This window comes from Gandjariella thermophila (genome assembly GCF_005405885.1).
In the GTDB taxonomy this organism is placed as follows: domain Bacteria; phylum Actinomycetota; class Actinomycetes; order Mycobacteriales; family Pseudonocardiaceae; genus Gandjariella; species Gandjariella thermophila.
The window spans coordinates 1-57,671 of the sequence record NZ_BJFL01000019.1 but is presented as its reverse complement, the minus strand read 5'-3'; the positions used below and the strand labels follow the sequence as shown (position 1 = coordinate 57,671).

The window sequence follows — 57,671 nt, the reverse complement described above, 5'->3', positions numbered from 1 at the left end:
CGGCGCGCCCACCAGGCCAGATGCTCCAGGTCGCAGTCTCGGCTACAGGCCCTGCTGTACTTCGAGTGCACGTGAAGATCCGCGTAGTAGCGCACGAACGCGAATCCTCCCATGTCTGGCCGCCGATCCCGGCGCGTACACGCCCGGCGGCCGGCCGACCGGAACCGGGCAAGCCGGTACCGCAGAAGGCGCTGGAGCACCTAGGCTGATCTTGTGGTGGACGAGGCCGTGGTGACCGAGCACGTCGCGCGGATCGCGGCCTCGCTCGCGGCCAGGGCGAGCGAACTGACCAGCGTCATGGTCGGCGTCTACGAGAAGGATGTCCCCCGGCTGCTGCGGGACGACGAGCCGACGGTCGCCCTGCTCGCGTCCAGCGTGCAGCAGAACGTCGAGACCGCGCTGCAGATCTTCCAGCATGGCATCGACGTTTCGCAGGTGGAGGCGCCGGTGGCCGCGCTGCAGTACGCCCGCCGGCTCGCCCAGCGGGGCACGCCGCTGGTCGACCTGATCCGCGCCTACCACGTCGGCCAGACCGCCGTGCTGGACATGGCGCTGCAGGAGGCGGCCCGCCAGATCGACGATTCGGAGGTGCTCGGCGCGATGGCCCGCCGGGTGCTCACCGTGACCTACGCGTTCATCGACCGAGTGATCAACCAGGTGGTGACAGCGTACGAGCAGGAGCGGGACCGGTGGCTGTCGACCCGCAGCGCGATGCGGGCGGCGCGGGTGCGGGCGGTGCTGGAGGGCGACGCGGTGGACGTGGACGCCAGCGAGGCCGCTCTCGGGTACCGGCTGCGCGGCACGCATCTGGGCCTGGTCGCCTGGCGCGCCGAACCTCGGCGCGCCGAGGGATCGCTCACCGAGCTGGAGCGGTTGGCCGCCGCGGTCGCCGAGGCGGCGGGGGGTGCCGGGCGGCCGCTGTTCGTGCCGTGTGACGAGGCCAGCGCGTGGGTGTGGCTGCCGCTGGCCGAGCCGGTGCTGCCGGCGCGGGAGGTGTTCGAGCGGGCGGTGGCCGACACCGGCGGCGGCATCCGGGTCGCCGTGGGCGAACCCGGCCGGGAGCTGGCCGGGTTCCGCCGCACCCACCGGCAGGCGCTGCGGGTGCAGGCGCTCGGCCTGGCCGCCGGGCCGGAGTGCGACCCGGTGATGTGCTTCGCCGAGGTCGGGTCGGTGGCCCTGATGGTCTCCGACATCGACTCGGCGCGGGCGTGGGTGGCCGACACGCTCGGCGCGCTGGCCACCGACGACGCCCACCACGCCCGGTTGCGGGAGACGCTGCGGGTGTTCCTGGCCGAGGGCAGCAGCTACACCGCGGCGGCGGCACGGCTGGTGATGCACAAGAACTCGGTGCAGTACCGGGTGCGCAAGGCCGAGGAACTACTCGGCCGCGACATCGCCGCCAACCGGCTGGACGTGGAGTTGGCGCTCACGCTCTGCCGGTGGCTGGGCTCGGCGGTACTGTCCTCCCGCTGACGTCCGCCTGCCCGTCCGCCGGCATCCGGCGCTTTCGTTCTCCCGAACCAGCGGTTCCGGCCAGCCTTGGGCCGGCAGCACGAAGCGATGACCTTGCCCCGCCGCCTAGGGTTCGCGCCATGAGGCGGCGGGGCGACAACGACGTGGCGAGCCAGCTCAGACGCATCCCCAGGTGCCGTTAGCCGGCACCGTTATCCGGTCCAAGCCGACGAGCGGGGAAGATGGTGAGTGGTGTGTCGGAGCTGGGGGTTCAGGTGTCCGCCGCGCAGCCCGCGCCGGGCCCCGGTGCCGAGCAGGCGCTGATGGTGATGCGGCTGCGCCGTGGCGTGGTCGGGGAAAGCCGCAGGGTCTCGCATGTCGTTCCGGTCCCCGGCGACGGCGCGTGGCCGGAGAAGCTCACCGCGCTGTGCGGGGAACGGATCACCGGCCGCCAGGCCGAGGTACTCACCACCGCCACCGGCATGCCGTGCGTGCACTGCGTGAGCCGGCTGCCGATCTACGAAAGCATCTCTGCGTTGCCCGCCTAGAGCTGGCCTCCGGGGCCCCGACCTCACCGCGCCGGCTCCCACTCCCAACTCCCTTCGGCGCGCGGGTACGGCGTCCCGGCTCGGCGGCGGCGCAGAGCCCACCAGGGGCGGTCCTCCACGGGCCGCCCCTGCTGCCATCCTGGAACCGTGGCTACCTCGGTGGAACGTCTCAGATGACCGCGCCGGCCCCCGACGCGTTCGTGCGCGCCACCACCCGCCTGGACGCGCCGCCGTTCGTCCCGGAGATCCGGCTCCGGCTCGCCGAGGACATCGTGGCGCTGTGGGAGAAGCTGGAGGCCGACCTCGGGGTCTCCGGGCTGGCCCCGCCGTTCTGGGCGTTCGCCTGGGCCGGCGGCCAGGCGCTGGCCCGGTACCTGCTCGACCATCCCGACCTGGTCGCCGGCCGCAGCGTGTTCGACTTCGCCTCCGGCTCCGGACTGGTCGCGGTCGCCGCCATGCGGGCTGGCGCGGCGTCGGCGGTGGCCAACGAGATCGACCGATTCGCCGGCGCGGCCATCGCCCTCAACGCCGAGGCCAACGGCGTTCACCTCACCGCGAGCCTGGACGACGTGCTGGCCGACGCCGGCGCGACGGTGGACGCCGACCTGGTGCTGGCCGGCGACGTGTTCTACGACCGCGACATGGCCGAGCGGGTGCGCCCCTTCCTCAACCGGGCTCACACGCGAGGCGCTACGGTGCTTGTCGGTGATCCCGGCCGGCACTACCTCCCGCGGGCCGGATTGGAACGCCTGGCTGACTACGAGGTGCCCGTCCCGGTGGACCTCGAAGGCATGCGCACCAGGGCAACCACGGTCTGGCGGGTCACCGGCGATCTCCGCTGACGCTCAGGGCGTTTCCAGCGAGCGGTCCAGGGCGTCGGCGAGGCGGTACAGCGCCTCGCGCAGCTGGACCGCCTCGTTCTCGTCCAGGCCGGACGCCTCGAGCAGCCGGCAGGGCACCTGCTCGGCGCGCTCCCGCAGCGCCCCGCCCTTCGCGGTGAGCGTCACCAGCACGGACCGCTCGTCGTCGGCGCTGCGCTCCCGCCGGACCAGTCCGGCCGCCTCCAGCCGCTTGAGCAGCGGCGAGAGCGTGCCCGAGTCCAGTCGCAGTAGCTCGCCCATCCGCTTCACGGTCAGTTCGCCGTGCTCCCACAGGGCCATCAGCACGAGGTACTGCGGGTAGGTCAGGCCGAGATCGGCGAGGAGCCTGCGGTAGACGCCGCCGACGGCCCGGCTCGCCGTCTGGACGGCCAGGCACAGCTGGCTGTCCAGGTGGAGCAGGTCCGGGGCGGGTGTGCGGGTGGAGCGGGCTGACATGGCTCACAGTGTACAACTAAGTTGCGCACAATTTAGTTGTGCGCTATGGTTTGCGCTGTGTGGCCGGTAGCCGCCGGCCCGGAGGTAAGGAGCGAACCCCGCCATGGACGCCATCTACACCGCAGTCGCCACCGCCAACGGCCGGGAGGGCCGCGCCGTCAGCTCCGACGGTCAGATCGACCTCCGGCTCGCCTTCCCGCCCGCGCTCGGCGGCGACGGCAAGGGCACCAACCCGGAACAGCTCTTCGCGGCCGGTTACGCGGCCTGCTTCGCCAGCGCGCTCGGCATGGTGGGCCGGGAGGCGAAGATCGACACTCGGGACGCCTCGGTGACGGCCGAGGTCAGCATCGGCAAGGACGAAGGCGGGTTCGGTCTCGCCGTGGTGCTGCACGTCGAGCTGCCCGAACACCTGCACGGCGAGCAGGGGCGCGACCTGGTCGAGAAGGCGCACGCCGCCTGCCCGTACTCCCGGGCCACGCGCGGCAACATCCCGGTCGACCTGGTGGTGGAGTGACCGACACCTGATCGCCCGAGCGGCGGGCGGGGCGCACGCCACGCCCCCCGCTCGGTTCGGCGCCTCCCCTCTCTCGTCCGCCTCGGCCGCTTACAGTGAGTGCATGACCTCCGCAGCGGCCAACCCGTTCGTCGCTTTGGTTACTGGAGAACGCGGAGACGCCGCCGATCACCACGCGCGACGAGTTTGTCGGCCACTTCGTCAGATGGGCGCGGGAGAACGCGTCCACCCACCGTTGCCTGGTCCTCGTGCGGGGCGGTGCGGTGATCGGCATGGCCTGGCTGGCGATCGTGCGGCGGGTACCGACGCCGCGCAAACCGGACCGGGCGTCGGGCGACGTGCAGTGCGTGTACATCGTGCCGCACGAGCGGAACGCCGGTCTGGGCAGCGGGCTCATCGACGCGGTGCTGGACCTCGCGCGCTCCCTGCGGCTGGAGCGGGTGACGGTGCACTCCGGTACCCGGGCGATTCCGGTGTACACCCGCCGTGGTTTCGCGGGTTCGCCGCGGCTGCTGCAGGTCAGAGATCCGTAGCGCGCGGGTGGCGGGGCTGGTACATGCCGACCTCACCGCCGCCCGGCAGGCGGAACCGGGTCAGCAGGCCCCAGCCGGCGTCGGTGACGGGCTGGGTGAACTCGACGCCCTTCGCGGTCAGGTCCCGCACGGTCGCGTCCACGTCGTCGCACATGAAGTAGAACTCGTGTGTGCCCGACGCCTCCGCCGGGTGGACGGCGATCTCGGCTGGCGGTAGCTGGAAGATCAGCCAGCCGTGGCCGGCGTCGACGTGCGGGTAGCCCAGCACGTCCCGGAAGAAGGCCCGGTCCGCGCCAGCGTCGCTGCTGTAGATGATGACGTGTCCACCATTGATCATGCGGCGAGCGTACTGGCCTGCACCGACAGAACGCGCCCACCGCTACGGCACCGGGACGCCGTGGATCGTGACCGGGCCGCGGGTGGGGTCGAGTTCGGCGGCCTGGTCGACGCCGGCGGGGGTGAGTACGTCCACGGCCCTGGGCACGCCGGCCGGGTCGGCTGAGCAGACCGGCGCGGTGCCGCCGGGCGGGCAGACGCCGAAGAGATACGGCTGCGCGGTGGGCGCGAAGCCGCGCGCCTCGCCGGCGCGGTACCCGTCCTGGCCGTGCAGCACCACGGTGAACGACCAGCCCTGTCCGGGGGTGCCGAACCGGGCCGTGGGCACCGCGATGGTGATGGTGCGGTCGGTGGTGGAGGCGACGACGCCGGCGGTGCCGCGCACCCCACCGCCGGCGTCGACCCAGACGGGGTCGGCGAAGCCCTGCACCTCCAACCGTTGGCTCCAGGCGTCGCCGGAGGCGATCGTGTAGTCGCGGGACGGGAAGGCGGCCGCGGTCGAGGTGGCGGCGGCTCCCGGGATGTGCACGTAGACGTCGAGGAGTTGGGCGCCCATGGTGTTGCCGAAGGTCGGCACGAGCGCGCGCAGCGTGGTGCGCAGGTAGACGGTCGTCCCGGCGTTGACCACCTGGAAGCGGGTGATGTCGAACGAGCCGGCGGCGAAGTCGCTGGCGGTGGGGTACTGGTACGTACCAGGACCGTTGTCGTCGCCGCTCGGGTCGGCCGCGTCCAGCACGGTGGTCCCGGCCACCGCGTTGCCAACCACGCTGGTCTGCGCGTATCCCGTCCCGTCGGCGGTGGTGGCCGTCGCGGTGACCACGTTGCTGCCGAACCCGATGGGCACGGTGACGGCGAACCGCCCGTCGCGGCCGGCCGTGGTGGACGCCGTGCCGGCCGGATCGCCCGTGGTGGTGTCGGCGGCGCCCACCACCACGTGGGCACCGGCCGGGGCCGTGCCGGTGACCGAGCCGTCGGCCGACGCGGACACCGTGACCCCGAGGGCGACCGGCGCGGCGTGGTCGACGTAGCGGGCGGTGGTGGCGTCCGGGCGTTCCAGCGTCCGGCCGGCATCCAGGTCGACGATCAGCCGCAGTTCCTGGGCCTGGGCCCAGGTCAGCGGGGACGCCGAGCCGGCCGCCTTGCCGGTGGTGAACCCGATGGAAGCGGTGGTCGGGTCGCTGCCGTACGCCGACGGCGGCAGGTCCGGGTCCTCCCACGCCTGCTCGGGCACCAGGCCGACGCCGGAGGAGAACCGCGTCATCGCGGCCAGCAGCGCGCCCGCGGTCGCGGTGTCCCCGGCGGCGAGCGCCGTCTCCGCGCGTTCGCCGGAGAGCACCGGCCACAGGTGTCCGGTGCCGACGTTGCCCGGCGGCCACGGCGCGCCCGGCACCCGGCAGGAGGTCTGGCTCGGCTGGTAGCAGTCGCCGTAGCCGTCCGCGCTGCCCGCCGACGCCGAGGTGCCGTAGCGGTAGTAGCCGGTGCCGCTGGGCGTGTGCACGCCGATCTGTCGGTCCAACACGGTCAGCGAGGCGCGCACGTCCGGGTCGTCGGCGGGCAGTTCGCCGAGCCGCACCAGTTCCTGGAAGCCGCCGTCCACCACCGCGCGCTGGTCCACCGTCGGGCCGCCGTTGCCGAGGTTGTAGCTGATCGCCGCGTTCGGGTCGCCGGTCTTGGACAGCCGGGTGAAGTACCGCGGCGCGTACGGGCCGGTGGTGGTCACCGTCCACGCCTTGACGCTGCGCTGGAAGTGGTCCGCGGTCGCCTGGTAGAGCGCGGCGCGGTCGGTGTCGCCGTGCCGCGTGGCGATCCGCGCGGCCGAGGTCAGCCCGGCGATCTCCGCGGCGATGGTGGACGGCGAGTAGCCGGACTGTTCCTCCCACCGCTCCACGCCGTCCGACGGCCCGTGCGCGACCAGGAAGTCGGCGGCGCGGCGGATATGGTCCGTCCACAGTGCACCGTCTCCACCGAGGCCGGCCTGGTCGGCCATGAGGATCGGGTACGCCGTCTCGTCGAGCTGCCGGCCGCCGGTGTCCGGCGCGGTCTTGCCGTTGGGCAGCGAGTTGCGCGGCATCTCGCCGTCCGGCAGTTGCTGCCGGCCGAACAGGAAGCGCACGGTGTCCCGCGCGGTGGCCAGGTCACCGTCGACCAGCAGCCCGGTGAACGTCTCGTACAGGTCGCGGGCGAAGGTCTCCCGGTACGACCCGAAGTACACCGGTTTGCCGCCGACCAGCGCGCCCGCGCTGACCGCCTGACCCCAGGGGCTCGCCAGGGACGCGGCGATCGCGCCGGGGAACGTCTTGTCCTCGCTGGCCTTCAGCACGTTGGCGGAGGTGTAGTAGGCGTCGCGCCACGCGGCCGGCGGGCGGCGCAGCGTGGCGTCGTAGTCCCGCCAGCCGCGCTGGTAGTCCGCCTGCACGGCGTCGAACGGCCGGGACAGCGACGCGCCCGCGGTGGCCACCGCGTCGGCGCCGGTGCGGCCGAAGCCGAGTGCGAGCGTCACGTCCTGGCCGGCGCGCGGGGTGACGTCCTGCACCGCGACGACGTGCCCGTTCGGGGCGGAGGCGTACGTGGCGCCGAGGGTGTGCGTGGCGTCCAGCGCGGTGAGCCCGTCGCTGGCGGTGCCGGCGTAGCCGACGCTCGCCGAGCCGGTGGCCGCGGTGGAGCGCAGCGCCGCGAAGGTGGGCACCGCGTAGTCACGGTTGGCCGCCTGGCTGACCGTGGCGGTGTCGGACACCACCGGTACCGCGGCACCGTCCACTGTGGTCACCGTGCCGGTGTCCGCGCCGCCGTTGTCCGGCCCGCCACCGCCGTTGCCGTTGACGTGCGCGTCCAGCCGCGCGTACAGCCGCAGCCCGGGCGCCCCGGCCACCAGCCGGGTGCGCATCAGCACGGTGTCCCGTGCCGGGTCGGTGAGGTACGTGGTGACCAACTGGTAGTGGTGCCGGGTGCTGGTCGCGGTGACCGTGCAGGACATCCCGGTCGGGTCCGCGGCGACGGTGTAGGTCAGGTCGCGGGTCTGCAGGTCGGTGAAGGTCGAGCCGTCGGTGACCACGTACTGCAGCGTTCCGACGTTGGTGTTGTCGACGGTCGGTTCGTACACGTCGGAGAGCACGCCGCCGGCCACCGTGAACCAGACCTTCGACGCGGTGCCGGTGGCCGTGCCCACGCAGTCCTTGCGCCCGAGGTCGAAAAAGGACGGTGCGCCGGGGCCGCCCGGTGCCTGGCCGCCGTTCGCCGCCGCGCCAGCCGCGCAGGACAGCAGCAGGGCGATCACCGTCCCTGTGCCGATGCCGATCCGCCGAGTCACGCCGCTCGATCTCATCGCCGCCGCCTTTCGCTGCACCCGTCGCTGGGCGAGCGGATATGTTGTGGCGCACAACGAACCACTGTCAAGACCTCACCGGAAGCAAGACCTGATCGGCGGACATTTCCCTGCGACGAACGGGGGCGCCGGCGGACACCGGCGCCCCCGTTCAGGTCGAGACCGCTCAGCCGGCGACCTTGTCCACGAACTCGGTGGTGTAGGTCTTCGACAGATCGATCCTGTCCTTCTTCGGCTTCACCTTCGGGGAGAACTGGGCCAGCACGTTGAGCACGTTCTTCGCCCCGTCGGCGTCCATCTTGCCGTCGGCGTTGAACATGGCCTTGGTGTCGTTGATGGCCTTGACGTACAGATCCTTGTTGCCGCCCGCGTAGTCGGCGGGCATCTTGTCCGCGATCTCCTGCGCGGAGTGCGTATTGATGTACTTCAGCGTCTTGACCAGCGCGTTGACCAGCTTCTGCACGGTCTGCTTGTGCTGGGCGACGAAGTCACAGTTCATGTACAGCGAGCTGGACGGGTACAGGCCGCCCAGCGCCGCCCGGGTGCCGTCCACGGTCCGCATGTCCAGCATGATCTTCGCCTGGCCGGAGTTGATGAGCTGGGCGACCGTCGGGTCGGTGGTCATCCCCGCGTCGATCTGGCCGTTGTTGAGCGCGGAGATGAACGTGGTTCCGGCGCCCGCCTTGACCCCGGTGTAGTCCGCGGTGGACACGCCCGCCTTGGTGGCCAGGTACTGGGTGAGGAAGTCGGTGGACGACCCGGGGCTGGTGAAGCCGAGCTTCTTGCCCTTGAAGTCGGCCGGGCTCCTGATCGCGTCCGCCTGCCGCGTGCCGACCACCTCCACCTCGCCGGGCACGTCGGCCATCTGCACCACGCTCTGGATGCACTTGTCCTGGGTCTGCAGGTCGATGGTGTGGTCGTAGAACCCGACCACGCCCTGCACATCGCCGGAGATCAGCGAGTTCTCCGCGGTGGCCCCGGCCGGCTCGGTCTTCAGCGAGACGTTGAGCCCCTCGTCCTTGAAGTAGCCGAGTTGCTGGGTGAGCATGGCCGGCAGGTAGATCACCTTGTCGATGCCGCCGACCATGATGGTGACGTTGCCGTTGTCGGCGGCGGCGCCGCCGCGGGAGTCGCGGCAGGCGGTGACGCTGATCGCGGCGAGGGCGGCCAGCCCGATGGCGGCGATGGCGCGGATCTTCATGGATATCGCTCCAAAAGGGTGGGGAACTCAGATCTGGGCTTCGGCGCCGGCGGCCGGCGGGCGCCACTTGAGCAGCCGGCCCTCCAGGGCGGTCAGCAGCCACTCGGCGAGCAGGGCGATCACCGTGATCACGATCATGCCGGCGTAGATGCCGGCTGCGTCGAACGTGCCCTGCGCGTGGTTGATCAGCAGGCCGAGGCCCTTGTCGGCGCCGGTGAACTCACCGACCACGGCACCGATCAGGGCGAAGCCGAACGCGGAGTGCAGCGAGGCGAGGATCCACGAGGTGGCGCTGGGCACCACGATGGTCCACAGCACCTGCGCCTGGCTGGCGCCAAGGATCCGCGCGTTGTTCACCAGGTTACGGTCCACCTCGCGGGCGCCCTGGAAGGCGTTGAAGAACACCGCGAAGAACACCAGCACGAACGCCGTGGCGATCTTCGACGACATCTCCAGGCCAAACCAGATGACGAACAGCGAGGCGAGCACGATGCGCGGGATCGCGTTGGCGGCCTTGATGAACGGCGCGCAGATGTCGGAGAGCAGCCGGCTGCGGCCGAGCAGGATGCCGAGCACGACGCCGGCCACCGCGCCGAGCACGAAACCGCCGACGGCCTCCTGCATGGTGACCGAGATCTGCTCCCAGATCGATCCCTGGCTGGTGCCCACGGTGAACCAGTCGACGAGCTTGCTCCACACCGCGGACGGCTTGGAGTAGTAGAACGGGTCGATCCAGTAGGTGGCGGCGGCCTCCCAGCTACCCAGCCAGGCCACCACGAGGGCGACCCGGATCGCCCACACCCGGATCCTCCTGCGGCGGTGCGCGGTGGCGGCGCTGGTCAGCGCCTGGCGGTCGGGTTTGCCCAGCGCGGCCTTGGCGGTGGCCGGCGACAGCTCGCCGGACAGACCGGAGTTCCACACGGACGGCATGGCGGCGCGCTCCTTCTGGTCAGGCGGCACGGCTGGCGTTCCCCTTCCTGGCCTTCTCGACCTCTTCCCGCAGCGACTCCCAGATCTCCCGGTAGATCTCCAGGAACTCGGTGGACAGCCGCAGTTCCTCCACGTCGCGCGGGCGGGACAGCGGCACCGGGAAGGAACCCTTGATCGTTGCCGGGCTGGCGGTCATCACGATCACCCGGTCGGCCAGTGCGATGGCCTCCTCCAGGTCGTGCGTGACGAACACGACCGCGGCGCCGGTGCCCGACCACAGCCGCAGCAACTCGTCCTGCATCAGCGCGCGGGTCTGCACGTCCAGCGCGCTGAACGGCTCGTCCATCAGCAGGATGGACGGCTCGTTGACCAGGGTCTGGGCCAGCGCGACGCGCTTGCGCATGCCGCCGGAGAGCTGGTGCGGGTAGTAACCCTCGAAGCCGGCCAGCCCGACCCGCTCCACCCACGTCCTGGCCTTCGCCCGGGCCGCGGCGCGGGACTCGCCCCGGTAGCGCGGGCCGGCGGCCACGTTGTCCAGCACCGACCGCCAGGGCAGCACGGCGTCGTTCTGGAACATGTAGCCCACCCCGTCCGGGATGCCGCGCACCGGCGACCCGGCGACGAGGACCTCGCCCTCCGAGGGCGGTTCCAACCCGGAGACGAGGGACAGCGTGGTCGACTTGCCGCAGCCGGTCGGGCCGACCACGGCGACAAACTCGTTGGCGGCGACCGTCATGGTCAGGTCGTGCACCGCCGTGTGGATTCCGCCCGAGGTGCTCCGGAAGCGCTTCGTCGCGCCCCGAAGCTCGATGACGTCGTCGGCCATTCGTCAGGCTCCTACCGTTCGCTTCCGCCGTTGGTGCTGGCGGAGGACGGTAAGTGGTCCGGCTCACCCCGCGAACCCTTGTCAAACTTCTTCGCCCATCGCACGTTCTCGGCGTTCTGCTCGTTTTGCTCGCGGGGTACCGTTGCCAGCCATGGCGCGCCGCCCCATGCCCTTCCTCCGGCAGGTGCTGGCCCTGCAGATCGGCCTGCTGGTGCTGGTCGTCGGGGTGGGGTTCGCGCTGGTCGGGTGGCTGCTGGACACCACGCTGGACCACCAGTACGAGCAGCGGGCGCTCGCCGTCGCGCGCAGCGTGGCCTCGGACGACACCCTCGGCGAGGCCGTCGAGCGGGACGATCCGGAGCACGTGGTGCAGGCCAAGGCGGAGCGGGCCCGGCTGGCCACCGGCGCGCTGTTCGTCGTGGTCACCGACGAGAACGGGCTGCGGCTGGCCCACCCCAACCCGGACGAGCTGGGCAAGCGGGTCAGCACCGACCCGAGCGGTCCGCTGTCCGGGCGGGAGGTGGTCAACGTCGAGCGCGGCACCCTGGGCCTGTCCGCCCGGGGCAAGGTGCCGCTGCGCGACCGCGCGGACCGGATCGTCGGCGAGGTCAGCGTCGGCTTCGACGCGGACGAGATCGACGCCGCCCTGCTGCTACTGCTCGGCATCGCGGGCGCGTTCGCCGGCGGTGCGCTGCTGCTCGGCGTCGCCGGGTCGACGCTGCTGATCCGGCTGCTCAAGCGGCGCACCCTGGGCCTGGAGCCGCACGACCTGGCAGAGCTGATGCGGGAGCGGGAGGCGGTGCTGCACGGCATCGGCGAGGGGGTGCTCGCGGTGGACGCGACCGGCCACGTGTCGATGTGCAACCGCGAGGCCGCCCGGCTGCTCGGCGTGGCGGTGCCGGCCGGCGCGCACGTCGACACGCTGGACCTGCCGCCGCGGCTGCGGGCCGCGCTGGCCGGCGACGGCGAGGCGGACAACCTGATCGCGGTAGCCGGTGACCGGGTGCTGGTGGCCAACCAGCGGGTGGTCCGGCGGGACGGCACCGACCTGGGCCGGGTGCTCACCCTGCGGGACCGCACCGACCTGGAGACGCTGACCAGGGAGTTGGACTCGGTGCGCGGGCTGACCGATGCGCTGCGCGCCCAGCGGCACGAGTTCGCCAACCGGCTGCACACGCTGTCCGGCCTGCTGCAGACCAACCACACCCGGGAGGCGGTGGAGTACCTGCAGGCGCTGTCCGACGGTCCGGTCGCCGCGCTCGGCACGGGCGCGGAGGCGATCCGCGACCCGTACCTGCACGCGTTCCTGTCCGCGAAGACCGCGCGGGCGCAGGAGAAGGCGGTGACCCTTCGGGTCGGCGAGACCAGTTGGGTGCCGGGCAAGGTGGTGGCGCCGGTGGAGGTGACCACGGTGCTGGGCAACCTGGTGGACAACGCGATCGAGGCCGCGCGGCTGGGCGGCCGCCGCCCCGCCGGGGTCGAGGTGGACCTGCTCGCCGACGGCCGGACTCTGCATGTGTCCGTCGTGGACACCGGCGACGGGGTGCCGAATCGCCTGCGCGACGCGGTTTTCGCCGAGGGAGTGTCCACGCGCGACGGTGAGTCGCGCGGGCTGGGGCTGGCGCTGGCCCGGCAGGCGGCGCGCAGCCTGGGCGGTGACGTGGAGCTGGCCGACCCGGGCGGCGCGGACCACGGCGCGGTGTTCGTCGCCCGCCTGCCACAGGTGCTCGCGGAGACCGCGAGCGACCCGGCGGAGGGCGGCCACGAGGCGGCGGAGGGCGCGGGCGACGCGGCGGAGGTGGGGTCGTGATCCGCGTGCTGGTGGTGGAGGACGACTTCCGGGTGGCCCAGGTGCACGCGGCGTTCGCCGAGCGGGTACCCGGGTTCACCGTGGTCGGCACCGCGAGCACCGCCGAGGAGGCGCGCGGGAAGATCCGCGACCGGGAACCCGATCTGGTCCTGCTCGACCACTACCTGCCGGACTCCTCCGGGCTCGCCCTGCTGGCCGAGCTGACCGTGGACACCATCATGCTCACCGCCGCGTCCGACGCGGCGTCGGTGCGCGCCGCGTTCGCCGCCGGCGCGCTCAACTACCTGGTCAAGCCGTTCACCGCGGAGCAGTTGGGGGAGCGGCTTTCCGCGTACGCGCGCTACCGCAGGCACCTGTCCTCGCTGGGCCGCTCGGTGACCCAGGAGGAGATCGACCGCGCGCTGCGGCTGCTGCACGAGGGCAACCGGCCGCCGGCGCCGAAGGGCCAGTCCCCGGTCACCGCCAGGCTGGTCGCGGACGCGCTCAAGGCGGCGGAGGGTCCCTGCTCGGCCGCGGAGATCGCCGCCAGGCTCGGCATCGCCCGGGCCACCGCGCAGCGCTACCTCGCCGGCCTGGCCCAGGAGGGCCGGGCCACGATGACCCTGCGCTACGGCGCCACCGGCCGGCCCGAGCACCGCTACCAGTGGGCGGCGGGCGCCTAGGGCGAGGTGCTCGCCCGGGCGGCGGCCACGTCCAGCGCCTCGCGCACCGCGGACAGGTGGGCCGGCCGCCAGGACACCCGCTCCGGCGGCACCGTCCAGCGCACCGGGCCGCCGCGGGTGCGACTCGGCGGCGCGAGCGCCCAGCCGCCCTCACCCCGCACCCGGAACCCGGCCGCGGCCAGGTCGTCGTCCAGCCGCAGCCCGCGGGCCACCCAGAACAGCCGGCGGCCGCGTTCGGGGTACACCGCGGCGGGGCCGGCCGACCCGCCGGTGGCCAGCAACGTCTGCACCCGCTCGCCCCACGGCTCCGGTACCTCGAGCACGTCGAAGCGCGCCCCGGTGAGCACGGCGACGCCGAACTCGCACAGCCGGTACCAGCTGCGCACCGTGGCCGGGTCGGTGGTGGCCCGCTCCCGCCACGCCCGCCACACCGGGTGCGGACCGTCCTCCGCGCAGTCGGCGCGCACGCACACGTACCGGCGGCCGTTGTAGTAGGTGGCCGGCACGACCGGCCACCCGTGCCCGACGTAGTCCAGCACCGACCGCCGCAGCTCCCACCGGCGGTACCAGCCTGACAGCAGCCCCACCCGATCACCCCAGTTCGTCGGTAGCACCGGTGGACGCCAAGATCACCATCACCGCACCGAGGCGCTACCGTGTCCACGGTAAGGCTTGCCCGCAAGCCGGCGAGTCCAGTTCATCGGAAGTGGACGACTTTCGTGACCGGTCAACGGATCAGCGAGACGCAGCTCGCGCGGTTGCTGGACGGCTGGTGCACCGGCTCCCGGGAGCCGCTGCACCGCCAACTCGCCATGGCGCTCACCGCGCTGATCGGCGCGGGTGACCTGCCGCCCGGCGCGCTGCTGCCGTCCGAGCGCGTGCTGGCCCGCGCGCTGGCGGTGAGCCGCGGAACGCTGGTCAGTGCGTACACCACGCTGCGCGCTGGAGGTGTTCCGGGAGCGCGGGGTGCGGCTGCGCACCGCGCCGCACCGCGCGGACGGGGTGGACGTGGAGATGCTGCTGCGGCTGGTCCGCGCCCGCCGGCCACGGCTGGTGTACCTGCTGCCGGCCGTGCACACCCCGGTCGGCGTGCAACTGCCGCCCTCGGCCGGGCGGGCGGTCGCCGACGCGATGGTCGACACGGGCGGCGTGCTGCTCACCCCGGGCCCGGTGTTCTCCGCGACCGAAGGCCAGCGGGACCGGCTGCGGCTGCCCTTCGCGGCCCAGGAGGCGGTGCACACCGGCGTCGAGCGGCTGGCCGCGCTGTGGCGGCGCCGTGGGTGGTAGCCGGGCGGTACCGAGATCCCTACAGTTGCCGGTTGAGGTGTTCCGAGAGCGGCGTGGCTGGAGGTGGCCTTCGGTGGAACGCACGCGTGCCGGCCGGGACAGCCTCGCGCGGCGGTGGGAGCGGTTCGTCGCCACCAATGGTCACCCCCTGGACGGCCTGCGGCCCGAGGTTGCCGGGAGCTGGGGCCGCTCGCTGCGCGAGGGAGCGCACCGCCGCACCGAGGCGCCCGCCGACGATCCCTCGCCGGAGTGGCGGCACAGCCCGCTCGGCAGGGCGGTGACCGCACTGCGCGACGAGCTGCACCGGGTCGCCGACGACGGCCAGGTCATCGTCGCGGTCACCGACCAGGACACCCGCATCATGTGGACGGCGAGCAGCGTGACCATGCGCCGCAGGGCGGAGCGGCTGAACTTCGCCCCGGGCGGCCGCTGGGACGAGGCCAGCATCGGCACCAACGCCCTGGACCTCGCTTGGCGCACCCGGGGGCCGGCCACCGTGTGGTCCGCCGAGCACTTCAACCCCAACGTGCAGGACTGGGTGTGCTACGCCGTCCCGGTGCCCGACCCGCACACCGGGGAGCAGCTCGGCGTGCTCGACCTGTCCACCACCTGGGACCGGGACCAGTCGCTCGGCCTGCCCACCGCCCGGGCGCTCGGCCGGCTGCTGGCCAGCGCGGTGGCGGCCACCCCGCGCGAGCCCCAACCGCCCGAGGCGCCGCTTTCCGTCCGGCTGCTCGGCCGCCCCGAGGTGCGCATCGGCGAGCGGCGGATCGCGCTCACCCCGCGGCAGGCGGAGATCGTCGCGCTGCTCGCCCTGGCGCCCGACGGGTTGACCGCCGGCGAGCTGCACGCCCGGGTGTACGGGGACGCCACGGTCAGCCGGGCGACGCTCAAGGCGGAGGTGTCCCATCTGCGGCGGCTGCTCGGCCGGCGCATCGCGTCCCGGCCGTACCGGCTGCTCGGCGAGGTGCGCTGCGACGTCACCGAACTGCTCGACGCGGTGCGGCGCGGCGACGTGCGCGGCGCCGCCGCCCGGTACACCGGCGCGCTGCTGCCCGGCACCGAGTCCCCGGAACTGGCGCAGTGGGCCGAGTTCGTCACCGTCTCGGTGCGCGAGGGCCTGCTCCGCCGGCCCGACCCGGACGCCGCGCTGCGCTGGTCCGAGGAACATCCCGAGGACACCGGCGTGCTGCTCGCCGCGCTGCGCACGCTGCCCGAGCACGATCCGAGGGCCGCGCTGCTGCGTGCCCGCCTGGCCGCCGCGGACGCCTGAGGGCGAACCAACCTTTCACCAACCCTCCGGTTCCTAGCGTGACGCGCACCACGCCCGCGAGGAGGCGGGCGGAGGCGCGTTCGGAGGTGCAGCAATGGCGTACGCACAGCCAGGACAGCCGGGCAGCCCGGTCAGGTTCGCCGAGCGGTACGACAACTTCATCGGCGGCAAATGGGTCGCCCCGGTGGAGGGTCGGTACTTCGACGACATCGGACCGATCGACGGCAAGCCGTTCACCCAGGTCGCCCGGTCCACCGCCGCGGACATCGAGTTGGCGCTCGACGCGGCGCACGCGGCCAGGGAGGCATGGGCGCGCACCAGCCCGACCGAGCGGTCCACCATCCTGCTGCGGATCGCGGACCGGATGGAGGAGAACCTCGAGCGGCTGGCGGTCGCCGAGTGCTGGGAGAACGGCAAGCCGGTCCGCGAGACGCTGGCCGCCGACCTGCCGCTGGCCGTGGACCACTTCCGCTACTTCGCCGGCGCGATCCGCGCCCAGGAGGGGTCCATCGGCGAGATCGACGCTGACACCGTCGCCTACCACTTCCACGAGCCGCTCGGCGTGGTCGGCCAGATCATCCCGTGGAACTTCCCGCTGCTGATGGCGGCGTGGAAGCTGGCGCCCGCGCTGGCCGCCGGCAACTGCGTGGTGCTCAAGCCGGCCGAGCAGACCCCGACGACCGCCCTGCTGTTCGCCGAGCTGATCGCCGACCTGCTGCCGGACGGCGTGCTGAACATCGTCAACGGGTTCGGCGTCGAGGCGGGCAAGCCGCTGGCCGCCAACTCGAGGATCGCCAAGGTCGCGTTCACCGGGGAGACCACCACCGGGCGGCTGATCATGCAGTACGCCTCGGAGAACATCATCCCGGTCACCCTGGAACTGGGCGGCAAGAGCCCGAACATCTTCCTGCCCGACGTGTGCGCCGCGGACGACGAGTTCCTGGACAAGGCGGTCGAGGGCTTCGTCCTGTTCGCGCTGAACCAGGGTGAGGTGTGCACCTGCCCGTCCCGCGCGCTGGTGCACGAGTCCATCTGGGACGAGTTCATGTCCCGGGCGATCGCCCGCACCGAGCGGATCGTGGCCGGCGACCCGCTCGACCCGGCCACCATGATCGGCGCGCAGGCGAGCAACGACCAGCTCGAGAAGATCCTGTCCTACCTGGAGATCGGCCGGCAGGAGGGCGCGGAGGTGCTCACCGGCGGCCACCGGCGCACCGTGGCGAAGTACCCGGACGGCTACTACGTGGAGCCGACCATCTTCTCCGGGCACAACGGCATGCGGATCTTCCAGGAGGAGATCTTCGGCCCGGTGGTGTCGGTGACCACGTTCTCCGACACCGACGAGGCGCTGCGCATCGCCAACGACACGCTCTACGGGCTTGGCGCCGCGGTGTGGACCAGGGACACCAACACCGCCTACCGGCTGGGCCGCGGCATCGAGGCGGGCCGGGTCTGGGTGAACTGCTACCACGCCTACCCGGCGCACGCCGCGTTCGGCGGCTACAAGCAGTCCGGCATCGGCCGGGAGACCCACCTGAAGATGCTCGACCACTACCAGCAGACCAAGAACATGCTGGTCAGCTACAGCCCCAAGGCGATGGGTCTGTTCTGATGGCCCGGGTGGCGATCACGCCGGCCGCCGAGGAGCTGCTGGGCAAGCTGGAACGGCGGCACGGGCCGCTGCTGTTCCACCAGTCCGGCGGGTGCTGCGACGGCAGCTCGCCGATGTGCTACCCGCGCGGCGAGTTCCGCGTCGGCGAGTCCGACGTGTACCTCGGGGACGTGGCCGGCACCCCGTTCTACATGTCGGCCGGCCAGTACGAGTACTGGAAGCACACCCACCTCACCGTGGACGTGGTGACCGGCCGGGGCTCCGGATTCAGCCTGGAGGCTCCCGAGGGCGTGCGGTTCCTCATCCGCTCGCGCCTGCTCACCGACGACGAGCTGCGCGCGGCGGACCCGGTGGTCAGGGGACCGCGCCCCTGAGGAGAACCCCGCCGTGGGTGGCCGACTACCCCGAACGGCCATCCACGGCGGGCCCACCGGGTGGACGTTTCACAGCCACCGGCCAGGCCGGGCCTGGTCTTCTGGTCGGCTGTCGGGCGGACCGGCGGGTTGCCCCGCCGGTCCCCCCAGAACCGGGCGTGCGTGCTTTCCCAGCACCCGGCCGCAGCGACCGGCGGGCGTGGTGCTGCCGCCTGGCAGGATTGCCGGCATGTACCCGCCGATCGAGCCCTACGACCGTGGCCACCTCGATGTCGGCGACGGCCATTCCATCTACTGGGAGACGGTCGGCTCGCCTGCGGGAACTCCGGTGGTGTGGCTGCACGGCGGGCCGGGGGCTCCGGCCTCACCGGGCAGCCGGCGCTACTTCGATCCCTCCCGGTACCGGGCGGTGATCTTCGACCAGCGGGGTTGCGGCCGTAGTCGGCCCCTGGCCACTGATCCCGACGCTGACCTGTCGACCAACACCACTGATCATCTGGTCGGCGATCTCGAGCGGCTGCGCGTCCACCTCGGCATTGACCGGTGGGTCGTGGTCGGCGGCTCGTGGGGGGTGACCCTCGGTCTGGTCTATGCCGAGCGGCATCCCGAACGAGTGCTCGGCATGGTGCTGGTCGCCGTGACCTCCGGTCGGTGGCGCGAGACGCAGTGGATCACCCGTGACATGGGGCGGGTGTTTCCCCGGGAGTGGGACCGCTTCGTCGAACTGGTGCCCGAAGCTGAGCGCGCCGGTGACCTGGCCGCCGCCTACGCCCGGCTGCTGGCCAGTCCCGACCCGGCTCTGCGGGAGGAGGCCGCGCGGCGCTGGTGCGCATGGGAGGACACCCACATGTCCCTGGCGCCCGGTTACACGCCGCACCTCAGTGTGCGGGAACTCCCCTGGCAGCAGGTCTTCGCCCGGCTGGTGACCCACTACTGGGGGCACGGCTGCTTTCTGGCCGACAACGAGGTGATGGCCAACCTGCACCGCATCGCCCACATCCCCGCCGTGCTGATCCACGGCCGGCACGACGTATCCGGACCGCTCGACACGGCCTGGGAACTGCACAAGGCCTGGCCCGCGAGCCGCTTGGTGGTGGTCGACGACGCCGGGCACTTCGGCGGCAGCATGGATGACGAGTTCGTCGCGGCCATCGACGCCATGAGCAGCGTCCAACCGCCTTCGTAGGGCTGGTCCCATCTCGATCCGCAAGCTGGCTCGTTCGCTCGTACCAGCTTCATCGCGCCAGTGCCCTTCGCCGAAAGACCAGCGATTTACGCCCGGATATCCCGGTGGCGCCCGTCTGCACGAACCCCGAGCGGCTGCGCGACCCGGATGGACAGCGCGTTGACAGAACACGTGCTCGACGCGTCCGTTGCTGGCCGGTCAGGGTATGACGACCATGCGGACGTGGTGCTTGTCGATGACCACGCCGGTGGGCAGGTCCTCGTCGGCCGTTCCGGCGGGGTAGGCGGTGATGACGGGCTGGGCGGCGCGGTCGCGGTCGAAGCGCTGGATCTGCCTGACCAGCCGCTCGGCGAGCTGGGCGGCCGCGGGGCCGTGCCCGGTTGCGCCGAGTTCGTAGCGGCGTTCGCCGTCCGGGCCGGGCTCGTCGATGGGGCGAGGCTTGGTGAGGTAGGCCAGGGAGTCGCCCTCGACGATCGCGGGAGTGCGGTAGGAGAACGCGGGACGGCAGACACCGGCCTCGATGGCCTCGTCGTCGGCGTCCAAGCGGCAGGTGCCGGATTCGGTGGCGGTCAGCCACAGCCAGATGTGGTCGAACGGCTCGTTGGCGACCACGGAAGCACCGGACCACACAGTGGTCTCCGGTCCGGTGAACACCTCTCGCAGTGCGGCGGGGTCGATGTTCTGGTCAACATCCCAGTGCAGCGCGACGTTGTCGGTGATGCTGCCGGTCTGCTCGCCGGTGGGCACGATACCGATCATGGGGATGAACCCACAGAGCTGGCTGTTCTCCGCCCGCAGATACGTGTCGTGGCGGGTGAAGGCGATGCTGCGGGCTTGGCCGCGCCAGTGCAGCGGGACCACCAGGGTGCCGCCGGGGGCGAGCTGCTCCAACCAGGCCGGGGGCAGGTCCCACGGCCCGACGGTGACGATGATCTTGTCGTAGGGGGCGTGGTCCGGTTCGCCGAGGGCGCCGTCGCCGGTGACCACCCGCACCCGGCCGTAGCCGGTCTCGGCCAAGGCGTGGCGGGCGTGGTCGGTGACGTCGGGGTGGATGTCGACGGTAGTGACGCTGCCGGTAGGTCCGACGAGTTCAGCCAGCAGGGCTGCGTTGTATCCGGTTCCGGCGCCGATCTCCAGCACGTTCTCGCCGGGCTGCGGGTCAAGCTGGCCGAGCATCATCGCCACCACGGTGGGTACCGAGGCGCAACTGGCGGGCCGATCCGCGCCGGGCTTGATGGTGATCGCCTTGTTGGCGTACGCCTCCTCGACCGAGGCCGCTGGCACGAACCGGTGCCGTGCAACGGCCCGGAACGCCTGCTCGATGCGCTCGGAGTGCAGGTGACCGCTGGTGCGGATGTTGCTGATCATCTGCTCACGCAGGTGCTCGGGACGAGTGCTGGTGGCGGTGCTGGAGTCGGTCATCCGGTTCCTTCCGTATGCGTTGGTACCGATCCGGGTGAGCTGATCGGCACACCCGTGGGCGGAGTGGTGAGCAGGCAGGCGTCCCATCCGGTGCCCGGCGGCAGGTCGGTGAGCGCGACTCCGGCGCCGCCTTCCAGCATCCCGCTGGACTCCGACAGTTTTCGGGTTGCCCGGGTGCGGCGGTGCCGCCAGCGGTGTTCCAGCCGAGCCAGGGCCTCGGCTTCGCTGCCGGGTTCGGCGTCGGCGAGCATCCGGCGGGCGGTGTGCACCAGCCCGGCCCAGCCGTGGCAGAGCGAGTCATCGCCGAGCTGGTCGAGCTGGGCGTCGTCGGTGATGCACGCGAGGAGCACGACCTTGGCCTCGGCCACCCTGGTGGGAGCGTCCAGTGCCTGGGCGGCCAGGTGGAGGGCGCGAGCCAGGCCGGGGGTGCCGTAGCACCAGGACGGTCGTTGCGGCCCCGGCTGGTCGGTTGCGGCGTTGGCCCATTCGCGGGCCGAGATCATGCCGGGCCACCAGGGGCCGGTTTCCGGGCCGCAGCGCCAGAAGTTGAGGAACCAGTCGGTGAGTTCGATCGCGTCGGCGTGTCCGGGTACGGTGATGCCGCCGATCATGGCGGCGGACAGCAGCGCCAGCGGCCCGGCGATGCCGTGTGCCATTCCGAGGTTTGCGTGGCCGCCGGGCCACCGCGGATCGGAGCGGCCGGACGGGCCGTTGGCGGTCCACCAGCCGGGCAGCGCGACGCCGTTCACGGTGATTTGGCCGGTCAGCCGGACCAGGTAGGTCAGCACGTCGCGCAGCGGTTCGCCGCCGGGGTGGTTCGGGTCGGCGTGGACGGCCTGAAGCAGGCACACCCCGAGTCCGGTCAGCCCGTTGATCAGATCGAACTCCCGCAGCTCCGGCAAGGCGCCGCGGTCGATCCGCTCGTGGCCGCGGACCAGGCGGGTGCGGGTGATCTCCGCGACGTGCTGGTCCAGGCGGGCCAGCACCGGGGTGTATGCCGGTTGTCCGGCGGTGCGCAGCACATAGGCGACGGCCGGGGCGCCCTGGTACAGGCTGGCCTCGGCGTGGGCCGCCACCGGGTGAGCGGTCATGGCCTTCACCCACTTGTGGGCGGTGGGCCAGTCGCCGATGCCGGCGTGCGCGTAGGCGATATGAAGCAGCGCCAGCCCGGCCCCGCCGGACAGGGACTGCCCCCAGTCGGGCGTGGGCTCCCGCTCCGGCGGCAGGGTGCCGGGAGAGGTGTAGCCGGTCACCGGGCCGTACCGCCGTCGTGGTGGCGGGCTCGCCAGGCGAGCGCGGCTTGCCGGGCCAGCCGGCGGCAGGTGCGTTCGCTGTCCGGGTCAATGCCGACGAGCCGGTTGTGCAGCATGTGCAGCACAGACTCCAGCACCACGTCGACGCTCGCCTGCGCCGGGAGGGCCTTCCGGTAGTGGCGCAGGGCGTAGGCGCGCCGAGCCCACGCCGGGCCGATCTCGGCTGCCCAGCCGGGAATCTGCGCCAACGCGGCCGGCTCGGTCGCCAGGAGGATGGCCCGGTCGGTCACGGCCCGGTTGACGGCGGGTGTTGCGGCCACGGGCCGGGCGGCCAGCCAGGTCATGGCCTCGGCCGGGTCACCGAAGAAGCCGGTGACGATGCCGACCATGTTCGCCACGACGAGCGCGAGATCGGTGTCGGTGGTGGGCTGGTGCCGCAACAGCGCGGCCACGGCGGCCGAGTCGGCGACGAAGACGTTCTCCGCGGCCTCCAGCGCCGGGCCTTGGCCGTAGCGGCCGACCTCCGGCAGGTAGGTGTCGAGGACGAGCCGTCCGACTAACCCTGCGTCCCGCATTCGCTGCGACCACTCCCCGACAATGTTCGTGCACGTACCGTAACGGTCCGTGGCGGTGCGAAGACGCAGCCGCAGGTGGTCAGTTTCGTGCGGGCCGCGGTATCGCAGCCACCAACACGCCGCCTCGAACCCGTGGGCATCGAGGGTGGCCAGCAGCGTGGGCAGGTGCTCGGCGATGATCTCGTTCATCCGCTCCGGGTGGGTGAACAGCTTCGCCGACAGCCACCGGGTGGCCGGGGCACCGGGGACCTGCCCGTGGCTGTTCGTCACGACCGGCAGGTGCTCGCGCAGGGGGTTGGGCGCGGGTTTGCCCGTGGTGACGAGGGGCACGGCGATTTCGTGGACGTGCCCGCCGAGCCACCCGAACGCCGATGGCGGAGCGGCCTCGATGAGGATGGCCTGCCCGTGCCGGGCCAGGTGGGCGCGCAGCAATTCCAGATGGATGGGCTCGTCCAAGGTGAGGCGCAGGGTGCGGTCGGCGTCGCGCAGCTCGACCACGGCGGGGCAGTCCCAGCGAGCGCGCCACCGGTCCAACGCCTGCCGCCACTCGCGCCCGCCGTGCGGGTCGGCCAGATCGTCGGGGGTCAGCCGCCACTGCGCCGGAAACAGGACGGTACGCCGGTAGCGCACCCGCGGCAGGCGCGGCAGGTTGACGTGCGGTCCCCAGTCGAACTGGTACCAGCCTGCGGAGAACGCCCGCGGCAGGTGGGCCAGGAACCGCACCACGGCCGGAGGCTGCTTGCGCAGGTCGAGCGCGTGGAACACCTGCGGCTCCACCACACGCCGCCGGGAGAGGCTGACCAGGTGCAGCCGGTCGCGGGTCGCGGTGACCCCGAGGTCGTTCACCGTCAGCAGCCTGGCCCCGCCGGTGTCGTCGAGGTGGCGGTGTTCTCCCAGCGGCAGCAGATGATCCAGGTAGGCGGGCACGCGGCAGACGTTCTCCGCGTTCGGGTACAGCGGGCCGAAGCTCAGTTGGACCCGCAGCGCGTTCTCGGTGGCGGCGGGCAGCCCCCGGTACGCCTCGGCCAGCCCGGTCCCGGTGGCCAGCGGGGTGAACCGCGAGGTGAGGGTTCCGGCGGCGCGGGCCGGCGCGACGGAGAGGGTGAACTCGCCCCGGTCCAGCGCCTCGATGCTGGGGGCGTGGACGCGGGCGGCCAGCTCGACGTGCGGCGGGATGGAGGGCTCGGCGAACCCCTCGCCGGTCAGCGCCGCGATCATCTCGTCGGTGAGGGTGATTTCGCCAGTGCCGGTGCTGATCGCCTCCCACGCTAGGGCGAGCAGCCGTTGATCGCGTTCGGCTGTGCCGGAGGAGGGTGTGGGCAGGACGCTGCCGGGGTAGCCGGCCGGATACCCCAGGCCGGTGTCCGGATCGAGCACGTCGACCAGCGGCACCAGCGTGCTGGTGCCGTACCGGTCCACGAAAGCCGCATGGTAGGCCCGCCACGTCGGCTCACCGGCCGGATGCCGGGTCAGCCGCAGCAGCGCGCTGGCGGCCTGCTCCATCTCCCGCGCGACCTGCTGCGGCAGCCACACCGCGCAGTCGAGCACGAGGTCACCGGTGAGCAGGGTCCGTCCTTGCCCGGAGACCTCGGCCATCCGCGAGGTGATCGTCTCGCGGATGGCGGGCTGCTCGGCCGGGTCCGCGTCGTTGTGCCGGGCCAGCTCGGCGTGGATGTCGTCCAGGTCGCGCACGAGCGCCGCGGTGTCCGGGGCGGCGTCGGCCAGGGTGTCCGCTCCGGCCGTGTGGAGTTGGTCGAGCAGGTGGGCCAGCGGGTCGGTCATGGTGAACGGGGCACGCAGGTTGGTGATCAGGTAGTCCTGCCCCACGAGGTCGGTGAGCATCGCGCGAACCGTGGCCGGATCGGCGGCGGGAAATGCCGTGGCCAGGTGCGCGGCCAGCGTGCCGAACCGGATCGGGATGGCCGCCGCGTCGCGGACGGCGTCAACAGCGTGCGTGTTGCGGATGCTGACCCGGTTCGGACCGTGCGGCACCTCCAGCCGCCCACCGCGCCGGACCGCGAGGTCGTTGACCTGGACGTTCAGGCGGTCCAGCAGCTCCGGGCAGCTCTCCAACCGGTCGATGACATCGGCCAGCCAGACGGTGTTCACGCGGGCCAGGCACCGGTGGGCGCTGCCCCAGCGCACGTCAGTGGACCGCCCGAGGGTCACGCCGGTCACGCCGGCGAACAACCCGAACGGAGTGGGGCGTCCGATGCTGCGCAGCAGATAGCGGGCAGTGGCCAGGGTGGCGCGGCGGACCTGTTTGTCGTCCACCGCGCGGCCGGTGCGGATCGCCATCACGCGGTCGGCCAGCGACCGGCTGGCCATGGTGATGGCCTCGGCGAAATCGGTGTTGGACCACACCTTGTCCAGCCAGGTGCGGCACCCGGCGATGTCGCCCGGATCGGGCCACCGCTCGGGTGCGTCGGTCAGCGCTGCGGCGGCGGCGCGCAACAACGCGACATCGACGTGGCGGTAGAGCGGTTTCGCCTCGCGCATCCTCATCCTCCGGCCACCTGTCGCGATCGGGCGGGAACCGCGGGGGCCGGCAAACACGCTCCCGGCCCCCGCGAAACGGATCGGCTCACACCCCGTCGCTGATGCACGCCGACGCGCAGGTCGGGTCGCATCCGTCGTCGGTGCCGCCCTTGCAGGCGGCGAGCGGATGACCCGCCGGTACATCGGTGATGATCTGGATGTCGAGGGCGAACGGGTCCTCGACAGCCGACGTGGGGACGGCCGCGGCCGTCTTGGACAGGGCCTCGGTGGTGAGGGTTGCGGGCATGCTGATCCTTTCGTTGGTGATGGGCTGATCTTCTTTAACCTGGCCGTGGAACCCTTGCGGGGCAAGCACTTTCCGGTCAGGACCCTGATGTGTGCACGGCTGGCGTGCGGCTAGCTGAGCGAGGCTGATCGGGGCGCGGATATGGGCGCGCAGCACCGGGCAGGGCGGGCCGTGGGCACCGCGTCCACAGGTGGGCTCATGGGGCGTCGTCCGCGCCGACTACGGGCATCACGGCGGTCTGCTCGGCCGATACCGCCGGTACCAGAAGCGGGGCACCGGGGCTTGCGGCCCTCCTGGGCAGCGGCGGTGCGGGTGTCGGCGGAAACGGTGGATAGGAGGCGGTCATCGCCAGCACGCAGCAGTCCGGGCACAGACGCTCCGGGCTCGGCGGGCGCAGTTCCCAGACGTCGGACACCGGCAGGCCACACAACCCGGCCATCGGCTGGTCGGGTTGCACGACGTGGGCGCGGCCGGCATAGAAGGTACCGCCGGGCCGGTTGGTGCCCCACCACCATCCGACTGGGCTTGTGGGCTGCACTGGTGTTCTGTCCGCCGTCACCGATCGCACCCCGATCACGCCCGCTGTTCACGGGTGGTCGCGCCGGCGCTCATGCCGTACCTCCCCTGGCACGGACGCTGATCCGGCGGACGTGGCCGTGCAGGCACTCGTAGAACCCACACACCACCCGGTACAGACCACATCGGTGACCGCCGGTGGGGAAGGTCAGCACTGGCCGCGCGGCTCCTACCCATGCGGTGGGAACCCAGTGGCCCGACCCGGGTCGGGGGTCCGGGTCGGACCACCGGGGGCTTGCGTCGGCCGCCGCCGTCGACGGGACCGGCGCGGGCGCCGAACCGGATGACCCAGCCAGGGGCGGTCGGAGCGCGTTCTCCTCGTTCATCAACAGCGGCATCGCCATGTCGTCCACGGTGCCGGCCGACACCGGGGTATCCGATCCCCATTGGGGCTAGCCCCAATGGGGCTTGACACGGCGGTAGGCGAAGCGAGCGACTAGTGCCTCTCCAGCCATGAAGACGCCCGGCGCACGCCGCCCGAGCGGTGGTTACGCTGTGAACCTGGACGGGTACGTCTGGTATTGGAAGGCGAACCATGAATGGTCCGGGACGACGCTGCCGGTTCTGCGGCACCCTGCTGCGTGTCGGCGTGAACGACACGATGTGCGGCTCCTGCGCCCGCGCCTGCGGGTTCCAGGCGCCGATCCCGGAGGGGTTCTACGAGGACGCGGCCCTGCGCGCCGCGTTGGCCCGCTACGACTTCGGCGCGGTGTTCGCCGCCGTCCGGCAGCAGACCGGGCTGTCGCAACTCCAGCTCGCTGACCTGCTGGGTCTGTCGCAGTCTCGGGTCTCCGCCGTCGAACGCGGCGAGCGCCGGCTCACCCACGTCAAGTTGGCCGCCAGGCTGGCCACCGTACTGCGCATTCCGGCATTCTTGCTCGGTTTTCCCGCCGACATCCCGACCGACGTGGCCGGTACCGTGACCGCCGAGGAGGTGAGTTGGTTGGAGCGCAGGGATTTCCTTGCCCTCGTCACGGCCGCCACGTTGGGATCAAGCCTGCATCCCGAACTCGCCCGACTTGGCTCACTGCTGCCCGGCCAGGTCGAACCGGTGACCCGGCCCCGTATCGGCGCGGCCGATGTCGACGCCATCGAGGCGATCACCGACGGGTTCCGCCGCTCGGACTTCGCCTACGGCGGTGGCCTCTGCCGCGCGGCGGCGGTCACGCAACTGCACCAGGTGCGCCAGTTGGAGAACGCCATCTGCACGCCGGAGACACGCACCCGACTGCTGGTCGCCATCGCCGAGCTGGCCAGCATGGCCGGGTGGATGGCCTACGACGTCGAAGACCACGACGCCGCGCGCCGCCTGTGGACCTACGCACTGGACACCGCCCGCCGCGCCGACGACCACCCCCGCGCGCCCGACCTCGCCGTCGATGTGCTGCTGGACATGGCGCACCAAGCCCTGCACCTCGACCGCGCCAGCGAGGCACTGCACCTCGTGCAGCTCGCCTCGGCCACCGCCGCCAACCGCAAGCATCCGGTCAGCACGATCACCCAGGGCTACATCTCGGCAGTCCTCGGATGGTGCCGCGCCGCTCTGGGCGAGGCCGAGCCCACCCGCCGCGCGATCGGCAACGCCCAGGACACCTACGCCACTGCCGACCCGGACACGACCCCGCCGTGGGCCTGGTTCGTCACCGACGCCGAGATCACCGCCCAGCAGGGCCACTCGCTTTACCTGCTGTCGCTGACCCGCCCCGAGTTCGCCCCCGACGCCATCGACAAGCTGACCGCGGCCGCCACCGGCTACGGCGCGGAGTACGAACGCAGCCGCGCCGTCATCCTGCCTCCGCTGGCGTCCGTGCAGTTCCAGGCCGGCGACATCGACGCGGCGGTGGCCACCGGCTACGAGGCGGTGGACGCGATCATCGGGCTGTCCTCCACCCGTGGCTACGCCCGGCTGCGAGTCCTGGACAGGATGGCCCAGCCGCACAGCCGCAAACCGGAGGTCGCTGACCTGCGCGAACACATCCGCGCCGCGCTGACCGCTGCGGCATGAGCCACCCAGCTGCGACCGACGCCCGCCTGCCCGGCCTGGACGCCCTGCACGCCGCGTGCCGGATCTTCGGAGCCAACCCTGCGGACGCCCGCCTCCTGCACCACCGCTCCAATGCGGTGTACCTACTTCCCCATGAGCGGGCTGTCGCCCGCCTGGCCCCCGATACCCCGGTACGCCGCCGCCGCGCCCAGACCTGCATCGAGGTCACCCGTTGGCTGGCGACCCAACCCGATCCGATCGCGTTGCCGCCGCTTCCCGGTGAGCAACCAGTGATCGCTGCTGGGGCGGTCGTCACCTTCTGGCCCCACCGCGCCCTCACCCCACCACCCTCGCTCGCCGACCTGGCGGCGCCCCTGCGACGGCTGCACAAGCAGCCCGCCCCACCGTTCCCGATGCCCCGTTACCAGCCGCTGCAACGGTTGAACGAGGCGCTGGCCATCGACCTGGACCGTCCCCAGCCCGCACTGACCACAGATGACCGGGCCTGGTTGCTCGACCGCGCGGCCACCGTGGCCGACACGTTCGCGGACACCGAGTTCCCGCTGGGGGAAGGCCTCATCCACGGCGACGCGCACAACGAGAACCTGGTCCGTGACCACGGCGATTGGCTGCTGATCGACTGGGACGGCACCTGCCTCGGTCCCCGCGAACTGGACCTGCTCGCCGGCATCCCCGACCACTTCCACGAACCCGAGGCCGACCGGTCGCGGTTCCTGACCGCCTACGGCTACAACATCCTCGACTGGCCCGGTTGGACCCTGCTGCGCGACATCACCGAACTGCACGCCCTCGGCGCCTACATCCGCCTTGCCCCCAGCAAGCCGGCCGCCGCCGCCGAACTACGCCACCGCATCCGATCCCTCCGCACCGGCGACCGATCCACCCGCTGGCAGGCTATCTCTTAGCCGCCGTCCCCGGCCGCGACCATGCCCGCGCGGTGGCCGGCTGCCCCGAACGGCCAGCCACGGCGGGCCCACCGGGTGGACGGCGACGGCCCGGCACTATGGAGGTAGGTTCCCCACCGGGAAGTTACCGTCCAGTTGGGCCGCGGTTGGCGGTCCCACGGGGAGGCGCCGGCCGTGCTCACTCGACGCTCGCCATGGCTGACCGAGGACCTGGACCCGATCCGGGACCTGGCGCGCACCTTCTTCGCCAAGGAGGTTGCGCCGCACCAGGAGCGCTTCGCCGCGCAGCAGCACGTCGACCGGGAGCTGTGGCACAAGGCCGGCGAGGTCGGCCTGCTCTGCCCCAGCATCCCGGAGACATACGGCGGGGGCGGCGGCACGTTCGCCCACGAGGCGGTGATCTACCAGGAACAGGCCCGCGCCGGGGACTCCAGCTTCGGCATCGGCGTGCACAGCGGGATCGTGGCGCACTACCTGCTCGGCTACGGCACCGAGGAGCAGAAGCGGCGGTGGCTGCCCCGGCTGGCCTCCGGTGAGCTGGTCGGCGCGATCGCCATGACCGAACCGGGCGCCGGCTCGGACCTGCAGGGCATCACCACCCGGGCGGTCCGCGACGGCGAGGAGTACGTGCTGACCGGGGCGAAGACCTTCATCACCAACGGCAGCCAGGCCGGCCTGGTGATCGTGGTCGCCAAGACCGACCCGGCGGCCGGCGCCAGGGGCGTGTCCCTGCTGGTCGTGGAGACCGACGGCGCGGAGGGCTTCCGCCGCGGCCGGGTGCTGCACAAGGTGGGCCTGCACGGCCAGGACACCGCCGAGCTGTTCTTCGACGACGTCCGGGTGCCCGCGGCGAACCTGCTCGGCGGGCAGGAGGGCCAGGGCTTCGTCCAGCTCATGCAGCAGCTCCCGCAGGAGCGGCTGATCATCGCGGTCAGCTCGATCGCGGCGCTGGAGCGGGCTGTCGAGGTCACCGTGGACTACGTCAAGCAGCGCAAGGCGTTCGGCCGCGAGCTGCTCGGGTTCCAGAACACCCGGTTCGTGCTCGCCGAGTGCGCCACCGAGGCCGCGGTCACCCGCTCCTTCGTGGACGACTGCGTCCAGCGGCACCTGACCGGCGAGCTGGACGCGGCCACCGCGGCGATGGCCAAGTGGTGGAGCACCGACCGGCTGTGCCGGGTGGTCGACGAGTGCGTGCAGCTCTTCGGCGGCTACGGCTACATGACCGAGTACCCGATCGCCCGCGCCTGGACGGACGCCCGGGTGCAGCGCATCTACGGTGGCACCAACGAGATCATGAAGGAACTGATCGCCCGCTCGCTGTAGTGGGCTCTCGGAAGGGTGGCGTGATGGGGCAGGGGCCGCTGGCCGGCCTGCGGGTCGTGGAGCTGATGGGCCTGGGCGCGGCGCCGTTCGCCGCGATGGTGCTCGCCGACCTGGGCGCGGACGTGGTTCGCGTCGAACGGGTCGGCCGGGGCGCCGACGTGCTCGGGGTCACCCAGGACCCGCTGGCTCGGGGACGCCGCTCGATCGCGGTGGATCTCAAGCGCGCCGAGGGCGTGGAACTGGTGCTGCGCCTGGTCGAGCGGTCCGACGTGCTGGTCGAGGGCTTCCGCGCCGGGGTCACCGAGCGGCTCGGTCTCGGCCCGGAGGACTGCCTGGCCCGCAACCCGAGGCTGGTCTACGGCCGGCTCACCGGGTGGGGCCAGGACGGGCCGCTGGCGCCGCGCGCCGGGCACGACATCAACTACATCTCGCTGGCCGGCGCGCTGGAACCGATCGGCCGGCCCGGCCGGCCGCCGGTGCCGCCGCTGAACCTGGTGGGTGACTTCGGCGGCGGCGGCATGCTGCTCGCCATGGGGGTACTCGCCGCGCTGTACGAGCGGGAGAACTCGGGCCGCGGCCAGGTGGTCGACGCGGCGATGGTGGACGGCGCCGCGCTGCTCACCACCATGCTGCACGGCATGCGCGCGGCCGGCGCCTGGTCCGGCGGGCGCGGGGAGAACCTGCTCGACGGCGGCGCCCCCTACTACGACACCTACCAGACCGCGGACGGCCGCTACGTCAGCATCGGCGCGCTGGAGGAGAAGTTCTACGCCGAGCTGCTCCGGCTGCTCGAGCTGGACCCGGCCGACCTGCCGGACCGCGACGACACCGCGCGGTGGCCGGAGCTGCGGGAGAAGATCGCGGCCGCGGTGCGCCGGCGGAGCCGCGACGAGTGGGCCGAGCTGGCCGTGGCCAGCGACGCCTGCCTCGCGCCGGTGCTCGAGCCGGGCGAAGCGCCGGATCACCCGCACAACCGCAAGCGGCAGACGTTCGTGGATGTCGCCGGCACGGTGCAGCCCGCGCCCGCACCCCGGTTCGGCCGCACGCCCGCGTCGACTCCCGCGCCGCCGCCTCACCCCGGCGCGGACACCGACACCGTGCTCGCCGAACTGGGCCTGCCCGCCGAGGAGGTGCGCCGGCTGCGGGCCGAGGGCCTGGTCGGCTGACGGGCTGTTCCGGAACTGGACCGACCCGCGATGGCGAGCACGGGAACGCGCCGGGGCGAGTTCGCAAGAACAGGTACTGACACCCGCACGGCACCCCGCGCGGTGACAGTGCACCGGACAGGGGAACGGAGATCCCGGGCGGAACCCTCGGTCGGCCGCACGGGGTACCGTTCGCTACACCGGATGATCCCTTGACGGGGACGTGCCGACAGGGCGGACACGATCGGACGGAGGCGGTTGCGGTGAACGCGAAGAAACTCGTGACGTGGCTCGTGGTCGCCCTCGTGGCGTACCTCCTCATCGGCCGGCCCGTCGAGTCGGCGAACGCGGTGCACACGGTTCTCGACTGGGCCAGGCAGGGAGCGGAAGCCCTGATCACGTTCGTGCGGACCGTGTTCACCTGACAGCCGATTCCGGAACTGGACCGACCTGCGATGCTGATGTGCGGAACGCGCCGGGGCGAAGCCCCCGCGATCGTAGGGGCGGGGCGAGCTACCAGGACAAACAGGGGCGTGCCGGTCACCGCGAGCCCCGGCGACACGATCGGAACGCGCGTTCTCAGAACAGACACGGAGCCGGTCCCGCGAGACGCAGCGCCGCATCTCTCGCTCATCCCGGCACGCAGCAGGACGCAGCACCCCGATCAGCGTGGCACCCAATCTCCCCGACGGATCCCCGGTCCCGACCGCGTCGTGCCGACATCGTCGGTGTCCGGCCCGCCCTCGTCAAGGTCGGTACCGGCTGACCTGTCCTGGCTCATGGTGGGAACTTCCCACCATGAGCCAGCGGTGTGAAGGCCCGGTGAGTGATCGCGGGCGGGGCTCACTGCGACTACGGAGGGTGTTGTTTGTGCCCGGTTGGCGGCACCTCCGTTGGGCCTTCCGGGTGGAGTTCACCAATAACGCCCTGGTAACGCCGCCCCACTTCCCTCGCGGGTCTAGCGATGTGTCGGTGGTCCGGCATACGGTTCGCAGGCATTGGGTGATCATCAGGCCGGTCGAGGAGGCAGGGATGGTCGACGATTCCGGTGTGGACGAGCTGCTGAGGCAGTGGACCTCCGAGCGGGCGCAGGACGCCGAGCTGCAGGAAACCAACGAGCTCAAGGCCGCGTGGCTCGCCGAGGCCACCCTGGCCACGCCGAGCATCCCGGCGCCGCGCGGGCACAGCGGCCCCGCCACCGGCGGCGGCCTGCTCGCCGGTGAGGACGCCGACCCGGCCTACCTGGCCGCCATGCGCAGGCGGCTGCCCGGCGTGCCCGACAGCCTGCTGGCCGCGGCGGCCAGCTGGTGGCAGCTCATCGGCGATCTCGCCGAGGCCGAGCAGTGGTGGGACGCCGGCATCAGCCCACTCGACCAGCGCGCCCTGGAGTACCGGGCGGCCGGTCTGCGCCCCGCCGACCTGAGCCGCCGGCTCGGCCCGCTCACCGTGCTGGAACACCTGCGCCGCGGCAGCGCACCGGCCTGGTGCGTGGCCCGGCTGCAGCGCCAGCGCCGGGACATCGCCTGACGGCGAGGGAGCGAGACCGAGCAAGATCAACCGAGACTGGCCGACTGGTCCCCCCGGTCCAGCGGATATCGACCCGGCCACGGGCGTCCGGGTTCCTCCCCGGCCCGGCCGCCCGTGGCGGGAACTGCCGCGGTCCGGCGGCGTTCGGCGCCGTCCTCCGGTGCGTCGCAGGTCACCTGGGCGACGGTGTTAGCGTCGAAGGGTGCGCGGCAACCTGTTCAGCGCCCGCGGGCTGGCCCTGCTGAGCCTCTGCGGGCTGTGCCTGGTCGGCTGCGTGCTGCTCGCCTGGTGGCAGTGGAACAGGTTCGAGTCCGCCACCGGGACCCTGCAGAACCTCGGCTACGTGCTGCAGTGGCCGCTGTTCGGCCTGTTCCCCTTCTACATGTTCTGGCGGATGCGCCGGCTCGCGGCCGCGCGGGACGCCGCGGAGTCCGCGGAAGCCGAACCCGACCAGACCGGCCCGGAGGAGCCCGGTCGCCCGCGTCCCGCCGGCGACCCACCGACCACGCCCGATACCGGTGCCGAATCCCCGATCACGGCCGAGACCGGCGCCGAGTCTCCGGCCGCGCGGGCAGCACCCGAACCGGCGCCCCGGAGCCGCCGTGCCGGCCCGCCACCGTGGCGGGCGCCGCGCCCGAGGGTGCCGTCGCCGCAAGACGAACCGGACGAGGAACTCGCCGCCTACAACCGGTACCTCGCCGAACTCCACGCCAGGGACGCCGGCCGTGCGAGCTGACCGGCCGGACCGAGCTGACCCCCCGGCGTCACCGCCGGGTGAGGATTCTCCACGTCGACAAGGAAGGCGACAGCTGCCGATGAAGGGTGCCCTGAGCCGGTACCGGGTGATGGCCTACGTGGTCGGTGTGGGCCTGTTGCTGCTGGTCCTGGTGGCCATGCCGCTGAAGTACTTCGCCGACCAGCCCATGCTGGTCCAGGTGGTCGGGCCGATCCACGGCTTCCTGTACATGGTGTACCTGGTGGCCGTCGCGGACCTGGCGATCAAGTCCCGCTGGTCGGTGAAGGGCACCGTGCTGGTGATGTTGGCCGGAACGATCCCGTTCCTGTCCTTCGTGGCCGAGCGCAAGGTGGCGCACCGCGCCGAGGCCGGCCTGCGCGTCTGATTCCCGACACCGCCGGTTCCGGTGGGACAATCGGGGACGTGGGGAGTGACACGGGCCTGTTCGGGCCCGACTCGGTGACCTGGCGTGTGCACGGCGAACCGGTGCTCTTCGTCGGCGGCCTGCGCGCGCTGCTGCTGCAGGCACTCCACCCGCTGGCCATGGCCGGCGTCGCCGAGCACTCCCGCTACCGGGAGGACCCGTGGGGCCGGCTGCGACGCACCGCCGACTACGTCGGTACGGTCACGTTCGGTAGCCGGGCTGACGTGGACGCGGCCGTGGCCAGGGTCAGGGCGGTGCACCGCACGGTCACCGGCGTCGACCTGGTCACCGGGCAGCCGTACCGGGCCGACGATCCGGAACTGCTGCGCTGGGTGCACTGCTGCGAGGTCGACTCCTTCCTCACGACCGCGCGGCGGATCGGACTGCTCGACCCCGACGAGGCCGACGCCTACGTGGCCGAGCAGGCCAGGGCCGGCCGGCTGGTCGGTGTGCCGGACCGGTTGCTGCCGCGCAGCGCCGCCGACCTGGCCAGCTACTTCGACGGGGTGCGCCCGCAGTTGCGCCGCACCCCGGCCGCGGTGCGCGGGCTCGGCTTCCTGCTGCTGCCACCCATGCCCGCCCGGGTGGCGCTGCTCACCCCGGCCCGGCCGGCCTGGGCCGGGATCGCCGCGTTGGCGTTCGCGCTGCTCCCCCGGTGGGCGCGGCGGATGTACGGCATGCCTGGCCTGCCCACCACCGACCTCGGCGCCACGGCCGCGGTGTTCTCGCTGCGGACCGCGTTGCGCGCGCTGCCCGAGGAGTGGCGGCAGGGACCACACCTGCGGGCGGCACGGGCGCGGATCACCGCCGGCGCGGGTTGACCGCGACGTGCGGCCCGCCTAGCGTTTCGTGCCAATCAAACTGAACACGGCCGTCGATGCCGAGCGGGAGAGACCCCGGTCGCCCGGGGCGCCGAAGGAGCAAATCCTCCCCGGAAACTCTCAGGCACAGCTACCGCCCGGCGAAGGCAACTCTGGAGAGTAGGCGCGCGAGTGCCTCGCCCACGGTGCAAGCCGCGCCCGCCGCGCGGTGAAGCTCTCAGGCCCATGACAGAGGGGGAGGACTCACCCGGCCGCGAGCCCGGCGCTCGCGGCGGCGCAGCGAGGAGTCCCCGATGGTCCGTGTCAGCGCTTCCCCACCGATCGTCGCCGCCGTGGCCGGTGCGCGCGCCGGTACGGTGCCGGCGCCGCCCGGTCCCGCCCGCGTGACCGACCGTCACCACCGCCAGGAGCAACCGATGTCGCCGTCCACTCCGGAGCAGCCCGCCGGCCGCCGCACGCCACTTCACGCCGAGCACGAGGTCCTCGGGGCGCGGTTCGTTGACTTCGCCGGCTGGCGCATGCCGGTCCGCTACGACAGCGAACTGGCCGAGCACCACGCGGTGCGTGACGCCGCCGGACTGTTCGACCTCAGCCACATGGGCGAGATCCGGGTGAGGGGTGCCGAGGCGGGCCCGGCGCTGGACCACGCGGTCGTCGGGCACGCCTCCAAGATCGCCGTCGGTCGGGCCCGGTACTCGCTGCTGTGCCGGCCGGACGGCGGCGTGCTGGACGACCTGATCGTCTACCGCACCGCCGAGTCGGAGTTCCTCGTGGTGGCGAACGCCGCCAACGCCGACCTGGTGCTCGCCGAACTCCGCGAACGCGCCGCCGGCTTCGCCGCCGAGGTGGTGGACGACTCGGCGGACACCGCGCTGATCGCGCTGCAGGGCCCGGTGGCCGCCCGGGTGCTGGCCGAGCTGACCGACGCCGATTTGGACGGCCTGCGCTACTACGCGTCCGTGCCGGCCCGGGTGGCCGGCCGGGAGGTGCTGCTCGCCCGCACCGGCTACACCGGCGAGGACGGCTTCGAGCTGTTCTGCCCGGCCGGCGACGCGGTCCCGCTGTGGCGGGCGCTGCTGGACGCCGGCCGGCCGCACGGCGTGCGCCCGGCCGGGCTCGGCTGCCGGGACAGCCTGCGCCTGGAGGCTGGCATGGCGCTGTACGGCAACGAACTGACCGTGGCGACCAACCCGTACCAGGCCAACCTCGGTCGGGTGGTGAAGCTGGACAAGCCGGCGGACTTCGTCGGCCGTGCGGCGCTGGCCGAGATCGCCGAGCGGGGCGTGGACACCGTCCTGGTCGGCCTCACCGGCACCGGGCGGCGCGCGCCCCGGCACGGCTACCCGGTGCTCGACCCGGCCACCGGCACCGAGATCGGTACGGTGACCAGCGGCGCGCCGTCGCCCACCCTGGGGCACCCGATCGCCATGGCCTACGTTCGGCGCCAGTACGCCGCGCCGGGCACCAAGCTCGCGGTCGACGTGCGCGGCCGCCAGGAAGCCGTCGAGGTCACCGAGCTGCCGTTCTACCGCCGGCAGCGCCAGAGCCCCTGAGGAGTTTCGATGACCGAGCTGTTCACCGCCGCTCTGTCCGATGTGGACCCGGAGATCGCCGCGGCCGTCGACGCGGAGCTGGGCCGGCAGCGCGGCACGCTGGAGATGATCGCCTCGGAGAACTTCGCGCCGTGGTCCGTGCTGCAGGCGCAGGGTTCCGTGCTGACCAACAAGTACGCCGAGGGCTACCCGGGGCGGCGCTACTACGGCGGCTGCGAGCACGTCGACGTGGTGGAGCGGCTGGCCATCGAGCGGGTGATCGCGCTGTTCGGCGCCGACCACGCCAACGTGCAGCCGCACTCCGGCGCCCAGGCCAACGCGGCCGCGATGCACGCGCTGCTGGAGCCGGGCGACACCATTCTGGGGCTGGACCTGGCGCACGGCGGGCACCTCACCCACGGCATGCGGCTGAACTTCTCCGGCCGGCTGTACAACGTGGTTGCCTATCACGTGCGCGAGGCGGACCACCGGGTCGATATGGACGAGGTGGAGCGGCTGGCACGGGAGCACCGGCCCAAGCTGATCCTGGCCGGCTGGTCCGCCTACCCGCGGCAACTGGACTTCGCCGAGTTCCGCCGGATCGCCGACGAGGTGGGCGCCTACCTGATGGTGGACATGGCGCACTTCGCCGGCCTGGTCGCCGCCGGCCTGCACCCGAACCCGGTGCCGTACGCCGACGTGGTCACCACCACCACGCACAAGACGCTGGGCGGACCGCGCGGCGGCGTGGTGCTGTGCCGGCAGGACTACGCCAAGAAGATCAACTCCGCGGTCTTTCCCGGCCAGCAGGGCGGCCCGCTGGAGCACGTGATCGCGGCCAAGGCGGTGTCGTTCCGGATCGCGGCGAGCGAGGAGTTCGCCGAGCGGCAGCGCCGCACCCTGGCCGGGGCCAGGCAGTTGGCGGAGCGGCTGACCGCGCCGGACGCCGCGGAGGCGGGCGTGCGCGTGCTCACCGGCGGCACCGACGTGCACCTGGTGCTGGTGGACCTGCGCGAGTCCGAACTGGACGGCAAGCAGGCCGAGGACCGGCTGCACGAGGTGGGCATCACGGTGAACCGGAACGCGGTGCCGTTCGACCCGAGGCCGCCGATGGTGACCTCCGGCCTGCGCATCGGCACCCCGGCGCTGGCCACCCGCGGGTTCGGCGCGGAGGAGTTCGCCGAGGTCTCCGACGTGATCGCGGCGGCGCTGCGGCCGGACGCCGACCTGCCCGGCCTGCGCGCCCGGGTGGAGCGGCTCGCGGAGAAGCACCCGCTGTACCCGCAGCTGTGAGGGTTGTCACCGCGGCAGGCGGAATTGGCTGAAGCGTTCATGAGGTTGGCGGCCAGTGAGGACGCGCGGGCGGTTCCGGGCCCGCGCGCGGGACCGGAAAGGGGCTGCCCAGCATGACCGCTGCCGCCACGGACCAGTTCGCCGACCTGCTCGCGCTGGACCGCGCCGCGCAGGACCTGCTGTTCCGCGAGGCACGGACGGCCAACGCGTTCACCGACGAGCCGGTCACCGAGGAGCAGGTGCGGGCCATCTACGACCTGGTCCGGTGGGCGCCGACCAGCATGAACATGCAGCCGCTCCGGCTGCTGCTGGTGCGCTCCGACGAGGCCAGGAAGCGGCTGCTGCCGCACCTGTCGGAGGGCAACCGGGCGAAGACCGCGAGCGCTCCGCTGGTCGCCGTGCTCGCCGCGGACGTCGACTTCCACGAGAACCTGCCCAGGGTGTTCCCGCACAAGCCGGACGCCAGGGACGCCTTCGCCGGCTCCGTCGCGGCCCGCCGGAGGAACGCGCACCTCAACGCGACGCTGCAGGTCGCGTATTTCATCCTCGGGGTGCGGGCCGCCGGCCTGGATGCCGGCCCGATGACCGGGTTCGACGTCGAGGGCGTGCACCAGGAGTTCTTCGCGGGCACCTCGCTGGAGCCGCTCGTCGTGGTCAACATCGGGCACATCGACCACTCCGCGACGTTCCCGCGCAGTCCCCGGTTGGACTACGACGAGGTCGTCCGGGAGGTCTAGCCGACGATCCGCCGGGTGCTGGTGCGGAAGGGCGGCGGTTCTGCCAGGGTCACGGTCGTGGCTATCGAGACGTCCTTTCCCCGCCAGTACGCCCGCACCCAGCGGTTCACGCTCGGCGCGCCGCGGTCGTTCACCGTCGCGCCGGACGGCTCGCGGGTGGTGTTCCTGCGCTCGGCCGGCGGCACCGACCGGCAGACCCGGCTGTGGTCGCTGGACACGGCCACCGGCGAGGAGACCTGCGTGGCCGACCCGGGCGCGCTGCTCGCCGGCGACGGCGAGGACCTGCCGCCCGAGGAACGTGCGATGCGCGAGCGCCGCCGGGAGGGAGCCGGCGGCATCGTCGGCTATGCCACGGACAACGACGTGCGGGTCGCCGCGTTCACGCTGTCCGGCCGGCTGTTCGTCGCCGACCTCCTCGGCGGCGAGGTCCGCGCGCTGGGCACCGTCACCGCCGCCGTCGACCCGCGCCCCGACCCGACCGGGAGCCGGGTCGCCTACGCGGCCGGCGGCGCGCTGCGGGTGATCGATGTGGACGGTCACGCGGACCGGCCGCTGGTCGAGCCGGAACACCCGGACTCAAGCTGGGGCGTCGCCGAGTTCATCGCCGCCGAGGAGATGGGCCGGTCGCGGGGTTTCTGGTGGTCGCAGGACGGGACCCGGCTGCTGGTCACCCGGGTCGACGAGGGACCGGTGCGGCGCTGGCACATCGCCGATCCGGCCAATCCGGACGCCGCGCCGACCAGCGTCGCCTACCCGGTCGCGGGCACCGGCAACGCGGTGGTCCGGCTCGCCGTGGTCGGCCTGGACGGCAACTGGCTGGACGTCACCTGGGACGACGCCGCCTTCCCCTACCTCGCCGACGTGCACTGGTCCTCCGGTGGTGCCCCGCTGGTCACCGTGCAGTCCCGGAACCAGCGCACCCTCCGGGTGCTGGCGGTGGACCCGGACACCGGCGCGACCACGCTGCTGGCCGAGGACACCGACCCGCACTGGGTGGAACTGGTGCCGGGCGCCCCGGTGTGGACGCCGGACGGCCGGCTGGTGCGGGTGGTCGCCCGCGACGGCGCGTACCGGCTGCTGGTCGGCGGTGAGGACTGGACCGGGGACGGCGTCCAGGTGCGCGCGGTGCTCGACGTCTCCGAGCACGACGTGCTGGTCACCGCCTCGACCGGCGATCCCACCGAGGTGCGGGTACTGCGCGTCGCGCGCGGCGGCGCCACCGAGGTGTCCGATGTGGATGGTGTGCACACGGCGCGCCGCGGCGGCCCGGTCACCGTGCTGTCCTCGTCCGGCATGGACTGGTTCGGCACCCGGAACCGGGTGCTCCGCGACGGCGAGGTGGTCGCCGAGATCGCCTCGCACGCGGAGCGGCCGGTGGTCGAGCCGAACGTCACGCTGCTGACCGCCGGGGAACGGTGGCTGCGCTGCGCTCTGCTGCTGCCCACCGGGTACCGGCCGGAGTCCGGCCCGCTGCCCGTGCTGCTCGACCCGTACGGCGGCCCGCACGCCCAGCGCGTGCTCCGCGCCCGCAACGCGTACCTGACCTCGCAGTGGCTGGCCGACCAGGGGTTCGCCGTGCTCGTCGCGGACGGCCGGGGCACCCCGGGCCGCGGCCCGGACTGGGACCGCGCGGTCGCCTTCGACTTCGCCGGCGCCACCCTGGAGGACCAGGTGGACGCCCTGCACGCGGTCGCCGCCAAGCACCCGGAACTGGACACCTCCCGGGTCGCCATCCGCGGCTGGTCCTACGGCGGCTACCTGGCCGCGCTGGCCGTGCTGCGCCGGCCCGACGTGTTCCACGCCGCCATCGCCGGCGCGCCGGTCACCGACTGGCGGCTGTACGACACCCACTACACCGAGCGCTACCTCGGCCACCCGGACGAGCGGCCGGACGTCTACGACGCCAACTCCCTGCTCGGTGACGCGGCCAAGCTGGAGCAGCCGCTGCTGCTCATCCACGGCCTGGCCGACGACAACGTGGTGGCCGCGCACACGCTGCGGCTGTCCGCCGCGCTGCTGGCCGCCGGCCGGCCGCACACCGTGCTGCCGCTGTCCGGGGTGACCCACATGACCCCGCAGGAGCAGGTCGCGGAGAACCTGCTGCTGATCCAGGTCAACTTCCTCAGGGGAGCGCTCGGGCTGCCATAGCCACGCCTCCGGCGGCCGTTCGGGCTACGACGACGGTCGGGAATCCCCGCCGATCCGCCAAGCGGCCCTGGTGCGCCCGTCCCGGGACCCTCCAAGATCCGCCGTGCCTGACTGGCAAGCGAGTGGATGGGAGAGTCCGTGACGTTATCGAGATCCTGGGGGAGGCGCCTCGGCGTCTTCGCGGCTGCCGGCACGATGGCCGGTGCGGTGGTGGCGGCCGCGCCGGCGGCGCTGGCCGCGCCGGCGGTCGGGGCCGGAACCGCGCCCGACGCGAAACTCGCCGCGTTCTACGACCAGCGGCCCACCTGGGCACCGTGCGAGACCAGCGGCCCGGGCGCCCAGCTGGAGTGCGCCACGATCACCGTGCCGCTGGACTACCGGCACCCGGACGGCGACCGGCTGTCCCTGGCGATCAGCCGCCACCGGGCGACGGACCCGGCACACCGGCGCGGCGTGCTGCTGCTCAACCCGGGCGGGCCCGGCGGCTCCGGGCTGCTGCTGCCCACCGCCTTCCTGGACAACGACATCGCCAAGGGTTACGACCTGATCGGGTTCGACCCGCGCGGCGTCGGGAAGTCCTCCCCGCTGGTCTGTGAGGTCACCCCGGAACTGGCCACCCCGAACACCCGGCCCACCGACGCGGAGTTCGCCGCGTGGGCGGCCGACGCGCAGGCTGCCGAGCAGGGCTGCGACCGGGCCGGCGGCGGCATCCGGCCGTACATCAACACCCCGAACACCGCCCGCGACATGGACGTCATCCGCGGCGTGCTGGGCGAGAAGAAGATCAACTACCTGGGCTTCTCCTACGGCACCTACCTGGGCGCGGTGTACGGCAGCCTGTTCGGCCGCAACCTGGACCGCAACGTGCTGGACTCCTCGGTGCACCCGGAGTGGATCTGGCGGCCGCAGTTCGAGGAGCAGGCCATCGCCTACCGGTCCGATGTGGACGCCTGGGCGGAGTGGACCGGCCAGCGGAACAAGGCGTTCGGGCTGGGCACCTCGGCGCAGCAGGTGCTCGGCACGGTGGAGGACCTGGCCGCCAAGCTGGCGGTGAAGCCGGTCGGCGACTTCGACCGCAACACGCTGGACCTGGTGATGGGCCAGGGCGCCCGGTACCGGCCGCTGTGGGCGGTGCTCGGCCAACTGCTCATCGAGGTGCGCGCGGCCGCGAACGGTCAGCAGACCGCGGCCGGCGCGGACGCGGCGGCCGCCGCCCGGCTGCTGAGCGACCTCGGCATCGCCGAGACCCGCGAGGGCGTGTTCGACACCGTCACCTGCGAGGCGGACTGGCCGCGCGACCTGCAGACCTACTACGCCGACATGCGGCTGTACCGGGAGCGCTACCCGTACGGCTTCGGCGTCTCCCGCGCCGCGCCGACCACCTGCACGTTCCGCTCGTTCACCCCGCCGGACCGGGTCACCGACCTGCGCCGGGACAACTACCCGGTGGGTCTGGTGATCCAGGCCGAGGGTGACGCGCAGACGCAGTACGACGGCGGGCCGGCGATGGCCTACCGGCTGCGGGACAACCTGGTCTCCGTCTCCGACGAGGGCACCCACGGGCTGTACAGCCGCAACGCGTGCGTTACCGCGATCGTGGACCGCTACCTGCTGGACGGTGTGCTGCCCGGCAGCCGCTCGGTGTGCCCGGGTGACCCGCGGCCGCCGATCCCGGCGGACACCGCGCCCGCGCAGGTCCAGCCGCACGCCGCGGCCCCGTCGACGCTGGAAGCCAGCGTCCGCCAGTTCATCGCCGCCAAGCACCTCGACCGGCACTGAGCCGGAAAGCCAGCCGCCCCCGGATCGGCGGGATCCGGGGGCGGCTGGCGTCGCGCGGGATCAGCGCCCGGCGTGACGCAGGTGGTACGGCGGGATGCCGCAGCCGACCAGCGCGTCGGCGTCGATCGAGACCGGGCGGTAGGCGCAGGTGGCCAACCGCTCGGTCATCCGGGCGGTCGGGTCGGCCACCTCGTCCGCCCGGCCGAACAGGAACGCCCACTCGTGCTCGTCCGAGCCGAAGTAGGCGACCGTGCCGAACACCTCGGTGAACCGCCGCCAGGAACGCAGCAGCGTGTCGTTGCGCCACAGCGTCGGGCAGCCCGCCTGCGAGGCCACCACGCCCCCGGGGGCGAGCGCGGACCGGCACAGGCCGAGGAACTCCGTGCCGTACAACCGGTTGTGCTGCGCGTGCTCGTCCTCGTGCTCGTCCGGCGGATCGATCACGATGACGTCGTAGCCGTTCTCGGCGGACTCGGAGGTGGACTCCGCCGCGGCGCGGACGAACTCCCACCCGTCGGCATAGTGCAGCCGGACCGGTCCGTCCCCCGCCTCCGCCCTGGCCAACTCCTGCTGGCCGTACCCGTACGGCAGGTGCTGCGCGCAGCGCCGCACGGTCTCGGCGTCGATGTCCACGTGGTCGACCAGGCTCGCGCCCGCGGCCACCGAGATCTGGCTGACCACGCCCTCGCTGGAACCGACCACGAGTACCCGCGCCACCCGATCGGCCAGCAGCAGCGCCGGAACCAGCAGCGCCTCGTGGTACACGAGTTGGCTGAACTCCGTGCTCTGCCGGTCGTCGTTACAGAACAGCGAGACGCCCTGGGCGGTCTTGGCGATCATCACGTGTTGGAACGCCGTGTCGCCCTCCCAGATCACGTCGTCGAGTTCCCAGAGCCGGGAAAGACCGGGGCCCAACGGTTCCCGGATCACCCGTCGACCGTCCGAACCGGTCAACTGACCTGCTCCTTCCCGCTGGCCGCGACGGCCGGCTCCGGCCAGCCGCGATGGATGGTCTCGGTCCGCATCGAGTTTCCCCCCAACGCCTCGGCGAGCAGCCGAACGGCAAGCTCCGGGTTGGCCTGCGTCCCGCAGGTGAACACGTCGACGAAAATCGACTCAACCTCCGGATAGCTGTGCAGGGAGGCATGCGACTCCGACAGCAGTGCCAGCACGGTCACCCCCTGGGGGTCGAACCTCTTGGAGATCACCTCCAGGACCGTCGCGCCGGCACGCACCAGCGCGTCGGCCAGGGTGCGTCGGAGGAAAGGCTCGTCGTCCAGCCGATCGGCGTCAACGCCCTCGAACTCGGCGATCACGTGTTGTCCAGTGAACAAGCCGACGGTCTGCACCGACCCCGGAGCATCGGACATCTATCAACCTCCCTACTTCTGGAAGTGGCGCACAACCGGTGCGCGACAGGATCCGCCCCGCGCGGCGCGGAACGAACATCTTCGGTGGATTGTCGATCCGTCCACGGTGGACGATGGGACACGGGCCCGTACGGTTGAGGCGGGAACCGGCTACCGCCGGTATGCGCGACGCGTAGGTTAGCCCGGTCACTCGCGGGCGCGCGAGATCATTGGCCCACCACGGTTTTTGAGATCACATCCGTGGTGCATCGTCGGCGTTCCTTGTCGCCGACGCCGTTGCCGTGGGCGTCGGCGGTGCCGGATGCCGCCTCCGTGGGAGAGAGCGCGTCGGCGGGCACGCAATAGGTCGTCAGCGGGGCGAAGCCGTTGAACGCCACCGACGCGTAGCTCGCGGTGTACGCGCCGGCGCCGAGCAGGTCCACGTGGTCCCCGGCGCGCAGGTCCAGCGGCAGCCGGTACACCCGTCGCTGGTACAGCACGTCGTCACCGTCGCAGGTCGGGCCGGCGATCACCACCGGGCCGGTCGGCCCGCTGTCCCGGGATGTCACCAGCCGGTACGCGATGGCCTCGTTCTCCGTCTCGGCCAACCCGCCGTAGCGGCCGATGTCCAGGTACACCCAGCGCCGCTCGTCGTCGGCGGACTTGCGGGCCACCAGCACGACCTCGGAGCGGATCACGCCGGCGTCGGCGACGATCGCCCGGCCCGGCTCGACCAGCAGCCGCAGCGGGCGGTCGCCGAAGTGCCGGCGCACCGACTCCTCGATCGCCGCGCCGTACCCGGCGAGCGGCGGCGGCGTCTCCAGGTAGGTGGCCGGGAAACCACCGCCGAGGTTGAGCACCCGCAGCGGGACCGAGCGCTGGTCCAGTTCCTCGGCGACCCGGGCGACGGTGGCGATCCCGGCGTCCCACGCGGTCGGGTCGAGTTGCTGCGAGCCGACATGGAAGGAGGCGCCACAGGCGTCCAGGCCGAGCCTGGCGGCGCGGTGCAGCAGATCCACCGCCATCTCCGGGGCGCAGCCGAACTTGGTGCCGAACGGCGTCCGCGCGCCGCCCTCGGTCGTCGGGGAGGCCACCAGAATTCGGCAGAACACGGACGACCCTGGCGCCGCGGCGGCGATGTGCTCCAGATCCTGCTCGCTGTCGAAGGCGAACAGCCGCACGCCGCGCCGGTAGGCGTACTCGATGTGGGAGAGCTTCTTGATGGGGTTCGAGTACGAGACGCACTCCGGGCGGGCGCCCTGCGCCAGGCACAGGTCGATCTCCGCCGGGCTGGCCACGTCGAAGTTGGCCCCAAGCTCGGCCAGCAGCCGCACCACCTCGCGCGCGGGGTTGGCCTTCACCGCGTAGTACACCTCGGCCCACGGCAGCGCGGCCCGCACCTGGTGAAAGCGCTGCGCCACGACGTCGAGGTCGATCACCAGGCACGGGGTCTCCGGTCGTCGCTCCCGCAGGAACTCCAGAACCGGGGCGCTGATCCCGGGGGTTCGCGCGGTGTCGGGGCGCGGCGAGCCCGTTTCCGGTGGGTGGGTCGTGACGAGGCTCTCGGTCATCGGCGTCGGGGATATCCTCTCGCTTCTCCGGCCGCCGGCGAGACTGCTCCCGGACCGGTGGCGGCCGGCCGGCCCGGGCGTGCCGTGTTGGGAAGGACGCGCGGCCGAGAGTGGACCAGCCCCGCGACGCAACCTGCCACTGTAGGGGATTTCCGGCGGGAATGTCCCGACACCCGGTGCGGAACTAGCCTTCCGGGCGTGGCCGAGACGCACTGCATGGTGATCACGACAATCGACTCCGCCGACGCCGCCGAGCGGCTCGCCCGCGGCATCGTGGAGGCGCATGTGGGTGCCTGCGCCCAGGTGGTGGGGCCGATCCGCAGCGCCTACCGCTGGGAGGGCGCCGTCCAGGTGGACCAGGAGTGGCAGATCTGGGTGAAGACGACGACCGCCCGCCTACACCGGTTGATCGAGCACATCGAGAACAACCACTCCTACGACGTGCCCGAGATCGTCGCCACGCCCATCATCGGTGGCAACGCCGCATACCTCCGCTGGGTGGCCGAGGAAACCCAGGGAGACTGATCTCACGTCACCCGGCCTGCACCCCGCACACCACTGCTGACCTGCGGGGTCGCCGCGATACCCGGACCCGCGCGCGGAAAGATAGTTTGGACAAGCAACGAAAAGATGTTAGTTTGAACAAGGAAATCGGCAGGTCGAGGGTTCGGCCCGGAACTGGCATTCCGGCTGGGGGAGGTGGCCGTGACGGCTCAGCAGACCCGCGTGGCGGAGCGTGCTCCGGAGCATCGGCAAGCGTCCCGGCGGCGGTCGCCGCGGTCGGCTCGGTCTGTCGAGGAACTCGGGCCGCACTACAAGTGGATCGCGCTGTCCAACACCACGCTCGGCCTGCTGATGGCGACGATCAACTCGTCGATCGTGCTCATCGCGCTGCCCGACATCTTCAAGGGCATCGGCATCAACCCGCTGGCCCCGGGCAACACCAGCTACCTGCTCTGGATGATCATGGGTTTCCTCGTGGTCACCGCGGTGCTGGTGGTCGGGTTCGGCCGGCTCGGCGACATGTACGGCCGGGTCCGGATGTACAACCTCGGGTTCGCCGTGTTCGCGATCTCCTCGGTGCTGCTCGCGGCCACCTGGATGCAGGGTGACGCCGCCGCGCTGTGGCTGATCGGCTGGCGGGTCGTGCAGGGCATCGGCGGCGCGTTCCTGTTCGCCAACTCCAGCGCCATCCTCACCGACGCCTTCCCGGCCAACCAGCGCGGCATGGCGCTGGGCATCAACGGCGTGGCGGCGATCGCCGGATCCTTCCTCGGCCTGCTGCTCGGCGGCGTGCTCGCCCCGGTCAACTGGCACTACGTCTTCCTGGTCTCGGTGCCGTTCGGCGTGTTCGGCACCATCTGGGCCTACCTGAAGCTGCACGACACCGGCACCCGGCAGCGCGCCCGGATGGACTGGTGGGGCAACATCACCTTCGCGGTGGGGTTGATCGCCGTCCTGGTCGGCATCACCTACGGGCTCCAGCCCTACGGCGGCCACGCGATGGGTTGGACGAACCCGGGAGTGCTCGGCGCGCTCGGCGGCGGCGCGCTGGTGCTGATCGTCTTCGTGGTCATCGAGGCGAAGGTGGCGAACCCGCTGTTCCACCTCTCGCTGTTCCGGATCCGGAACTTCACCGCCGCCAACATCGCCAACCTGATGGCCTCGCTGGGCCGCGGCGGGCTGCAGTTCATCCTGATCCTGTGGCTGCAGGGCATCTGGCTGCCGCTGCACGGCTACTCCTTCGAGCAGACCCCGCTGTGGGCGGGCATCTACATGGTGCCGATGACGGTCGGCTTCCTGGTGTCCTCGCCGCTGTCCGGGGTGCTGTCGGACCGGCTGGGTGGCAGGCTGTTCAGCGTGGGCGGCATGCTGGTCGCCGCGGTCACCTTCCTGCTGCTGGCCTACCTGCCCGTCGACTTCTCCTACCCGCGGTTCGCGGCCCTGCTGCTCGCCAACGGCCTGGGCATGGGCCTGTTCTCGTCGCCGAACCGGGCCGACACGATGAACGCGCTCCCGGCCAACGCCCGCGGCGCCGGCGCCGGGATGAGCGCCACGTTCCAGAACTCCGCGATGGTGCTGTCCATCGGCATCTTCTTCAGCCTGATCGTCACCGGGCTCGCCACCAACCTGCCCTCGGCGATGACCCAGGGCCTGACCGCGCACGGCGTGCCCGCCTCGGACGCGGCACAGATCGCCCAGCTTCCGCCGATCGCGGTGCTGTTCGCCGCGTTCCTCGGGTACAACCCGATCCAGACGCTGCTCGGCCCGGTGCTCGGCCGGCTTCCCGCCGACCAGGCCGGCTACCTCACCGGCCGCAGCTTCTTCCCCAACCTGATCTCCGGACCGTTCTCGGACGGCTTGAAGGTCGCCTTCTGGTTCGCCATCGCCGCGTGCCTGGTGGCCGCGGTGGCCTCGGCGCTGTGCCGGCGGCCGAGCCCGGCGGTGCCCGCCGCGGCCCCCGGCGCCGCCCCCGCCGAGCACGAGGAACTGGGCGCCGAGCTGGCCGGCGTCGCGGGCGAGGCCAGCGGCACCCCCAGCGAGCTGGTGCTTCCGGTCGACCGTCCGGCGGTGGCCAGCGGCAACGGTCACCGCACCAGCGGGCGGAACGCCGACGAGCCCCCGGCCGTCCGCGGCACCGTGTGCACCCCGGCCGGTACCCCGGTGGCCGGCGCGGTGGTCACGGTGACCGGCGCGGACGGCCGGCAGGTGGACCGCTGCCTGGTCGGCCGGGACGGCGGCTACGCGCTGACCGGGCTGCCGCCTGGCGGCTACACCGCGATCGCCTCCGCGCCCGGCTACCGGCCCGAGGCCAGCGCGGTGCGGGTGTCCCGGCAGGGTGCGGCGCTCGCCGACTTCGTGCTGCACGGCAACGGCGTGCTCACCGGCACCGTGACGTCCGATGTGGACGGTGAGCCGGTGGCGGGCGCGGCCGTGCTGGCCACCGACGCCTCGGGCCAGGTGGCCGCGCGCACCACCACCGGCGCCGACGGCGGCTTCCGGCTCGACGGCCTGCCCGGCGGCGACGTGGTGGTCACCGCCAGCGCCGCCGACCGCCGCCCGGACACCCGGCTGGTCACCGTCACCCTGGGCGCTCCGGTGGCGGTCGACCTGGTGCTGCCGGCCGAGGGCGGCGTCCGCGGCGTGGTGTCCGCGCCCGGCGGAGCCCCGCTGGCCGGTGCCACGGTGACCGTGCTGGATCCGGCGGGCCAGGTGGTGGCGACCACCGTCACCGACGCGGCGGGCGGCTACGCGCTGCGCGGCCTCGATCGAGGCGAGTACACCCTGGTGAGCAGCCTCTACCACCCCACGGCGGTGCGGGTCGACCTGGCCGCCGGCGCGGCCGCCCAGGTCGACGTGGTGCTCGGCGCGAACTAGCCGGGTCGCCCGCCAACCAGCGGGACCGCCCGCGGCCAGCGCGGCGGCCGGGCAACTAGCGGGGCCGCTTGGCCCTGACGAAGGCGCGCAGCTTGGTCAGCGGCCAGGTGTTGATCACCTCGGCCGCGGTCAGCCAGCCGCGCTGGGCGGTGCCCACGCCGTAGCGCAGGTACCCCAGGTGCACCGTGGAGTGCGAGTCGCTGTCGATGGCGAACTTCACCCCGTACCGCCTGGCGTGCATGATGTGTTCGTCCCGCAGGTCGAGCCGGTCGGCGAAGGAGTTCACCTCCAGCGCGGTGCCGGTGCGGGCACACGCCTCGAAGACCGCGTCGAGGTCCACGTCGATCTCCGGCCGCCGACCGATCTGCCTTGCCAGCGGGTGACCGATGATGTTGACGTACGGGTTCTCGATCGCTTTCAGCAGCCGCCGGGTCTGCCGCTCCCGGGGCAGCGTGAAGTACGAGTGCACGGAGGCCACGCAGAGGTCGAACCCCGCCAGGAACTCCGGCGGCCAGTCCACCTCGCCGTCGGCGTCGATGTTCAACTCGGTGCCGTGCAGCAGCCGCATGCGGCGGTGCTTCCCGTCCATCTCGCGCACCCGCTCCCGCTGCGCCAGCATCTTCTCGTCCGACATGCGCTGCATGTACAGGTTCGGGGCGTGGTCGGTGATCGCGTAGTAGGAGTACCCGCGCCGCGCCGCCGCCTCGACCATCTCCTCCAGCGTGGACACGCCGTCGGTGAGATCGGTGTGCGTGTGCAGGTCACCCTTGATGTCCTGCTCGGTGAGGAGGTCGGGCAGCTCGCCACGCTGCGCCGCCTCGACCTCGCCGCGGTCCTCACGCAGCGTCGGCGGGATCCACGGCAGGCCCAGCCGCCGGTAGACCTCCTCCTCGGTCTGCGACACCACCAGGTCGCCCGAGTCCACATCGAACAGTCCGTACTCGGAGAGCTTCAGCTTCTGGTGGACGGCGATCTCCCGGGTGCGGATGTTGTGCGCCTTCGAGCCGGTGAAGTACTGCAGCGCCGCGCCCCACGCCTCGGGCGCGACCACCCGCACGTCCACCTGCAGCCCGCTGCGGGTGCGCACCGAGGTCTTCTTCTGCCCGTGCGCGATCACCTCGGCCACGGTGTCCAGCTCGGTGACCGTGCGCATCAGCGGCTCCGGGTCCTCGGCCGCGGCGAGCAGGTCGACGTCGCCGATGGTCTCCCGGAACCGGCGGAGCGAGCCGGCGTAGCTGCAGCGCACGCAACCGGTCACCGCGGAAAGCTCCTCGACCAGTTCGTCCGCCAGCTCCAGCGCCACGTTGATCAGCACCCGGTCGCCGGCGGACTGCATCAGCCGCACGCCGTGCAGGATGTTCTCCTCGGTCTTCGTGCCGAAGCCCTTCAGGCCGCGCAGCTTCTCCGCGTGGATCGCGTCGACCAGTTCCTCCACCGACGAGATGCCCAGCTCCTGGTACAGCACGTTGGCCTTCTTCGGGCCGAGCGTGGGAATGGCGATGAGCTGGCGTACCCCGGCCGGGATCCGGGCCCGCAGCTCCTCGATCTCCGGCACGCTGCCGCTGGCCAGGTACTCGGCCACCTTGTCGGCGATCGACCTGCCCACGTTCGGGATCTGCCGCAACCCCTTGGCGTCGAGCTGGGCGACGTCCTGGTAGTGGCCGGCGACGGCGCGCGCGGCCTTCTCGTACGCGCGAGCCTTGTAGGCGTCCCCGCCGGTGATCGAGATGAGGTCGGCGTACTCCTGCAGCAGCCCCGCCACCTCATCGTTCGACCGGGCCATGGCTTCGAGTGTAGGAGCGGGCCGGGCGGCACGCAGGGGTGCGCGTGTGACCGCCCGGCACCCGGGTACCCAGGGCCGTGACGACCGCGGTCGGACCCGACTGGGAGGGAAAAGCGGTGAACGTTCAGGAGATCCTGGATCGCGCGCGGGACGCGGTGACCACGAACCGGGTCTACGGCGAGCCCATCCGCGAGAACGGGGTGACCATCATCCCGGCCGCCAAGATCGGCGGCGGCGGTGGCGGCGGCGAGGGAGCGCAGCCGGAGGAGAAGGGCCACGGCCTCGGCGCCGGCCTGGGCATGTCCGCCCACCCCACCGGGGCGTTCGTGGTCCGTGACGGCACGGTGACGTGGCAGCCCGCCATCGACGTGAACCGGGCGATCCTGGCCGGTGCCGCGGCGAGTGTGGCCGCGCTACTGGTCCTGCGCACGATCATCCGGATGCTGGTGAAATCCCGCCGGATCTAACCCGTCGGCCGGGCCGGCACGGCGATGGCGGCCAGCACCAGGCCGTCGCGGACCAGCCAGCGGCCGGTGAACCCGGTGAGCGGGCGGCCGGCCAGCACCGGCCCGGGCACCAGCAGCTTCGCCTCGAAGGTGCGCGTGTCCGGGTGGATCGTGACGGCCGCGTCCTCGAAGCCGAGCCAGCGCCCGGCCAGCGGGAACCACGCCTTGTAGACCGACTCCTTCGCGCAGAACAGCAGACGGTCCCAGGGCGTCTCCGGCTCGGCCCGGTCGAGTTCGGCGAGCTGGGAGCGTTCCTCGGCGAGCGAGACGGCGCCCAGCACGCCGTCCGGGAGCGGGCCGTGCGGTTCGGCGTCGATGCCGACGCTGGCCAGGTCGGTGACCCGGGCGGCGACGGCGGCCCGGTAGCCGGCGCAGTGCGTGATGCTGCCGACGATCCCGTCCGGCCACCGCGGCTCGCCCTTCGGCCCGCGCAGGATCGGGACGGCCGGCACACCGAACTGGGCCAGCGCGCGGCGGGCGCACACCCGGCCGGTGGTGAACTCCCGCCGCCGCTTCTCCACCGACCGGGCCAGCAGCGCCTCCTCCTCGGGGAAGAGCACGGCGTCGGTCGGGTCGGTGGTCGCCTCGGCGGCCGCGACCCGCTCCGGCAGCAGCTCCTCGATCACCGGTTCTCTCCGCACGGCAGGATCTGGCGGAGCGTGCCGCGCGGCAGGCCACGCTTGCGCCACTCCCGCGGGTAGCCGACGGACACCTCCTCGAACCGGACGCCGTCGTGGTAGGTGGTGCGCGGGATGTGCAGGTGGCCGTACACGACGGCGGCACAGCGGTACCGGCGGTGCCAGTCCGCGGTCAGCTCGGTGCCGCACCACTGGGCGAACTCCGGGTAGCGGAGAATGCGGGTCGGCTCGCGGACCAGCGGCCAGTGGTTGACCAGGATGGCGGGCAGGTCGCCGTCCAGCTCGGCCAGCCGGCGCTCGGACTCCTTGACCCGGGCCCGGCACCAGGCGTCCCGGCTGGGGTGGGGGTCGGGGTGCAGCAGGAACTCGTCGGTGCACACCACACCCGCATCGTAGGCGCGGGCCAGCGCCTCCTCCTTGGTGCGCGTGCCCTCCGGCCGGAAGGTGTAGTCGTACAGCACGAACAGCGGGGCGATGACGACCGGCCCGCCGGCACCCCGCCACACCCGGAACGGGTCCTCCGGGGTGAGCACGCCCAGCCGCCGGCAGGTCGCCACCAGGTACCGGTAACGCTGCTCGCCGCGCAGCGTCACCGGATCGGCCTTGGGGGTCCACAGCTCGTGGTTGCCGGGCACCCAGACCACGGTGGCGAACCGCTCGGCGAGCAGGCCGAGCGCCCACTCGACGTCCGCGACCTTCTCCGCCACGTCACCGGCCACCAGCAGCCAGTCCTCGTCGGTTTCCGGCCGCAGCTCCTCGACGATCTTCCGGTTGTCCGGGTGGGCCACGTGCAGGTCACTCGTGGCCAGCAGCTTCCCTCCCGCGGCGGCGCCCACGCGGCGGACGCTACCAGCCGATCACCGGGTGCTTCCCGTGTTCGTCATCACCCGGGCCAGCCGCAGATCGAGCGCCGTGTGGCGGCGGCCGGCGCCGACGGTCCGCACCGCCTGGCCGATGGCCCTCCGCGAGCCGACCAGCACGACCAGCTTCTTCGCCCGGGTCACCGCGGTGTAGAGCAGGTTGCGTTGCAGCATCATCCACGCGCTGGTGGTGATCGGGATGACCACGCAGGGGTACTCGCTGCCCTGCGAGCGGTGGATGGTCAGCGCGTAGGCGTGGGTCAGCTCGTCCAGCTCGGCGAAGTCGTAGTCGACGTCCTCGTCCTCGTCGGTGCGCACGGTGAGCCGCTGGTCCTCCGGGCTCAGCCCGGTCACCACGCCCAGGGTGCCGTTGAACACGCCGTTCCGGCCCTTGTCGTAGTTGTTGCGGATCTGGACGACCTTGTCGCCGACCCGGAACACCCGCCCGCCGAACCGGCGTTCCGGCGCGTCCGGCTTCGCCGGGGTGAGCGCCTCCTGCAGCAGGTTGTTCAGTGCACCGGCGCCGGCCGGGCCGCGGTGCTGCGGCACCAGCACCTGCACGTCGGTGCGCGGGTTCAGGCCGAACTTCCGGGGGATCCGCCGGGCCACCACGTCCACGGTCAGCTCCGCGGTCGGCTCGGCGTCCTCGACGGGGAACAGGAAGAAGTCCGGCAGGCCCCGGGTGAGCGGGTACTCGCCGGAGTTGATCCGGTGCGCGTTGGTGACCACCCCGGACTCCTGGGCCTGGCGGAAGATGTGCGTCAACCGGACCCGGGGGATGGGGGAGCCGTCGGCCAGCAGATCGCGCAGCACCTCGCCGGCGCCCACCGAGGGTAGCTGGTCGACGTCGCCGACCAGCAGCAGGTGCGCGCCCGGCGGCACAGCCTTGGCCAGCTTGTTGGCCAGCAGCAGGTCCAGCATGGACGCCTCGTCCACGACGACGAGGTCGGCGTCCAGCGGGCGGTCCCGGTCGTACGCCGCGTCGCCGCCGGGTTTCAGTTCCAGCAGGCGGTGCACGGTGGCCGCCTCGTGCCCGGTCAGCTCGGTGAGCCGCTTCGCCGCCCGCCCGGTGGGCGCGGCGAGCACCACCTTCGCCCGCTTGGCCAGGGCCAGGGTGATGATCGAGCGCACGGTGAAGCTCTTGCCGCAGCCAGGGCCGCCGGTGAGCACCGCGACCCGCTCGGTGAGCGCCAGCTTCACCGCCTTCTCCTGCTCCGGGGCCAGCTCCGCGCCGGTGCGCTGGTGCAGCCAGGCCAGCGCGCGGTCCCAGTCGACGCCCGCGAAGGCGGGCATCCGGTCGGTGTCCGCGTGCAGCAGCCGCAGCAACTGGTTGGCCAGCGACACCTCGGCGCGGTGGAACGGCAGCAGGTAGATCGCGGCGGTGGGTTCCTCGGCGTCCTCGCCGGGGATCTCCTCGCGGACCACGCCCTCCTCGGCGACCAGCTCGGCCAGGCAGTCGATCACAGCGCCGGCGTCCACCTGGAGGATCTTGATGGCGTCGGCGATCAGCCGCTGCTCGGGCAGGAAGCAGTTCCCGTCGCCGGCCGCCTCGGACAGGGTGAACTGGAGGCCGGCCTTGATCCGCTGCGGGCTGTCGTGCGGGATGCCGACCGCCTTGGCGATGGTGTCCGCGGTGCGGAAGCCGATCCCCCACACGTCGCTGGCCAGCCGGTACGGCTCGGTCTTGACCACGTCGATGGCCGCGTCCCGGTACTGCTTGTAGATCCGCACGGCCAGCGAGGTGGACACCCCGACGCCCTGCAGGAAGACCATCACCTCCTTGATGGCCTTCTGCTCTTCCCAGGCGTCGGCGATCAGCTTGGTGCGCTTCGGGCCGAGCTTGGGCACCTCGATCAGCCGTTCCGGCGCCTGCTCGATGACGTCGAGCGCGTCCACCCCGAAATGGTCGACGATCTTCTCGGCGAGTTTCGGGCCGATGCCCTTGATCAGCCCGGAGCCGAGGTAGCGGCGGATGCCCTGCACCGTGGCCGGCAGCACGGTGGTGTAGTCCTCGACCAGGAACTGCCGGCCGTACTGCGGGTGGGAACTCCACCGGCCGCGCATGCGCAGCGACTCGCCGGGCTGGGCGCCGAGTAACGCGCCAACCACGGTGACCAGCTCACCGCCCCGGCCGGTGTCCACCCGGGCGACGGTGTAGCCGGTCTCCTCGTTGGCGAACGTGATGCGCTCCAGCACGGCGTCGAGCACCGCGCCCCGAGGCGGTCCGGAACCGGTCACCTCGCGGATCATAGGACCGGCTCCTGTCATCGGAGTGCGTTGTTGCTTTTCCGGCATGGTTTCCGGCCCTGCCGGGCTATCGTTTCTTCGTGACGAGCACGGCGGGCGCCGACATGGCCGAGGACGTGGTCGACGGCAGGGGTATCCAGCCGCGCCATCTCATCGTCACCGTGTGCGCGCTGTTCGCCGACCAGTTGGACGGCTGGTTCCCGGTGGCCTCCCTGGTGCGCCTGCTCGCCGACCTCGGCGTGGACGAGCCGGCGGTGCGCTCGTCGATCTCCCGGTTGAAGCGGCGCGGGCTGCTGGAGGCCCGGCGGGTGCGTGGCGCGGCCGGATACGAGCTCTCCGACGGCGCACGGCGGCTGCTGCACGACGGTCACCAGCGCGCCGTGCACCAGTCGCGCCCCGCGGTCGCGGACGGCTGGTTGCTGGCGGTGTTCTCGGTGCCGGAGGCCGAGCGGGGCAAGCGGCACACGCTGCGCTCCCAGCTCACCCGGCTGGGTTTCGGCACCGCCGCGCCGGGCGTGTGGATCGCCCCGGCGCACCTGCACCAGGAGACCGCCGCCGTGCTGGACCGGCACGGCCTGCGCGGCTACGTCGAACTGTTCCGCGCCGACCACCTGTCCTTCGTAGAACTGCCGGCGAAGGTCGCCGAGTGGTGGGACCTCGACGGCCTGCAGCAGTCGTACGCGGACTTTCTCGCCAGGTACCGGCCGGTGTGGCGGCGGTGGTCGCGCCGGCGGGCCATCCCGGAGCGGGAGGCGTTCGCCGACATCGTCCGCATGCACACCGAATGGCGGCTGCTGCCGTACGCCGATCCAGGGCTACCCCGAGAGCTGCTGCCGAAGAACTGGAACGGCAGCCTGGCCGCCGAGCTTTTCGCGTCCATCGACCGGCGGCTCACCGTGCCGGCGCGCCGGCACGTCAACCTGGCCCGGCTCGGGTGAGTCCGGGCAGTCAGTCCCGAACCGGCAGCACGATCTGGGACGGGCGCGCGGCGTCGTGGTAGATGGAGATCACCCCACCGATGGTGCCGGCGAGTTGCGGCAGCGTCGGCGCCAGGTGCGGGGTGTCGAAGGACTGGAAGGTCACCCGGAGTCGGTGGCCCGGTTGCACGTCCGCGCCGGTGGGGAACAGCTCCACCCACACCTCGGCCGCCTGGCCCGGTGACATCGGCTGGGCCGAGTCCCTGGTGAACGGGTGGTAGGGCTGCACGATGTGGCCGTCCCGGGTGACGGACCGCCCGGCGTCGAGGGCGCGCAGCGAGAGCACCTGCCAGCCGCCGGTGAGCTGCCGGACCGAGCCGTCCGGGGCGACGTCCTCGAGCCGCGCGGCGATCATGCCGTCCCGGGCGGTGGTGGCGACGAACAGGTTCGCGGCGACCGGGCCGAGCAGGTGCAGCGGCCGGGTCACCGGGATCTCGTAGGAGGTGCCGGTCGCGTCGTCCGCCGCCTGGTCCTGCGCGCACGGGGTGTCGCCGAGCGCGAGCGCGAGGACCCCGCCGGTCCACTGCGAGGCGCTGCGCGTGCACAGCCCGCTCACCGGGACGGGCAGCACCCGGTCCGGGTCGGGGTGGCCGGCCGTGCCGGTGGTCATCGAACCGGGCGCCGCCGGGGTGGCGGGGCCGTCCAGTTGCAGGGTCCGCGCGTGCACGTCGGTGTCAAGCCAGTGTCGCGCGGTGCGCCACCGACCGCTGCCCAGCTCCTGGTACGTCACCGGGGCGATGTCCCGGTCCAGGGTCGGGTCGGGCACGCCGCGGACGTAGTGGTCGAACCAGCGCAGCGCGGCCGCGTCCAGGCTCGGTATCCCCGGTGCCGGCAGTCCCGGCGGGTTGACCGTCTGCGCGTGTTCCCACGGTCCCATCAGCAGCCGGGCCGGCACACCGTCGCGTTGCAGGCGCTGGAACAGCAGCGGCTCGCTCCGCTGGAACAGGTCGTACCAGCCGCCGACCACAAAGGTGGGCACCCGCACCTTGTCGACCACCTCCAGCGGCGACCGCAGCCGGTAGAACGGGCCGTCGTAGGCCAGGTCGTCGCCGCTGAGCGTGTTGAGCATGGTGGGAAGCTGGAATGCGCCGGCGCCGCTGAGGTGACCGGACAGCACGCCGGTGGCACGCACCGGGTCCTGCGCGGTGTAGGCCGGCGGGACAAGGCCGGCGCCGGTGACCAGGCCGAGCCACAGCGGGATGAACCCGGAGTCCGGCTGACCGCCGGACATGGACACGTCCCGGTACACGTCGCCGGCCGGAACGATGGGGAAGGCGGCCTTCAGGCCCGGGGGCTGCTGCGCGGCGGTGAAGAACTGGTTGATCGCACCGTAGGAGATGCCGTAGGTGGCGACGCGCCCGTCGCTCCACGGCGGCACGCTCGCCACCCAGCGCACCAGTTCGTAGCCGTCGCGTTGCTCGCGGCTGCCGAAGGAGTCCCAGGTGCCCTGCGAACCACCTGTGCCCCGGACGTCCACGATGACCTGCACGTAGCCGCGCGTGATCAGGAAGTCGTCGCGGAAGTTGGTGCCGGGAAGGTTCTTGTTGTACGGCGTTTGGGTGAGGATCACCGGGAACCGCCCGGGGGCCGGGCTGCCGTCCGCGAGCGCCGGCCGCAGCACGTCGGCGTCCAGGACGACGCCGTCGGACATCGTGATCGGGACGTCCTTGTCGACCGCGACGCCGTACGTCGCCGGCCGCACGCCGACGTCCGACGCGGCGTCGGCCGGCACGGCACCGATCGTGGTGGCCACGATGCCGAGTACCAGCGCCAATCGGAACATCACCGCGCGAAGTGCGGTCGCACGCACTGCGATCACCCCAAGACGGCCCATGCATCAGCCCCAAGTCTCGAACGAGAACCTGTTTCAGATAACGGGCGACAGCGGCGTTGGTCACGCCCAAGGTTGGCGCTGATGGTCGACCGGCGCCGTGGACGCCGCTGGCGGGTGCGTGGGAGTCGGCCGGCGGTTGGCGTGGCTGGGCTGGAGTGGTGGTTGGTGGCGGTTGGCGTGGTGGTTGCTGTCGACACTGGACGCCCAAAGGGAAATTGCTGCCGCGCCGGTCGGCTTAGAGGTCGCGCAGATTGGAGTGGTGCGCTGACCCCGGATGTGGCACAGGCACGGGCTCGGTGATCATGAAGTTGCTGACGCTTCGTGATCACAGGAGAGACCGTGCCTGCCCTGCCATCATGG

The 57,671-nt window shown here is 72.4% G+C and carries 51 protein-coding genes and 2 riboswitches (1 of these 53 running past the window's edge); of the genes, 30 read left to right on the top strand and 21 right to left on the bottom strand.

What is annotated here, in order from left to right; genetic code table 11:
* Positions 1–95 carry the 5' end (the start) of a UvrD-helicase domain-containing protein gene (locus FFT21_RS17705; protein WP_137814998.1) on the bottom strand. Its footprint begins 3,169 nt before the window's first position, so only the first 95 of its 3,264 coding nucleotides appear in the window; it begins with the start codon at positions 93–95; its stop codon lies off the left edge, out of view.
* A 118-nt stretch (positions 96–213) separates the two neighbouring features.
* Between FFT21_RS17705 and FFT21_RS17700 the strand changes: the two genes are divergently transcribed.
* From FFT21_RS17700 to FFT21_RS17690, 3 genes are all read left to right on the top strand, one after another.
* Positions 214–1,473, top strand: coding sequence for a PucR family transcriptional regulator (locus tag FFT21_RS17700; RefSeq protein ID WP_137814997.1), 1,260 nt, complete (start codon positions 214–216; stop codon positions 1,471–1,473).
* 233 nt (positions 1,474–1,706) lie between these two features.
* Positions 1,707–2,000 carry a hypothetical protein gene (locus FFT21_RS17695; RefSeq protein ID WP_225978509.1) on the top strand — a complete coding sequence of 98 codons (294 nt, stop codon included), beginning with the start codon at positions 1,707–1,709 and terminating at the stop codon, positions 1,998–2,000.
* Positions 2,001–2,173: 173 nt separating this feature from the next.
* Positions 2,174–2,842 (top strand): class I SAM-dependent methyltransferase, encoded by a 669-nt coding sequence (locus FFT21_RS17690; RefSeq protein ID WP_137814996.1) that lies wholly within the window; start codon positions 2,174–2,176, stop codon positions 2,840–2,842.
* Between the two features lie 3 nt (positions 2,843–2,845).
* Here the strand turns inward: FFT21_RS17690 and FFT21_RS17685 are convergent, their stop codons facing one another.
* Positions 2,846–3,316, bottom strand: a complete 471-nt coding sequence (locus FFT21_RS17685) for a MarR family winged helix-turn-helix transcriptional regulator (protein ID WP_137814995.1) — start codon at positions 3,314–3,316, stop codon at positions 2,846–2,848.
* A 103-nt stretch (positions 3,317–3,419) separates the two neighbouring features.
* Here FFT21_RS17685 and FFT21_RS17680 point away from each other — a divergent pair, with 103 nt between their 5' ends.
* A complete protein-coding gene (locus FFT21_RS17680; protein WP_137814994.1) occupies positions 3,420–3,830 on the top strand; it encodes an organic hydroperoxide resistance protein in 411 nt (136 codons plus the stop codon).
* A 143-nt stretch (positions 3,831–3,973) separates the two neighbouring features.
* Positions 3,974–4,363 carry a GNAT family N-acetyltransferase gene (locus tag FFT21_RS17675; RefSeq protein WP_137814993.1) on the top strand — a complete coding sequence of 130 codons (390 nt, stop codon included), beginning with the start codon at positions 3,974–3,976 and terminating at the stop codon, positions 4,361–4,363.
* Here the strand turns inward: FFT21_RS17675 and FFT21_RS17670 are convergent.
* The 5 genes from FFT21_RS17670 to FFT21_RS17650 form a co-directional block, all read right to left on the bottom strand.
* A complete protein-coding gene (locus tag FFT21_RS17670; RefSeq protein WP_137814992.1) occupies positions 4,350–4,700 on the bottom strand; it encodes a VOC family protein in 351 nt (116 codons plus the stop codon). The genes FFT21_RS17675 and FFT21_RS17670 overlap by 14 nt on opposite strands.
* A gap of 42 nt (positions 4,701–4,742) precedes the next feature.
* Positions 4,743–8,021 carry a glucodextranase DOMON-like domain-containing protein gene (locus FFT21_RS17665; RefSeq protein ID WP_137814991.1) on the bottom strand — a complete coding sequence of 1,093 codons (3,279 nt, stop codon included), beginning with the start codon at positions 8,019–8,021 and terminating at the stop codon, positions 4,743–4,745.
* Between the two features lie 166 nt (positions 8,022–8,187).
* Positions 8,188–9,222, bottom strand: coding sequence for an ABC transporter substrate-binding protein (locus FFT21_RS17660; protein WP_137814990.1), 1,035 nt, complete (start codon positions 9,220–9,222; stop codon positions 8,188–8,190).
* 27 nt (positions 9,223–9,249) lie between these two features.
* Complete coding sequence (locus tag FFT21_RS17655) at positions 9,250–10,152, bottom strand: ABC transporter permease (protein ID WP_137814989.1); 903 nt, start codon at positions 10,150–10,152, stop codon at positions 9,250–9,252.
* Between the two features lie 19 nt (positions 10,153–10,171).
* Positions 10,172–10,978, bottom strand: coding sequence for an ABC transporter ATP-binding protein (locus FFT21_RS17650; protein WP_137814988.1), 807 nt, complete (start codon positions 10,976–10,978; stop codon positions 10,172–10,174).
* 151 nt (positions 10,979–11,129) lie between these two features.
* Between FFT21_RS17650 and FFT21_RS30320 the strand changes: the two genes are divergently transcribed.
* Positions 11,130–12,788 (top strand): sensor histidine kinase, encoded by a 1,659-nt coding sequence (locus FFT21_RS30320; RefSeq protein ID WP_264081650.1) that lies wholly within the window; start codon positions 11,130–11,132, stop codon positions 12,786–12,788.
* Positions 12,785–13,450, top strand: a complete 666-nt coding sequence (locus tag FFT21_RS17640; protein WP_137814987.1) for a response regulator — start codon at positions 12,785–12,787, stop codon at positions 13,448–13,450. Before FFT21_RS30320 ends, FFT21_RS17640 begins: the two co-directional genes overlap by 4 nt.
* Here the strand turns inward: FFT21_RS17640 and FFT21_RS17635 are convergent.
* Both FFT21_RS17635 and FFT21_RS30940 read right to left on the bottom strand, forming a co-directional pair.
* A complete protein-coding gene (locus FFT21_RS17635; protein WP_192909602.1) occupies positions 13,447–14,037 on the bottom strand; it encodes a bifunctional DNA primase/polymerase in 591 nt (196 codons plus the stop codon). The genes FFT21_RS17640 and FFT21_RS17635 overlap by 4 nt on opposite strands.
* A 140-nt stretch (positions 14,038–14,177) precedes the next feature.
* On the bottom strand, positions 14,178–14,384 hold the full coding sequence (locus FFT21_RS30940; protein ID WP_264081649.1) for a hypothetical protein: 207 nt from the start codon (positions 14,382–14,384) through the stop codon (positions 14,178–14,180).
* On the opposite strand from FFT21_RS30940, the gene FFT21_RS17625 reads away from it, so the two are divergent.
* The 5 genes from FFT21_RS17625 (at position 14,372) to pip (ending at position 19,182) form a co-directional block, all read left to right on the top strand.
* A complete protein-coding gene (locus tag FFT21_RS17625; RefSeq protein WP_137814985.1) occupies positions 14,372–14,737 on the top strand; it encodes a hypothetical protein in 366 nt (121 codons plus the stop codon). The genes FFT21_RS30940 and FFT21_RS17625 overlap by 13 nt on opposite strands.
* 73 nt (positions 14,738–14,810) lie before the next feature.
* Positions 14,811–16,010, top strand: coding sequence for a transcriptional regulator (locus FFT21_RS17620; RefSeq protein WP_137814984.1), 1,200 nt, complete (start codon positions 14,811–14,813; stop codon positions 16,008–16,010).
* A 94-nt stretch (positions 16,011–16,104) separates the two neighbouring features.
* Positions 16,105–17,622, top strand: a complete 1,518-nt coding sequence (gene adh, locus FFT21_RS17615; RefSeq protein ID WP_137814983.1) for an aldehyde dehydrogenase — start codon at positions 16,105–16,107, stop codon at positions 17,620–17,622.
* Positions 17,622–17,996, top strand: coding sequence for a DUF779 domain-containing protein (locus FFT21_RS17610; protein WP_137814982.1), 375 nt, complete (start codon positions 17,622–17,624; stop codon positions 17,994–17,996). Before adh ends, FFT21_RS17610 begins: the two co-directional genes overlap by 1 nt.
* A gap of 229 nt (positions 17,997–18,225) precedes the next feature.
* Complete coding sequence (pip, locus tag FFT21_RS17605; RefSeq protein WP_192909601.1) at positions 18,226–19,182, top strand: prolyl aminopeptidase; 957 nt, start codon at positions 18,226–18,228, stop codon at positions 19,180–19,182.
* 198 nt (positions 19,183–19,380) lie between these two features.
* Here pip and fxlM read toward each other — a convergent pair whose 3' ends face one another.
* The 4 genes from fxlM to FFT21_RS17585 all read right to left on the bottom strand — a co-directional run bounded on the left by fxlM (position 19,381) and on the right by FFT21_RS17585 (position 25,217).
* Complete coding sequence (fxlM, locus tag FFT21_RS17600; RefSeq protein ID WP_137814981.1) at positions 19,381–20,604, bottom strand: methyltransferase, FxLD system; 1,224 nt, start codon at positions 20,602–20,604, stop codon at positions 19,381–19,383.
* The gene (locus tag FFT21_RS17595) at positions 20,601–21,857 is read right to left on the bottom strand and encodes a lanthionine synthetase C family protein (protein ID WP_192909600.1); all 1,257 of its coding nucleotides are present in this window, start codon (positions 21,855–21,857) and stop codon (positions 20,601–20,603) included. Before FFT21_RS17595 ends, fxlM begins: the two co-directional genes overlap by 4 nt.
* Positions 21,854–24,931, bottom strand: a complete 3,078-nt coding sequence (locus tag FFT21_RS17590; protein WP_137814979.1) for a lantibiotic dehydratase — start codon at positions 24,929–24,931, stop codon at positions 21,854–21,856. Before FFT21_RS17590 ends, FFT21_RS17595 begins: the two co-directional genes overlap by 4 nt.
* A gap of 85 nt (positions 24,932–25,016) precedes the next feature.
* Positions 25,017–25,217: an FxLD family lanthipeptide gene (locus FFT21_RS17585; protein WP_137814978.1), complete on the bottom strand. Its 201-nt coding sequence runs from the start codon at positions 25,215–25,217 to the stop codon at positions 25,017–25,019.
* A gap of 1,165 nt (positions 25,218–26,382) precedes the next feature.
* Between FFT21_RS17585 and FFT21_RS17580 the strand changes: the two genes are divergently transcribed.
* The 14 genes from FFT21_RS17580 (at position 26,383) to FFT21_RS17520 (ending at position 42,168) form a co-directional block, all read left to right on the top strand.
* Positions 26,383–27,798 (top strand): helix-turn-helix domain-containing protein, encoded by a 1,416-nt coding sequence (locus FFT21_RS17580; protein WP_225978508.1) that lies wholly within the window; start codon positions 26,383–26,385, stop codon positions 27,796–27,798.
* A complete protein-coding gene (locus tag FFT21_RS17575) occupies positions 27,795–28,703 on the top strand; it encodes a phosphotransferase (protein WP_137814977.1) in 909 nt (302 codons plus the stop codon). Before FFT21_RS17580 ends, FFT21_RS17575 begins: the two co-directional genes overlap by 4 nt.
* A gap of 174 nt (positions 28,704–28,877) precedes the next feature.
* The gene (locus FFT21_RS17570) at positions 28,878–30,026 is read left to right on the top strand and encodes an acyl-CoA dehydrogenase family protein (protein WP_137814976.1); all 1,149 of its coding nucleotides are present in this window, start codon (positions 28,878–28,880) and stop codon (positions 30,024–30,026) included.
* Positions 30,027–30,049: 23 nt separating this feature from the next.
* The gene (locus FFT21_RS17565; protein WP_137814975.1) at positions 30,050–31,192 is read left to right on the top strand and encodes a CaiB/BaiF CoA transferase family protein; all 1,143 of its coding nucleotides are present in this window, start codon (positions 30,050–30,052) and stop codon (positions 31,190–31,192) included.
* 242 nt (positions 31,193–31,434) lie between these two features.
* A complete protein-coding gene (locus tag FFT21_RS29195; protein WP_192909599.1) occupies positions 31,435–31,596 on the top strand; it encodes a hypothetical protein in 162 nt (53 codons plus the stop codon).
* A 607-nt stretch (positions 31,597–32,203) separates the two neighbouring features.
* Complete coding sequence (locus FFT21_RS17560) at positions 32,204–32,698, top strand: helix-turn-helix transcriptional regulator (protein WP_137814974.1); 495 nt, start codon at positions 32,204–32,206, stop codon at positions 32,696–32,698.
* Between the two features lie 202 nt (positions 32,699–32,900).
* Entirely contained in the window at positions 32,901–33,434 is a 534-nt protein-coding gene (locus FFT21_RS17555) for a transcriptional regulator (protein ID WP_225978507.1), read from the top strand.
* A gap of 79 nt (positions 33,435–33,513) precedes the next feature.
* On the top strand, positions 33,514–33,819 hold the full coding sequence (locus FFT21_RS17550; RefSeq protein ID WP_137814973.1) for a DUF3817 domain-containing protein: 306 nt from the start codon (positions 33,514–33,516) through the stop codon (positions 33,817–33,819).
* Between the two features lie 38 nt (positions 33,820–33,857).
* The gene (locus FFT21_RS17545; RefSeq protein WP_137814972.1) at positions 33,858–34,679 is read left to right on the top strand and encodes an oxygenase MpaB family protein; all 822 of its coding nucleotides are present in this window, start codon (positions 33,858–33,860) and stop codon (positions 34,677–34,679) included.
* 54 nt (positions 34,680–34,733) lie between these two features.
* A riboswitch (glycine riboswitch) is annotated at positions 34,734–34,825 on the top strand.
* 1 nt (position 34,826) lies between these two features.
* A riboswitch (glycine riboswitch) is annotated at positions 34,827–34,921 on the top strand.
* A gap of 174 nt (positions 34,922–35,095) precedes the next feature.
* Complete coding sequence (gcvT, locus tag FFT21_RS17540; RefSeq protein WP_137814971.1) at positions 35,096–36,232, top strand: glycine cleavage system aminomethyltransferase GcvT; 1,137 nt, start codon at positions 35,096–35,098, stop codon at positions 36,230–36,232.
* 9 nt (positions 36,233–36,241) lie between these two features.
* Positions 36,242–37,504, top strand: coding sequence for a serine hydroxymethyltransferase (glyA, locus tag FFT21_RS17535; RefSeq protein ID WP_137814970.1), 1,263 nt, complete (start codon positions 36,242–36,244; stop codon positions 37,502–37,504).
* A gap of 113 nt (positions 37,505–37,617) precedes the next feature.
* Positions 37,618–38,241 carry a malonic semialdehyde reductase gene (locus FFT21_RS17530; RefSeq protein WP_137814969.1) on the top strand — a complete coding sequence of 208 codons (624 nt, stop codon included), beginning with the start codon at positions 37,618–37,620 and terminating at the stop codon, positions 38,239–38,241.
* Between the two features lie 57 nt (positions 38,242–38,298).
* Positions 38,299–40,389, top strand: coding sequence for a S9 family peptidase (locus tag FFT21_RS17525; protein ID WP_137814968.1), 2,091 nt, complete (start codon positions 38,299–38,301; stop codon positions 40,387–40,389).
* 138 nt (positions 40,390–40,527) lie between these two features.
* Positions 40,528–42,168: an alpha/beta fold hydrolase gene (locus FFT21_RS17520; protein ID WP_225978506.1), complete on the top strand. Its 1,641-nt coding sequence runs from the start codon at positions 40,528–40,530 to the stop codon at positions 42,166–42,168.
* Positions 42,169–42,228: 60 nt separating this feature from the next.
* On the opposite strand, the gene FFT21_RS17515 is transcribed toward FFT21_RS17520, so the two are convergent.
* The 3 genes from FFT21_RS17515 to FFT21_RS17505 all read right to left on the bottom strand — a co-directional run bounded on the left by FFT21_RS17515 (position 42,229) and on the right by FFT21_RS17505 (position 45,088).
* Positions 42,229–43,122, bottom strand: a complete 894-nt coding sequence (locus tag FFT21_RS17515; protein WP_137814967.1) for a spermidine synthase — start codon at positions 43,120–43,122, stop codon at positions 42,229–42,231.
* Positions 43,119–43,538, bottom strand: a complete 420-nt coding sequence (speD, locus tag FFT21_RS17510) for an adenosylmethionine decarboxylase (protein ID WP_137814966.1) — start codon at positions 43,536–43,538, stop codon at positions 43,119–43,121. The genes FFT21_RS17515 and speD overlap by 4 nt, the downstream gene beginning before the upstream one ends.
* Before the next feature lie 206 nt (positions 43,539–43,744).
* The gene (locus FFT21_RS17505; protein WP_137814965.1) at positions 43,745–45,088 is read right to left on the bottom strand and encodes a type III PLP-dependent enzyme; all 1,344 of its coding nucleotides are present in this window, start codon (positions 45,086–45,088) and stop codon (positions 43,745–43,747) included.
* Positions 45,089–45,286: 198 nt separating this feature from the next.
* Between FFT21_RS17505 and cutA the strand changes: the two genes are divergently transcribed.
* Both cutA and FFT21_RS17495 read left to right on the top strand, forming a co-directional pair.
* A complete protein-coding gene (gene cutA / locus FFT21_RS17500) occupies positions 45,287–45,613 on the top strand; it encodes a divalent-cation tolerance protein CutA (protein WP_225978505.1) in 327 nt (108 codons plus the stop codon).
* Positions 45,614–45,943: 330 nt separating this feature from the next.
* A complete protein-coding gene (locus tag FFT21_RS17495) occupies positions 45,944–48,466 on the top strand; it encodes an MFS transporter (protein WP_137815033.1) in 2,523 nt (840 codons plus the stop codon).
* Positions 48,467–48,521: 55 nt separating this feature from the next.
* Here the strand turns inward: FFT21_RS17495 and polX are convergent, their stop codons facing one another.
* Complete coding sequence (polX, locus tag FFT21_RS17490; RefSeq protein WP_137814964.1) at positions 48,522–50,249, bottom strand: DNA polymerase/3'-5' exonuclease PolX; 1,728 nt, start codon at positions 50,247–50,249, stop codon at positions 48,522–48,524.
* A gap of 116 nt (positions 50,250–50,365) precedes the next feature.
* Here polX and FFT21_RS17485 point away from each other — a divergent pair, with 116 nt between their 5' ends.
* Positions 50,366–50,716: a spore germination protein GerW family protein gene (locus FFT21_RS17485; protein ID WP_137814963.1), complete on the top strand. Its 351-nt coding sequence runs from the start codon at positions 50,366–50,368 to the stop codon at positions 50,714–50,716.
* Here FFT21_RS17485 and FFT21_RS17480 read toward each other — a convergent pair.
* The 3 genes from FFT21_RS17480 to recD2 are packed head-to-tail and all read right to left on the bottom strand — an operon-like array spanning position 50,713 to position 54,491.
* Positions 50,713–51,381: a 4'-phosphopantetheinyl transferase family protein gene (locus FFT21_RS17480; protein ID WP_137814962.1), complete on the bottom strand. Its 669-nt coding sequence runs from the start codon at positions 51,379–51,381 to the stop codon at positions 50,713–50,715. The two genes, FFT21_RS17485 and FFT21_RS17480, sit on opposite strands and share 4 nt — an antisense overlap.
* Positions 51,378–52,229 carry a metallophosphoesterase family protein gene (locus FFT21_RS17475; RefSeq protein WP_225978504.1) on the bottom strand — a complete coding sequence of 284 codons (852 nt, stop codon included), beginning with the start codon at positions 52,227–52,229 and terminating at the stop codon, positions 51,378–51,380. The genes FFT21_RS17480 and FFT21_RS17475 overlap by 4 nt, the downstream gene beginning before the upstream one ends.
* A gap of 21 nt (positions 52,230–52,250) precedes the next feature.
* On the bottom strand, positions 52,251–54,491 hold the full coding sequence (gene recD2 / locus FFT21_RS17470) for an SF1B family DNA helicase RecD2 (protein WP_225978503.1): 2,241 nt from the start codon (positions 54,489–54,491) through the stop codon (positions 52,251–52,253).
* A gap of 89 nt (positions 54,492–54,580) precedes the next feature.
* Here recD2 and FFT21_RS17465 point away from each other — a divergent pair, with 89 nt between their 5' ends.
* Entirely contained in the window at positions 54,581–55,438 is an 858-nt protein-coding gene (locus FFT21_RS17465; protein ID WP_443093363.1) for a PaaX family transcriptional regulator, read from the top strand.
* Positions 55,439–55,448: 10 nt separating this feature from the next.
* On the opposite strand, the gene FFT21_RS17460 is transcribed toward FFT21_RS17465, so the two are convergent.
* Entirely contained in the window at positions 55,449–57,287 is a 1,839-nt protein-coding gene (locus FFT21_RS17460) for a CocE/NonD family hydrolase (RefSeq protein WP_192909597.1), read from the bottom strand.
* Positions 57,288–57,671 lie beyond the last annotated feature (384 nt).

What these genes read in the sequence shown, in the direction of transcription:
- FFT21_RS17690 (WP_137814996.1), top strand. Translation starts at nt 2,174, where the DNA reads ATGACCGCGCCGGCCCCCGACGCGTTCGTGCGCGCCACCACCCGCCTG.
- FFT21_RS17685 (WP_137814995.1), bottom strand. Translation starts at nt 3,316, where the DNA reads ATGTCAGCCCGCTCCACCCGCACACCCGCCCCGGACCTGCTCCACCTG.
- FFT21_RS17680 (WP_137814994.1), top strand. Translation starts at nt 3,420, where the DNA reads ATGGACGCCATCTACACCGCAGTCGCCACCGCCAACGGCCGGGAGGGC.
- FFT21_RS17670 (WP_137814992.1), bottom strand. Translation starts at nt 4,700, where the DNA reads ATGATCAATGGTGGACACGTCATCATCTACAGCAGCGACGCTGGCGCG.
- FFT21_RS17665 (WP_137814991.1), bottom strand. Translation starts at nt 8,021, where the DNA reads ATGAGATCGAGCGGCGTGACTCGGCGGATCGGCATCGGCACAGGGACG.
- FFT21_RS17660 (WP_137814990.1), bottom strand. Translation starts at nt 9,222, where the DNA reads ATGAAGATCCGCGCCATCGCCGCCATCGGGCTGGCCGCCCTCGCCGCG.
- FFT21_RS17655 (WP_137814989.1), bottom strand. Translation starts at nt 10,152, where the DNA reads ATGCCGTCCGTGTGGAACTCCGGTCTGTCCGGCGAGCTGTCGCCGGCC.
- FFT21_RS17650 (WP_137814988.1), bottom strand. Translation starts at nt 10,978, where the DNA reads ATGGCCGACGACGTCATCGAGCTTCGGGGCGCGACGAAGCGCTTCCGG.
- FFT21_RS30320 (WP_264081650.1), top strand. Translation starts at nt 11,130, where the DNA reads ATGGCGCGCCGCCCCATGCCCTTCCTCCGGCAGGTGCTGGCCCTGCAG.
- adh (WP_137814983.1), top strand. Translation starts at nt 16,105, where the DNA reads ATGGCGTACGCACAGCCAGGACAGCCGGGCAGCCCGGTCAGGTTCGCC.
- FFT21_RS17610 (WP_137814982.1), top strand. Translation starts at nt 17,622, where the DNA reads ATGGCCCGGGTGGCGATCACGCCGGCCGCCGAGGAGCTGCTGGGCAAG.
- pip (WP_192909601.1), top strand. Translation starts at nt 18,226, where the DNA reads ATGTACCCGCCGATCGAGCCCTACGACCGTGGCCACCTCGATGTCGGC.
- fxlM (WP_137814981.1), bottom strand. Translation starts at nt 20,604, where the DNA reads ATGACCGACTCCAGCACCGCCACCAGCACTCGTCCCGAGCACCTGCGT.
- FFT21_RS17590 (WP_137814979.1), bottom strand. Translation starts at nt 24,931, where the DNA reads ATGCGCGAGGCGAAACCGCTCTACCGCCACGTCGATGTCGCGTTGTTG.
- FFT21_RS17585 (WP_137814978.1), bottom strand. Translation starts at nt 25,217, where the DNA reads ATGCCCGCAACCCTCACCACCGAGGCCCTGTCCAAGACGGCCGCGGCC.
- FFT21_RS17575 (WP_137814977.1), top strand. Translation starts at nt 27,795, where the DNA reads ATGAGCCACCCAGCTGCGACCGACGCCCGCCTGCCCGGCCTGGACGCC.
- FFT21_RS17565 (WP_137814975.1), top strand. Translation starts at nt 30,050, where the DNA reads ATGGGGCAGGGGCCGCTGGCCGGCCTGCGGGTCGTGGAGCTGATGGGC.
- FFT21_RS17560 (WP_137814974.1), top strand. Translation starts at nt 32,204, where the DNA reads ATGGTCGACGATTCCGGTGTGGACGAGCTGCTGAGGCAGTGGACCTCC.
- FFT21_RS17550 (WP_137814973.1), top strand. Translation starts at nt 33,514, where the DNA reads ATGAAGGGTGCCCTGAGCCGGTACCGGGTGATGGCCTACGTGGTCGGT.
- gcvT (WP_137814971.1), top strand. Translation starts at nt 35,096, where the DNA reads ATGTCGCCGTCCACTCCGGAGCAGCCCGCCGGCCGCCGCACGCCACTT.
- glyA (WP_137814970.1), top strand. Translation starts at nt 36,242, where the DNA reads ATGACCGAGCTGTTCACCGCCGCTCTGTCCGATGTGGACCCGGAGATC.
- FFT21_RS17530 (WP_137814969.1), top strand. Translation starts at nt 37,618, where the DNA reads ATGACCGCTGCCGCCACGGACCAGTTCGCCGACCTGCTCGCGCTGGAC.
- speD (WP_137814966.1), bottom strand. Translation starts at nt 43,538, where the DNA reads ATGTCCGATGCTCCGGGGTCGGTGCAGACCGTCGGCTTGTTCACTGGA.
- FFT21_RS17505 (WP_137814965.1), bottom strand. Translation starts at nt 45,088, where the DNA reads ATGACCGAGAGCCTCGTCACGACCCACCCACCGGAAACGGGCTCGCCG.
- FFT21_RS17495 (WP_137815033.1), top strand. Translation starts at nt 45,944, where the DNA reads ATGGCGACGATCAACTCGTCGATCGTGCTCATCGCGCTGCCCGACATC.
- polX (WP_137814964.1), bottom strand. Translation starts at nt 50,249, where the DNA reads ATGGCCCGGTCGAACGATGAGGTGGCGGGGCTGCTGCAGGAGTACGCC.